The following is a 56,100-nucleotide window of genomic DNA, read 5'->3' as shown; positions in this document are numbered from 1 at the left end:
TCTGCGTCTGGTGCAAATGGCCGGGCCTGCGGCGAGCTTCACCTGGTGGGGCATGGACGGCGAGCCGGATGCGTTCCTCACCGCTTACGCGTACTACGCCGACTGGCACGCTAGCAAAGCGTTGGAGTTGAGCCTGCCGCCGGAGCATTGGCAGCGGGTGCTGGAGGTCTATTCGAAGCAGGCCAACAACACGCCGCTGTTGCAGCGCGCGCTGATCCTGTCGTTCGCCAAGCAGATGCAATTGCCGGTGAACACCTTGCTCAGCGGTTTGATGGATGATCTGGCGAAAGCGGGCGAGGGCAATGCGGCGAACCTGATGGACGATGGCGAAGACAGCATCGTCATGAGCGATCCGGATTCGGCGCTGGGTCTGGCAGCCGCTCGTGCGCTGACGGCCTCTTTGGCGAAGCAATCGAAGGTGATTCTGCCGGACGCATTCAATCGTCAACTGGCGGATGCGCAACAGCGTTTGGCCGTCAGCTCTCAACCGTTTGCCGAAGCCTTGAACCTGTCGCTGCAAGCCTTTGATCAGGCTCACGCGGCAGCGTTGTTGCAGCGTTTGCTGCCACAGCAATCGACCCTGGAACGTGCGTTGTCATTGACCTGGTTGCAACGCAGCATCGAGCAGGCTTCGCCCACCCTCTTACTGGCACCGGGTGAAGGCTGGAAGAAAGAACACGGTAATACCGGTGAGGTTTATTGGACGTGGCAGGGTTCTTCGCCAGTGCCTGCGGTGCTGTCGCTGACCGGTACGCAAGAGCGTCCGTTGCGAGCGGCTTTGAGCTTCCAGACCAAACAACCACCGGTTGATCCGATGGCCGTGACCATCACCCGTCGCCTGTCGCGTCTGGTGCCGGGCGACGAAGCCTTCACCTTCAAACTGGAAGCGGTCGGCACCAAACCGTTGTCCAGCGACAGCCTGTATCTGGACGAAGTGATCATCACCAGCAAAGCCGCCAAACCGCTGCGCTACGGCATGCTCGAAGTGCCGCTGCCACCGGGCGCCGATGTCGAGCGCACCACGTGGGGCATCAAGCTCATGGGCAAGGCCGGCACCGAACCGTCCGCGTTGGAGAAAGCGCGTTTCGAGCCGGGGCAAATGGCCTATGCCATTCCGGTCGATGCCTTGAGTGGTGAATTGCGTCTGCGTCATCTGGTGCGCTTCTCGCAAAAAGGCCAGTTCAACCTGCCGCCGGTGCGTTTCACTCAGGTCTATGCGCCACAGCATCAGGCGCAAGAGCAAAAACCGGCCCTCGGCCAGGTCACGGTCAACTGACATGACCCGACCTCTGGTCTGGTGGCTGCTGTTCTTGATTCCTGCGCTGGCGACAGCGCAGGAGGAGCCGCTGCGGCTGGCTTTTAAAGGTGAGTTGCTGTCGTTGAGCCGGACTCAGGTGATCGCGCGCGAGTCGTTGCCTGCTGATGTGCAGACTCCGCTGGGCAGTGTGTGGAAGTTGTTTGTGTACGGCTGGCTGGTGGATACCAACGCCCATGAGCCGGCTTACGAATGTCGCGGGCAGTCGAAAGAGGAAGTTTACTGCTGCACGGCGGGCGGCAAGATTGAGCGCGATCAGGCCTTGGTGAAGTCGTGCGGGTTGTACTTTGAGCCGCAGCGGTTGGGCATTGCTGGCGCTGACTGGCGTGCGTATTGGCAGGCGCGGCAGGCACCGGAGTGGTTGCTGGATTTGGCTTCGTTGCAGCCTTCCACGCGAGTTTCAGTGACTGAGTTGCTGCGAATGCTGGCCGTAATGCCGGCGCAGGATCAAGCGCGGCGGGTGTTGCTGGATGTGGTGTTGAATGCGGCTGACGGCAATGTCGTGGGCGAACTCGGTGGCCGGTTGCGGGTGAAAACCTGGAGCTGGTTGGGGGATCAGGACCCTTCGTCGCGTCAGGGTGGGTTTGCTGGGTGGACGGCGGACGGTACGCCGATTTGGGCCGGTGGGCGTGGGACCAGTCAAATGGTCTTGCGTCACTACGGTGGGGCGTTGGCTTCGGTGTTGCCGGTGGATTGGCCTTTGGATGCAGGACGGTGTGTCGAGGTGGGGCTGTTTTCACGCTATCCCATCGGGCGTGTTCTGGCGGGGGATCGTGTTGTTGAGTCCGGGCCCTTGCTGGGCGATTACCGCGTCGAATTCACCAACGGCAACCAACTCGATATCCACAGCGACGGCGAACTGTTTTTGGTCAAAGACAAACTGATCGCCCGTCTGGACCGCGAAGAATACGTCGCCCGTGTCCTCCAGCGCGAAGCCAAACCCGAACCCGCCGAAGCCGCCAAAGCCCTGGTCGTCGCGATCCGCACGTATCTGCTGCAAAACGCCACCCGCAGCGGCGACTGCCTGAGCATCGACGACAGCAGCAGCCGGCAACGCGTCGCCCCACGTCCAGCCACCGCCGAGTCACGCAACATCGCAGCCTGGACCAGCGACCTGGTCCTCGCCGGCAGCACCGTCACCTACCACACCGATCAGTCCGGCCCGGACAAGCTCTCCTGGCAGCAAGCCGTCGAACAAGCCAACGCCGGCCAACGCTACGACGCCATCCTGCTCCACGCCTATCCGCGTGCCAGCCTCAGCCGCTGGGACAATCCAGTCGCTTCCTGCGAAGCGCTCCCCGCCGCGCAAGACTGGCTGCAACACCAACGCCGCGGCTGGCGTCTGCGGTTGGAAAGCGAGGTTGGCTACAACGAAGTCAGCACCTTCGCCGTCTGCCGCCTGGCTTTCGGCCGCCCCTACGTCGACCGTGAACGCCAGCGCATTTACGTGCGCGGCGTGTTGTCGCTGCAAGACCGCCTCGACCTGACCCACGAATACCTGCACCTGGCCTTCGAAGCACACCCCAACGGCCAGGATGAAACCTACATCGAAGGGCTCGCCCGCCACCTCTTGCTGGAATAGGCCATGAAACTCCGTTATCCACAGGTCTTCCTGTTCCTCTGCTCCTTTTGCGTATGGCCGACGACGTTCGCCGCCGAAAGCGCCGCCAAACTCCACACACCCGTTGGCGGCTGGCGCACCGGTGCGCCTGAAGGCGAAGGCGAAAACTTTCGCCAGATCGTTAACTACCCGGCCTCCTCGGTGAACAACCCGGTGGGGCAGGCCAACACTGCACGCATCACCGGTCAGATCAACGCCACCCCCAAGTCTGGTGAGCCGGGCCGGTTGATCGTCAACGGCGTCAGCATGCCACTGAAGATTGACCCCGCTGGTCGCTTTGATCGCCCGTTCTCATTCCCCAATGGCAGCAACAGCGTCGAAGTCCGCAGCCCCGATGGCCAGCAGCGGCATCGCACGCAATTCCTGAACGCCAGCGGCGGGGCCACTCCGGCGAAGTTGCGGGTGCTACTGGCTTGGGACAGTGATGGCACCGACCTCGACTTGCACCTCATCACACCCGACGGCGCCCATATCTGGTACGGCGACCGCGTTGTTCCTAACGGTGGTGCGCTTGATGTTGACGTGACGACGGGATACGGCCCGGAAATCTTCGCCATGCCTGCGCCGATAAAAGGCCAATACCTGGTGTATGTGAATTACTTTGGGGGTGGGTATCGCAGTGATGAGGAAGGACAGGAGGACGCGGTTCAGCCGCTGACGACAGCGCAAGTGACGGTGATTACAGAGGAAGGGACGCCGAACGAGAAGATGGAGACTTTTCTGGTGCCGATGCGGGCGGTGGGGGAGTTGACGTTGGTTAAGGGGTTTAGTTATCCGTGAGCGTGAAATAAGGCGACCGCAGCGTTTTTACGTAGCTGCAGTCCACGATCCTTGGTTGTCCGATTATTGCGATTCGTCCTCCATGAAGGCGTCATCACTGGCCAGCTCGCGCTCAATCTGTTCGATGCTGGGCAGGCTGGTTTGAAGCTCTGCCGGCAAGGATTCCACCAACTCGTACTCGGCCACGCCGATAGGGCGGGCGTTATCTCGCAGCGCATATTCGGCCACCACCTTGTTCTTGCTCTTGCATAGTAGAAGGCCAATGGTCGGGCCGTCCTGCGGATGTTTGAGTTGCGCATCCACTGCAGTGAGGTAAAAACTCAGTTGCCCCAAATGCTCAGGTTTGAACTTGCCAGCTTTGAGTTCGATCACCACGTAGCAGCGTAGCTTGAGGTGATAAAACAGTAGATCGATGAAGAACTCTTCACCGCCTACATCCAACAGTACTTGCTGGCCGACGAAAGCAAAGCCTGCGCCCAGTTCCAGTAAGAAGTCGGTGACATGCTTAACCAGAGCGTTCTCGATCTCGCGCTCCTGAGCATCAAGGGTCAAGCCGAGGAAGTCGAAACGGTAGGGATCTTTCAGTGATTCGCGGGCAAGGTCGGATTGAGGTTTGGGCAACTGGCTATCGAAGTTGCTGACGGCCTTGCCGCTGCGCTCCAGCAGACGGGTCTCGATCTGCATTACCAAGATGTTGCGCGACCAGTTGTGCTCGATGGCCTGGGCGGCATACCAGCGGCGGTTTTCAGGACTGGACAATTTGTCCAGAAGCGCTATCTGGTGATACCACGGCAATTGTGCAAGCACCTCTTGCACAAATTCCGCGTCCGGCCACGCGCCAGCAAAAGCGCGAAAGTAATTGCGGCGCTGGCCCGACAACCTCTCATTCAGAGTTTCAAAAGACAGGCATGCTTTCTTCCAGGCATTAAAAAGCCGGCTTGTGGCCGGCTTCTCGGGGACTGGCTTGGTTCATTTTTGGTAAACCGCGCCAGCCTTCAAAACGTACACCCGGATCTTGCGTCCGGCTGTGGGACTCGGCGAGAAAATCATCTGCCTTGTCGGTGCGATCTGAGCCGCGGGGCGGGTCGATGCGCAAATGTGGGGCGCAGCATACTGATTTTTTGGGGGGATTCCCAGCGTGGCGTGCGCCCTAGAGCGATTGCGGTTACGTTAGCAACTGGCGAAGCCTGCGTCCGGCTGCGCAGCAGTCGTAAAATCATCTAACCCGGTGTTTCAGGTACACCGCGGATACCGGATGGACGACTGCTGCGCAGCCGGACGCAGGCTTCGCCAGCTGCTACAACGTTATGTGTTTACAGAAAAGGTATGGGTGGCCTGCGTTTGTTCAGGGTCGACCACCAGAACACCCATCCCAGAACCCTTATGTTTTGTTCTTCGATTTGCGGAGGTCTGAAGACTTCATCCGGGTATTCGGAGCTGTTGTGGCTGCGCATGCGTATCGCGTTGCCTGGTACCCGACTCAGGTATTTGATGCGCAACATGCCGTCGTGCTCGATTGCATAAATCTCTCCGTCGACAATTTGCGTGAACCCGCGGTCGATGGCGACGATGGAACCATCTTCAATTTTTTCGGCCATGCTGTTGCCAACCATGCGGGCGCAGATGGCATCGGCGTGGTTGATTTCCAGGGAGTCAAGATCGCTGCGCCGCAGGCGGATCGATTCGCTGGGGTCTTTGATGACATGGGTTTTGTCGGAGCCGGGGGCAGTGGCCGCTTCTTTGTAAAAGGGTAGTTCGATGTCGACTGGGTCGATGACCTGATAGGTGCCTCGGATTGACTGGGCGTCGAAGGTGTTGCCGGATGCGTCGACCAGATGCAATGCCCTGGCGTCTTGCGGTCCTTCGCCGGTTTTCAGCCATTCTGTGTTCACGGACAGTCTTCTGGCGACATCTTCCATGCGGTAGTCAGGAACTCCGCGGGTATACCAGTTATGGACAGTTTGAGGGTCTGAAATACTCAGGAATTCGGCAAATCTCGTCGTCGTGATTTGTAGCTCTTTCAGGAGCATTCTGAATCGTGGTCCGCAGGTTTTGTTCTTTTTCATAAACACGAGTCTAGCCGTGCGGCATAAGGCTTTGATTCAACAAAACGTTCAAATCTGGCGTGAAATTTAAGTCCTGATGTAAGACGTCTTTTGTAAAAATTAAACAAGCAAAAACCGGTTTCCCGCCCGTTAAATGTGCTGTTGAATGTGATTTTCAAACGCCCACAAAAAACCCCGGATCAACCGGGGTTCTTCGTTATAGCCGTTCGTGAGAGACGACTATCAGCCTTTATAGGCAGCAACCGACTTCATGATCTCGGTGCGAGCGGCTTCTGCGTCGCCCCAACCTTCGATCTTCACCCATTTGCCTTTTTCGAGGTCTTTGTAGTTCTCGAAGAAGTGCTTGATCTGTTCCAGCAGCAAAGGTGGCAGATCGGTGTATTCCTTCACGTCGACGTACAGCTGGGACAGCTTGTCGTGTGGGACTGCGATGACTTTGGCATCGCCGCCGCCGTCGTCGGTCATGTGCAGGATGCCGACCGGACGGGCGCGGATGACGGAACCTGGAGCAACCGGGTAAGGGGTCACGACCAGCACGTCGAGGGGGTCACCGTCGTCAGCCAGGGTGTTCGGGATGAAACCGTAGTTGGCCGGGTAGAACATCGGGGTGGCCATGAAACGGTCAACGAACAGGCAATCGCTGTCTTTGTCGATTTCGTATTTGATCGGGGCGTGGTTGGCCGGAATCTCGATCGCGACGTAGATGTCGTTCGGCAGGTCTTTGCCAGCCGGAATCTTGCTGTAGCTCATTGGGCGGTGCCCCCGTTAGTTGACCAAAAACACTTGGCCGGATTGACCAAAAAGTGGCGGCGATTATAGGCATATTCCTTCGTCGACGCCATGTACCAGAGGTCGTAGAGACCTTAGTCGTGTGCCTGATAGACCGGGTCTTCGGCCAGAAGTTGCCGCAGCCGGGCCAGAGGGTCCTGACGATAAAACAGCTTCAGCTGTTCATAGACCTGAGGATACGCCTCGTGCAGCAAATCCGGGGCGCTAAAGAAGTATTCGCTGGTGACCGCGAAGAACTCGGCGGGGTTTTCCGCAGCGTACGGGTCGATGGCGGTGTCAGCGTCGGGATTGCGGTCCAGTTGCCGATCAAGGTCGTCGTAGGCCTCTTGCATGACCTTGGCCCAGTCGCTGACCCGCATGTCGGCGTGCAGTGGCGGCAGGCCGTTGGCGTCGCCGTTGAGCATGTCGAGTTTATGCGCGAGTTCGTGGATCACCAGGTTGTAGCCTTCCCAGCCTCCGCTGGCCATCACGCCGGGCCACGCGAGGATGATCGGGCCTTGCTGCCAGGCTTCGCCGCTGTGTTCGCCGTCCCATTCGTGTTCGACGCCGCTGGCATCGCGATGGCGTTGGGGGCTGAGGAAGTCGTCGGGATAGAGGACGATTTCGTGGAAACCCTGATACCAGTTCAGATCGCCCAGGTGCAGCACCGGCAACTGCGCCTGTGCGGCAAGCAGCAGGCGCTGTTCCTGGTGGAGTTCGACGCCGGGCAGGGCGGTCAAGTGTTTGTCCTGGAGGAACAGCACGCTGGCTTCGCGCAGCCACTGGTCTTCGGCGGCGCTAATGCCATCGAGAAAACTCAAGTGATGACGCACCCGCTGCCACATGTCGTCGGCAATCGGGTGTTTGGCCAAGGTGCGCTGGCGACGCCAGGCGCTAAGGGACCACATGGTGAATCAGCGCGATTGAGTTTTGGACGCGGCGTTGCCGAAGCGGCTGCGGATGATTCCGATAATCATCGGCACCAGCGACAACAGGATGATGCCCACGACCAGCAGCGACAGGTTTTGCTTGATGAACGGTACGTTGCCGAAGAAGTAACCCAGGGTCACCAGGCCACCCACCCACAAAATAGTGCCGAGGACGCTGAAGGCGAAGAAACGCGGGTAAGGCATTTTGGCGACGCCGGCGACGAACGGTGCAAAGGTGCGGATGATGGGCAGGAAGCGCGCCAAGGTTACGGTTTTGCCGCCGTGTTTGTCGTAGAAGTCGTGGGTTTGCTGCAGGTAGTCGCGGCGGAAGATTTTCGAGTTCGGGTTGCTGAACAAACGCTCACCCGCCGTTCGTCCGATCACGTAGTTGGTACTGTCGCCAAGGATCGCCGCCAGCATCAGCAGGCCGCCCAGCAGCACCGGGTCCATGCCGCCACCGGCCGCAACGGCACCCGCGATGAACAGCAGGGAGTCGCCCGGCAGGAACGGCATGACCACCAGACCGGTTTCGCAGAAGATCACCAGGAACAGAATGGCGTAAATCCATGGCCCGTAGTTGTTTACCAGCAAATCGAGGTAAACATCGAGATGCAGGATAAGATCGAGCGGGTTGAAATCCATGGAGAGCACCTGAGGTGACGGCCCGACTCGGCAGGCCTGTGCGGATGACTTCGCGAAAGGCTACAGACGGGTGTAGTTTTTCTTACAAGCCGGAAAGGTCGGCATTATACGGGCTGAGAGGTGAAAAGCGCGTTGAGTTTGTAGCGGGGGATTTCGGAGCGCAGTGAGAGAAGATCGCAGCCTCTGGCCGTACCCATAAGGGCTGCGATCTTTTCGGCTTATAGCTCGTCGCTGATCGGCAACACGTAGTTCTTGAACTCGGTGTCTTCCTTGAACCCGATGGATTCGTAGGTTTTCTGCGCGACTTCGTTATTGCTGCTGGTGGAAACGCGCATGCGTACAGCGTTGGTTTCCTTGGCCATTTTCTTCGCAGTGCGGATGAGGTTGTCGGCCACCAACTGGCGGCGGGCCTCTTCGGCGACGTAGATGTCGTTGAGGATCCACACGCGCTTCAGCGAAAGGGACGAAAAGCTCGGATACAACTGACAGAAACCCATCAGTTTGTTGCTGTCGTCATCGGCCAGGGCCAGGTAGATCACCGACTCCTTGCGACGCAGGCGCTTTTCAAGGAACGCCCGGGACGAGTCCGGATAAGCCAGGGAGCCATAAAACTCGCGATATTTGACGAACAACGGGGTCAGCAGGTCCAGGTGTTCGAGCGTCGCTTGAATAATCCGCATGGTAGGTCTCGTCTTCAAGTGGCTGTCTTCACGTACTGTGACGGCGAACGGTTCTCACTCGGGCGGCCGTGTTTCGATCCTGCCTGAAACTGGGTCAGAAACGCAATGCGGAAACGGTTCAGGCATCCGACGAACTCAGTAGGAAATTACCTTTCATGCCTGCTCCAGCGTCCGACTCGAGTGTCTGAACTTGAGCTTCGTCCTTCAGATTGACCCCTGACAACTGCCGCCGACAGGCCTCGCGCATCAAATACAGCAAACGGTGTGCCGCCATGCCGTAACTCAGGCCTTCGAGTCGGACGTTGGAGATGCAGTTGCGATAGGCATCCGTCAGCCCGACCTTTGGATTATAGGTGAAATACAGCCCCAGGCTGTCCGGGGAGCTGAGGCCAGGGCGTTCGCCGATCAGGATCACCACCATTTTTGCACCCAGCAGTTCACCGATTTCGTCGGCTACGGCGACCCGACCCTGTTCCACCAGAATGACCGGTGAGACGGACCAGCCGTCACTCACAATCTGATCTTCCATCCGTGCCAGAAACGGCAGGGTATGGCGATGAACGGCCAGCGCCGACAACCCATCGGCAACGACAATTGCCAGATCGACACCGCCGGGATTGGCCAATGCGTAATCGCGCAGTGTCTGCGCCGAATCATCACTCAGCTTTCGCCCCAAATCGGGGCGTTGCAAATAACTGTTCCGGTCCGTAGCGGCGCTGTGTAGCAGCAGACTGGCACGCCCGCGTTCAGCCAGTTGTGAGCTGAGCCCCACATGGTCGAACGGTAAGTGCACCGCATCCCGCGCCTGAGCGTGGGCGTACTGGAAATCCAGCTGCGCGCTGGTCGGCATGCTGGTGCCGGTTCTTCCCAAGGCGATCCGCGCCGGCGTCAGGCGACGCAGTTCCAGCAACGGGTTCTGTGGATCAACGGGTGGTTTATCCATTTCAACACTCATCCCAGTTGCGCCATCGCTTGGCGGAAAGCCGGCGGCAGGCTGTCGCCGAAGTGAATCTTGCCGTCTGCCTGGGTGAAAATGCCCATTCTTGCCAGCCATTGTTCGAATTCCGGCGCCGGTTTCAGGCCCAGGGTCTGACGGGCGTAAAGGGCGTCGTGGAACGAGGTGGTCTGATAGTTGAGCATGATGTCATCGGAGCCGGGGATGCCCATGATGAAGTTGATCCCGGCCACGCCCAACAGGGTCAGCAGGGTGTCCATATCGTCCTGGTCGGCTTCGGCGTGGTTGGTGTAACAGATGTCGCAACCCATGGGCACGCCCAGGAGCTTGCCGCAGAAGTGGTCTTCGAGGCCGGCGCGGATGATCTGTTTACCGTTGTAGAGGTATTCCGGGCCGATGAATCCTACGACGGTGTTCACCAGGAACGGTTTGAAATGTCGCGCAACGGCGTAGGCGCGGGTTTCGCAGGTCTGTTGATCGATGCCGTGGTGGGCGTTGGCTGACAGGGCGCTGCCCTGACCGGTTTCGAAATACATCAGATTCTGGCCCAGCGTGCCGCGATTCAGGCTCAAACCGGCGTCGTAACCCTCCTGCAACACGTTCAGGTTGATGCCGAAACTGGCGTTGGCCGCTTCGGTGCCGGCGATCGACTGGAACACCAGGTCCAGCGGAACGCCGCGATTGATAGCCTCAATGGACGTGGTGACATGCGTCAGCACGCAGGCCTGGGTGGGAATCTCGTAGCGCTGAATGATCGCGTCGAGCATTTCCAGCATGGCGCAGATCGAGGCGATACTGTCGGTGGCCGGGTTGATGCCGATCATCGCGTCGCCGTTGCCGTACAGCAGGCCGTCCAAAATGCTCGCGGCGATGCCGGCCGGTTCGTCGGTGGGGTGATTGGGTTGCAGGCGTGTGGATAACCGGCCGCGCAAACCCATCGTGCCGCGGAATTTTGTAACAACACGGATTTTCTGCGCCACCAGCACCAGATCCTGCACGCGCATGATCTTCGACACGGCAGCGGCCATTTCCGGGGTCAGACCTGGCGCGAGGGCGCGCAGGCTCTGTTCGTCGGCGGCATCGCTGAGCAGCCAGTCGCGAAAGCCGCCGACAGTGAGGTGGCTGACAGCCGCGAAAGCTTGTTTATCGTGAGTGTCGATGATCAGTCGGGTGACTTCATCGGCCTCATAAGGAATCAGCACTTCCTGTAGGAAATGAGTGAGCGGGATGTCAGCCAAGGCCATCTGCGCGGCAACGCGCTCGCCATCGTTAAGTGCCGCGACGCCAGCCAGGAAATCCCCTGAGCGTGCCGGACTGGCCTTGGCCATCACCTCCTTGAGGCTTTCGAAGCGATAAATCAGGCCACCGACAGTGTGAGCAAAACTAGCCATACAGATTCTCCGTGACGGCGCAGATGGGGTCTGCGCCGTAATTTTCGGCCCTTTTAGTGCAGGGCTTCTTCAGCTTTCTGAATGGCCGCGAATTCTTCTTCGGGCGTGCCTGCTACCAAGTGATGCCGACTGTAGAAAGCAAAGTAAGCAATTAACACTCCATAGATGATCGCAGCGCCAATTACCACGCGTGGGTCTACCAGAAAACCCGCCACCACGGCGATGCAAGCCAGCACCAGCGCGACACCCGAGGTGAAGATACCGCCCGGCGTGCGGTATGGGCGATCCATTTTGGGGCGCCGAATGCGCAGTGTGATGTGCGCCGCCATCATCAGGACGTAGGAAATGGTCGCGCCGAACACCGCCACCAGAATCAGCAAGTCACCCTGACCGGTCAGTGACAAGCCGAATCCGATGATGCCGGGAATAATCAGTGCCAATACGGGAGCCTTGCTTTTGTTGGTTTCTGACAGTTTGCGCGGCAGGTAGCCGGCGCGGGACAGTGCAAAGATCTGCCGCGAGTAGGCGTAGATGATCGAGAAGAAACTGGCAATCAACCCGGCCAGGCCCACCAAATTAACGAAGTGGCCCATCCAGGTCGAGCCACCATAGGCCTTGCTCAGCGCTTCGACCAACGGGTTACCCGAGGTCATCAAAGCATTGGCGCCCGCACCGCCAGGGCCGATCACCAGAATCAGCAGGGCAAAGGTCACCAGCACCAGCATTGCACCAATCAACCCGCGTGGCAGGTCGCGTTTCGGGTTTTTGGTTTCTTCTGCCGCCAGTGGCACACCTTCAACAGCCAGGAAAAACCAGATCGCATAGGGAATGGCTGCCCACACGCCGACGTAGCCGAACGGCAGGAAGCTGCTGGCGCCCTTGGCCTCGGTCACCGGGATGTCGAGCAGGTTGGCGACGCTGAAGTGCGGCACCATCGCCACCAGAAACACTCCCAGCGCTAGGGCGGCGACGGCGGTGATGACGAACATCAGTTTCAGGGCTTCGCCGACCCCGAAAATGTGAATGGCGATAAAGATGATGTAGAACGCCAGGTAAATCATCCAGCCGCCGATGCCGAACAGTGATTCGCAATAGGCGCCGATAAACACCGCGATCGCCGCTGGGGCGATGGCGTATTCGATCAGGATTGCGGTCCCGGTCAGGAACCCGCCCCAAGGGCCGAACGCACTGCGGGCAAAACCGTAGCCGCCACCGGCGGTAGGGATCATTGACGACAGTTCCGCCAAGGAAAAGCACATACACAGGTACATGGTCGCCATCAGCAACGTGGCGAGAAACATGCCGCCCCAGCCACCTTGGGCCAGGCCGAAGTTCCAACCCGCATAATCGCCGGAGATGACGTAGGCCACGCCCAGACCCACTAGCAGGACCCAGCCTGCTGCACCTTTTTTCAGTTCACGTTGCTGGAAATAGTCGGAGCCGACCTTTTCGAAGTCGACCGAGGAGGTAGCCGGCTGCACGCTGGCTTGATCGCTAGACATAGGGGTTCACCTGTTCTTATTGTTTTTGACCGGCGTGTTTGCCGGGTTGGCGCGAAGGCGCAATGTGCAAGCAAGCTCACTCCCAGAAGGAGAGTGGCTTGCCTGCGACAGACGCTTTTAGAAGAAGCCCAGCGGATTGATGTCGTAGCTCACCAGCAGGTTTTTGGTCTGCTGATAATGGTCGAGCATCATTTTGTGGGTTTCACGACCGACGCCGGATTTTTTGTAACCGCCGAACGCGGCATGCGCCGGGTACAGGTGGTAGCAGTTGGTCCACACACGACCGGCCTTGATGGCGCGGCCCATGCGATAGGCGCGGTTGATATCGCGGGTCCACAGACCGGCACCCAGGCCGAACTCGGTGTCGTTGGCGATGGCCAGGGCTTCGGCTTCGTCCTTGAAGGTGGTGATGCTCACCACCGGGCCAAAGATTTCTTCCTGGAACACGCGCATTTTGTTGGTGCCCTTGAGCAGAGTCGGCTGGATGTAATACCCGGTCGCCAAGTTGCCTTCGAGTTTTTCCACCTTGCCGCCGGTCAACAGCTCGGCGCCTTCGCCCTTGGCGATTTCCAGGTACGAAAGGATTTTGTCGAATTGCTGCTCGGACGCCTGGGCGCCGACCATGGTGTCGGTGTCCAGCGGGTCGCCACGTTTGATCGACAGCACTTTTTTCATCACGACTTTCATGAAGTCGTCGTAGATCGACTCTTGCACCAATGCACGGGATGGGCAGGTGCAGACTTCGCCCTGGTTGAAGAACGCCAGCACCAGGCCTTCGGCGGCTTTTTCGATGAAGGTTTCTTCGGCTTGCATGATGTCGGCGAAGAAGATGTTTGGCGACTTGCCACCCAGCTCCACGGTGGACGGAATGATGTTTTCGGCGGCGCATTTCATGATGTGCGAGCCGACCGGGGTCGAGCCGGTGAAGGCGATCTTGGCGATGCGTTTGCTGGTGGCCAGTGCTTCGCCGGCTTCTTTGCCGAAGCCTTGCACGACGTTGAGTACGCCGGGCGGCAGCAGGTCGCCGATCAGCTCCATTAGCACGGTAATGCCCAGTGGCGTTTGTTCGGCAGGCTTGAGCACCACGCAGTTACCGGCCGCCAGGGCCGGGGCGAGTTTCCAGGCGGCCATCAGGATCGGGAAGTTCCACGGGATGATCTGCCCGACCACGCCCAGCGGTTCATGGATGTGATAGGCCACGGTGTTGCCGTCGATCTCGGCAGCGCTGCCTTCCTGGGCGCGGATGCAACCGGCGAAGTAACGGAAGTGGTCGGCTGCCAGCGGGATGTCGGCGTTGAGGGTTTCACGCACGGCTTTGCCGTTGTCCCAGGATTCGGTGATCGCCAGGACTTCGAGGTTTTGTTCGATGCGGTCGGCGATTTTCAGCAGCACCAGCGAGCGCGCCTGGGCGGACGTGGCGCCCCAGGCATCGGCGGCCGCGTGGGCAGCGTCCAGGGCCTTTTCGATGTCTTCGGCCGTGGAGCGCGGGAATTCGGCAATCGGTTGGCCATTCACTGGCGAGGTATTGGTGAAGTACTGACCTTTGACAGGCGCGACAAACTCGCCGCCGATGTAGTTACCGTATTTGCTCTTGAACGAAACGATAGCGCCTTCAGTACCGGGGTGAGCGTAACGCATGGTGATTTCTCCTTGGCTTTTGTGCTTATAAGGGAGAGCGCATGTGCGCTTGCTATAAGCGTAGAGCAAAGGTCGGGCCACTGCCTTGCAGGTCAGGCAAATCAAGGCTTTACGCGGTTTTTGTCGGACCGGCGGACTCTGTCTGTGACGGTTTCGGTACGGTCCCCGTGACACTTTGTACCGCTTCTGGCGCAACGTGTGACGGGTCGGTCTCGCCAGCATTGCAATGCGCGTCGCGCTGGAGGATGCTCGGCTCACGCAATTTTGCTTCGTGTAGCAGCTGCCGAAGGCTGCGTCCGAGTGCGAAGCGCTCGCCTCGTTTTCGGCAATGCATACGGGACACAGGTTTACGACTGCTTCGCAGCCGGACGCAGCCTTCGGCAGCTGCTACACGGAAAAGCGGACCAGACTCTGCGGGGAGAACAATAAGAAATGCACGACAACCATTTGAGTCGCCATGCCCAGCAAGTCCTGACCGTCACTCAGGGAAAATCCCACCTGCACGGCCCCGGCAGCGATCCGTCGATTGCCCGTTCCTGGCTGCGTTGTCTTGAGGACTATCACCTCGACCCGTCCCTGACCATGGCGCCGACGGTGCTGGAACATGGCCGCGTCCTGGAAAGCCGCGAGCGCTTGCAGCAAGTGCTGCACATCGCCGGCAGCGAAATGACCAGCCTTCATCAGCAACTCTCCGGTGCCGGCCACGCTGTCCTGCTGACCGACGCCCGCGGCGTGATCCTCAATTGCGTCACCGCGCCTGCCGAGCGGAAGATTTTCGAACGCGCCGGCCTCTGGCTCGGTGCGGACTGGAGCGAAGCGTGCGAAGGCACCAACGGCATCGGCACCTGCCTGGTGGAGCGCCAGTCGCTGACCATTCACCAGGATGAACACTTTCGCGGCCGCCACACGGGCCTGACGTGCTCGGCGAGCCCGGTGTTCGACCCGCATGGCGAACTGCTGGCGGTGCTCGACGTGTCCTCGGCGCGCCACGAGGTCTCGCGTCAGAGCCAATTCCACACCATGGCCCTGGTCAATCTTTCGGCGAAGATGATCGAGAGCTGCTATTTCCTGCGCTATTTCGACAATCAGTGGTTGCTGCGTTTTCACCTTCAGGCCGAATCCGTCGGGTTGTTCAGCGAAGGGTTACTGGCGTTTGACGGGGAAGGGCGGATCAGTGCGGTCAACCAGAGTGCGCTGAACCTGTTGGGGCATATTCGCGGTGGGCTGCTGGGCAAGCCGGTGGAGGCGTTTTTTGACTGCTCGCTGGATGAATTGCTCGGCCGCGCAAGCGTCAATGCCAGCGCCAGCTGGCCGTTGCGCACGCGCGACGGGCGGAGTCTGTTTGCGGTGTTGCGCGGGCAGCCACGCAGCATTCCGGTGCCGGTGGTGCAAAGTCCGGTGATCGCCGAACCTTCGCGCTTGTCGGGCATTTGTCTGGGTGACACGGGGCTGCAGGAAAATTTCCGCAAGTCCTTGCGCGTGTTCGAGCGGGACGTACCGCTACTGATCAACGGCGAAACCGGATCCGGCAAGGAAGCGTTTGCCAAAGCCGTCCACCAGGCCAGCCGGCGAGCAGAAAAAGCCTTCGTCGCCCTCAACTGCGCAGCCATCCCCGAGAGCCTGATCGAGAGCGAGCTGTTTGGCTATCGCGGCGGCAGCTTTACTGGCGCTCGCAAGGAAGGCATGCGTGGCAAGTTGCAGCAGGCCGATGGCGGGACTCTGTTCCTCGATGAAATCGGCGACATGCCCCTGGCTTTGCAGACCCGACTATTAAGGGTGCTGGAGGATCGTCAGGTAGTGCCGATCGGCGGCGAGCCGGAATCGGTCAACGTACGGATCATCAGCGCCACTCACCGCAATCTGCTGGAGCGGGTGCAGGACGGCAGCTTCCGCGAGGATTTGTATTACCGGCTCAACGGGCTGGAAGTTGCACTGCCGGCGCTGCGTGATCGCAGTGATAAGTCTCAGTTGCTCGATTTTTTGTTGGCCGAAGAGGCGGGCGGGGAAACCGTATTGATTGACGGTCCGGCACGCCAGGCGTTGCTGGCCTTTGCCTGGCCGGGGAACGTGCGGCAGTTGCGCAATGTGCTGCGCACGTTAGCGGCGTTGTGCGACGGTGGGCGGATTGGGTTGGAGGATTTGCCGGCGATGATTCGCCAGGCCCGGTCGGTTCCGGTTGTTGCCGTTGAAGAGCCGTCGGACTATCCGCTGGATGACGCTGAGCGGCTGGCGTTGCTGAATGCGTTGGAACAGACGCGTTGGCATATGACTCACACGGCTGAACAGTTGGGGGTCAGTCGTAACACTCTCTATCGAAAACTGCGTAAACACGGCATTGAGCGGTAGGCAGTTAAATCCAGCCCTCACCCTCACCCTCACCCTCTCCCGGAGGGAGAGGGGACTGATCGAGGTGTTCTTGGAGGTACATCGACCTGAAATGACGAGCCGAGCTCAGGTTGCGAAAACCATGGAGATCTGCTCCCTTTCCCCCTCTCCCCTGTGGGGCGGTCCGACGTTTCGGGAGGGCTGGGATGAGGGGTGGATCTCAAGCCATCAGCTAAAGAGTGCGAATTTTCCCACCCTACGCTAACCTGCGGCCATGTTTTACGAGGTCGACTAATGCACATTCACATTCTTGGTATCTGCGGCACTTTCATGGGGTCGATGGCTGTTCTGGCCAAAGAGCTGGGCCATCACGTGACGGGCTCCGATGCCAACGTCTATCCGCCGATGAGCACTCAGCTTGAGGCTCAGGGCATTGAGTTGACCCAAGGCTATGACCCGGCGCAGTTCGATCCGGCACCGGATCTGGTGGTGATCGGCAATGCCATGTCCCGCGGCAACCCGGCTGTCGAATACGTGCTGAACAAAGGCCTGCCGTACGTCTCCGGCCCGCAATGGCTGTCAGATCATGTGCTGCAAGGTCGCTGGGTGCTGGCCGTCGCCGGTACCCACGGCAAAACCACCACCAGCAGCATGCTCGCCTGGGTGCTGGAACATGCGGGCATGAGCCCGGGTTTCCTGATCGGCGGCGTGCCGCAAAACTTCTCGGTGTCCGCTCGCTTGGGCGACACACCATTCTTCGTGATCGAAGCCGACGAGTACGACAGCGCGTTCTTCGACAAGCGCTCCAAGTTCGTTCACTACCGCCCGCGCACGGCGATCCTGAACAACCTGGAATACGATCACGCCGACATCTTCCCCGATCTGCCAGCCATCGAGCGGCAATTCCACCATTTGGTGCGGACCATCCCGAGCGAAGGCCTGGTGATCCATCCGACCACCGAACCTGCGTTGCAGCGAGTGATCGAGATGGGCTGCTGGACCCCGGTGCAAACCACCGGCGCCGGCGGTCAGTGGCAGGTCAAACTGCACAGCGAAGACGGTTCGAAGTTCGAAGTGATGTTCGAAGGTGTTGCCCAAGGTGTGGTCGAGTGGGACATGACCGGCCAACACAACGTCGCCAACGCTCTGGCTACGTTGGCTGCCGCCCGCCATGTCGGCGTGGTGCCGTCTATGGGCATCGCTGCTCTTAGCGCATTCAAAAGCGTCAAGCGCCGGATGGAGAAAGTCGCGGAGGTCCGTGGCATTACCATCTACGACGACTTCGCCCACCACCCGACGGCTATTGCGACGACCCTCGACGGCCTGCGCAAGCGCATCGGCGATGCACCGTTGATTGCGATCATCGAGCCGCGCTCCAACTCTATGAAACTCGGTGCTCATCGCGACGGCTTGCCGGAAAGCGTGGTCGATGCCGATCAGGTGATCTGGTACGCGCCGGCTAACCTCGGTTGGGATCTGGGGGCGACTGCTGCGTTGTGTACGGTGCCGTCGATCGTCAGCGATTCGCTGGAAGGCATCATCGAGCGCGTGAAGAGCCAGGCCCAGCCCGGCACTCACGTGGTGATCATGAGCAACGGCGGCTTCGGCGGCCTGCACGGCAAACTCGCCGAGGCGCTGCAATGAACAACGGCCCGGAACGCATCACGCTGGCGATGACCGGCGCTTCCGGCGCCCAATATGGTTTGCGCCTGCTTGACTGCCTGATTCGTGAAGACCGCGAGGTGCACTTCATGATCTCCAAGGCTGCGCAACTGGTGATGGCCACCGAGACGGACGTTACGTTGCCGCCGAAAACCCAGATGATGCAGGCCTTCCTCACCGAATACACCGGGGCTGCCGCCGGACAGATTCGGGTGTACGGCAAGGAAGACTGGATGTCGCCAGTAGCCTCGGGCTCCGGCGCGCCAGCGGCGATGGTGGTGGTGCCGTGTTCCACCGGGACCTTGTCGGCTATTGCGACGGGGGCCTGCAACAACCTGATCGAGCGTGCCGCCGACGTCACCTTGAAGGAACGTCGTCAGCTGATTCTGGTGCCGCGTGAGACGCCGTATTCGAGTATCCATCTGGAGAACATGCTCAAGTTGTCGAATATGGGCGTGACGATTTTGCCGGCGTCGCCCGGTTTTTATCATCAGCCGCAAACCATCGACGACTTGATCGATTTCGTCGTGGCGCGAATTCTCAATCTGCTGAATATTCCCCAGGACATGCTGCCGCGTTGGGGCGAACACCATCTGACCAGCGATGAATAAGCTGCTGGCGATGGTGCTGGCGCTGCAATTGGCTGGCTGCGCCACGGCGCGAACGCTTGATGCCGCCAAGCCAGGGGCGCCAGTGGTGTACTCGGGGACGCGTCTGGATTTGTATGCCATGAACGGCGGCTGCTGCGCCATGGACCGCTTCGGCGCCGAAGCCCCGAGCTACCCCGGTGTCGACCTGCCGGCCAGTGCGTTGCTCGACACGCTGCTGTTGCCGCTGTCGGTGCTCACGGTGATCGGGGTAAGTTTTCAGGCAACGGGCGGGTTGTAGCGTTCGGCTCTGAGTGGGGGGCGCACCCTTCGCGAACAAGCCCGCACACACATTAGATCTTCAGCAGACACAAATTATGTGACACCGCCGATCAAATGTGGGAGCGGGCTTGGTCCGGGCGGCGATCCGACGAAGGCGTCATTTCAGGCGCAGCATTATTTGCCCAACTTCCTCAATTCATCCGACTCCACAATCCGTACCCCATCCTGCTCTTCGAGCGCCAGTCGCCACATGGCGCGGGCCAGTTGGCAGGCTTCGATGCCGCGGTATTTACCGGGGATCAAGCGGGACAAAGGCCCAACGAATTGCTCAGCCATACGCGGTTCCATACGCTCGCCCAGCAGCAGCGAAGGTCGGCAAATGGTCAGTTGCGGCCAGTCCTGCGCGCGCAATGCATATTCCATCTCGCCTTTGACCCGGTTGTAGAAAATAGGGGACCTGCGATCAGCCCCCAGTGCACTGATCACGATCAGGTGCCGTGCGCCCAGCTCCCGTGCACGTTTGGCGAACGCCACTACCATGTCCAGGTCCACCGCGCGAAACGCCTGTTCCGAGCCGGCTTTCTTGATGGTGGTGCCCAGGCAGCAGTAGGCGATGTCGACGCGACCATTCAATTGCGGCAGAAACACCGCAGGGTCGCCGACCGGGTTTTCCAGATGGGGATGCTCGGCCAATGGCCGGCGTGAGGGCGCCAATACTCGTGAGATCGTGGGCTCATTGAGCAGGCGATCAAGTAAATGTTCACCGGTCAAACCGGTAGCTCCGGCAAGCAGTACGTGCTGAGGCGTCAAGTACATAGTGTTTCCCCCTTGATACTATTCAGCTTAGTTGCTCGTTGCGTCCTTGCTGCTGACGGAGACACTTTGTAGTGCTTTTCGTGCCTGCTGTTTGCGTAACAGCTGCCAGTGAGAGAGAACGGTTTTCGGCGCCCAGATCTGCGGTTCAGAGGCTTCGAAGCTGTCCGCCAGTTCACGTTCGGCGACGGTGGCCTTGGCCAGTTTGAAGGCTTGCTCCAGGTCGTCGGTCTGGTTCAGTGCCTGGGCGAACAGCGCATCGCCGAAGTAGGTGAAGTTGGCTTCTTCCGAGCAACCGAAGGACACGCGGTCAGCGCGCGAGGCGGTCATGATCAGGGTGCGTTCATCTTTGAGGGCGGGAATGAAGCCACCGGAGTAGCAGGACGAAATCACGATGATCTTGTCGCGGTTTTTCAGCGGAGAGAGAACTGCGGCAAGTTCATCGGCCGGTAGATCGGACAGTTCCATGCGCGGCTGGTCGAGCACCAATTCGTGTTCGCTGGTGCCGTGGCTGGTCAGGTAGATGAAGATCAAGTCTTCCGGGCCACTGCGTTCGGCCAGGGCGGCGGCGGCGCGGCGCAGGTTTTCCCGGGTGGCCATCGGCCGGTCGACGAGGTGGTCGCGATGGTTCACCAGGCGGATCTGGCCAAACGCACCAAAGCGACTGCTGAGCATGTTGCTGACGTAATCGGATTCGCGCAGGAACACGCTTTGCTTGCCGTCACCACCCAGGGTCAAGGTGTACAACTCGACTGCGGGGGTCGAAGCCGGCACGTTGGACAGTGCATCGTCGAGCAAACGGCCCTGGGCCAGCAAACCGAGTTCCAGGCTGTCGGGCAGCAGCTTGCCATCGGCATCGCGAACACGCTGGCCATTGACCCACGTACCGTTTTGCACCGTGCCGTCAGTCAGCACCAGGGTGCCGTGCCCCGAGTAACTGTCACCGTCGAACTGGCCGATGTAGAAGCTGCCGTCTGACAGGTTCAATCGACCTTGGCCGGTGAAGCGCCAGTCGCTGAACTGGCCGATGTAATGGCTACCGTCGGCACCGATCAGCTCGCCCTTGCCGTTCAGCGATCCTTCCTTGAATTGACCGAGCCAGACATCACCGTCGGCGTTCTCGTAGCGGCCCTTGCCGTGCAGTTGGTTGTTTTTGAAGCCGCCGATATAGATATCGCCATCGGCGCTGTTGAAAGTCCCGTTGCCTTCGAGCTGACCGTCGACGAAATGCCCGGTGAACTGATTGCCGCTGGCGTCGCCCCGTTGGCCTTCGCCGTTGGGTTTGCCGTGGGCGAACTGGCCCTGATACGAGCTGCCGTCTTCGAGTTCGAGACGACCGAGCCCTGAATATTGATCGGCCTTGAATTCACCGCGGTAGGTCATACCGTTTTCTTTGAGGGTGCCTTCGCCGTCCCGTCGACCGGCTTTGAAACCGCCGGTGAAGCTGCTGCCGCTGGTGGTCAGTGTGCCCTTGCCGTCGAACAGCCCTAGATTGAATCCCCCGCGATAGACTTCGCCGTTACTGCCGTGCCATTCGCCCTGGCCATGCCATTGGCCCTTGTCGAAGTCGCCGGCGTACCAGCTGCCGTTCGGGTAATCGATACGGCCCTGGCCTTGCAGCAATCCGTTGACCAGTTCACCGCGATAGCGTCCGCCGTCCGGCAAGCGGGCGTCGGGGGGCAACAGCGATTCGCCGTCGCCGCAAGCGGTGAGCAATAGGGTCAGAGCGAGGAGTGCAAGTGGGCGCATAGCGGGATCCGGGCAATTAGGCGACCGAGTATGCCGCAGCTGTTTGACCTTATATAGCCAGGAAACAGGAGAGGGCGCGAAACAGCGTGAGCTGCTTCGCATCCGGGATGGGTTACACGAAGCAGAGAGACAGTGGCTCGGCGATGTAGGCCGGTTTGTCCGAGCCTTCAATCTCAAGCGTGGCGGTGGCCTTGAGCAGCCATTGGCCGGGTTTCTTCTCGATGACTTCGTTCATGTCGACCTTGAGTCGTACCCGGGAATTGACCTTCACTGGCTGGATGAAACGCACGGTATCCAGACCGTAGTTGACCACCATCTTCGCCCCTTCAGGGAGGATCAGGATGTCTTCCATCAGTTTGGGGATCAGCGACAGCGACAGGAAACCGTGTGCAATGGTGCTGCCAAATGGCGTTTGCGCGGCTTTGACCGGGTCGACGTGGATGAACTGATAGTCCCCTGTGGCTTCGGCGAACAGGTTGATGCGCTCCTGATCGATGGTGAGCCATTCGGAACGTCCGAGTTCCTTGCCGACATAATCTTTGAGCTCTGCAACTGGAACATAGGGCATTGAGACTCTCCTTGGGTTCATCGGTTTTATAGTTTTGAGGTGGGGGGATTTGACCTCCCGGATTACCACTTTAGATCAACATGGCAAATGGCTCCGGTCAACTGAACATGATTTTGGCGAATGCCGGTCTATAGCGTTGGCGTGCTTATAATGCTCGGCCCGCTTGTGCGGGATGATATTGGCGGGAGATGACGGATGTTGTTACGTGGCCTGACCTGGCTGGTGCTGTTCCAATTGCTGGGCACAGCCATCAACCACTTGTTTTTACCGGTGCTGCCGGGGCCGATTGTCGGCCTGCTGTTGCTGTTGGTATTCCTGATCAGCCGTGGCCAGGTCGGCGAACCGCTGAACCTCGCGGCCAGCAGTCTGCTGCGTTACCTGCCGTTGCTGCTGGTGCCGCCAGCCGTAGGTGTGATGGTTTACGCTAAAGACATTGCCGCAGATTTCTGGGCCATCGTCGGTGCGCTGGTGTTGTCCCTGTTGCTGTCCCTGGCCTTCGCTGGCGTGCTGATGCAGCGCATGGTCAAGCGTCACGCTCATCGTGAGGACGGCCAATGATCTTCGACTGGCACGGCGCCTGGGCGTCGGTGATTCATCATCCGTTGTTCGGCATCGGCATTACGCTGGGTGCTTATCAGCTGGTGCTGGCGGCGTACGAGAAAACCCGCTGGATCTTTCTGCAACCGGTGCTGGTCTCGATGCTGCTGGTGATCGGCGTATTGGTGGGTTGCGGCCTGACCTATGCCGAGTACCGCAAGAGCACCGAGATCCTCAGCATCCTGCTCGGGCCTGCGACCGTTGCGCTGGCTGTGCCGCTGTACCTCAATCTGCGACGCATTCGGCAGTTGTTCTGGCCGATATTTACTACGCTGGTGATAGGTGGCGTCGTCGCCACCGGCATGGGCGTATTGCTGGGCTGGTCGTTTGGTGCCGAACATATGATCCTGATGACCATGGCGCCGAAGTCGGTGACGTCGCCGATTGCCATGCTGGTGGCAGAGCAGATCGGTGGCGTCGCGGCGCTGGCGGCAGTGTTCGTGTTGATTACCGGGGTGATCGGGGCGATCTTCGGGCCGAGTCTTTTGACCAGGCTGGGTGTGCACAGTCCTGAGGCGCGCGGTATGGCACTGGGCATGACGGCGCACGCGGTAGGCACTGCGGTGGCAATGCAGGAAAGTGAAGAATGCGGCGCCTTCGCGGCGCTGGCGATGAGTCTGATGGGCGTGGCCACGGCAGTTTTCCTGCCGTTGGCGGTGTCGATGGTGGTGTAAGGAAATGTCTATGAGCTTGCCGCTTTTTCCGCTGAACACGGTGTTGTTTCCTGGCTGCATCCTCGATTTGCAGATCTTCGAGGCGCGCTACCTGGACATGATCAGTCGCTGCATGAAACAGGGCGGCGGCTTCGGCGTGGTGTGCATCCTCGACGGCGAAGAGGTCGGCATCGCCCCGGCGGGCTACGCACTGGTCGGATGCGAGGCGCTGATCACTGATTTCAAACAGCAGGACAATGGCTTGCTGGGCATTCGGGTGCAGGGCGGACGGCGTTTCCACGTGTTGCGCACCGAGGTTCAGCGCGATCAGCTGACCGTCGCCGAGGTCGAGTGGCTAGAGGACGAACCTGAGCAACCGCTCCAGGACGAGGACGCTGACTTGGTTGCACTGCTCAAAGCCTTGGCCGAACACCCAATGGTCGAAGCATTGAACATGGGCACCGAAGCAACCGGGCAGCAGTCGTTGGCCAATCAGTTGGCGTATCTGTTGCCGTTTGCCGAAGTGGACAAGATCGACCTGCTGCAACTCGATGATCCGCAGCAGCGACTGGATGCGATTCAGGCGCTGCTGGATGAGTTGCAGGGTGAGTTGTTTGCCTGATCAGTAGGCATACCGCAACATCGCATGCGGTAAGTGCCGCAACGCAAAGAACCCGAACAGCGCTACCATCGCCGGCAACACCAGCCACCAGACCTTCGGTGGCATGGCGTTGAGCGGTGCCGGGCGCTGATTCAGCCACAAACTCGCCGCACACACGCACGCTGCCAGCATCGCGCCGGCCAGCACATCCGTTGGCCAGTGCGCGCCCAGGTACACCCGGGACAGGGCAATCGCCAGCGCGGGCAAGCAACCCAATAGCAGCCAGGTCAGACGCATGCGCGGTGGTTGCCCGCGACCAGCCAGCACGGCCAGCGTCAGAAACAGCGCAAAAGAGCCCGAGGCGTGGCCGCTGGGCATGCTGTAGCTGGTCAGAGGGTCGCTCAACACTTCCGGGCGTACGCGGGCGAAAAAGTGTTTGGTCACGGTGTTGCCCAGCGCGGTGCACAGCAGGGTGCTACCGGCGAAAATCGCCTGGCGCCATTGCCGGGTGAGCAACAGCAAACCCGTTAACAGGGCGCTGAACAACAGCATGTTGCGAAACTCGCCGATCAACGTGAACGTCACCGCCACTTCATCGAGCATCGGGCTGCGGTGCTCCTGCACCAGAGTCATCACACCCTGATCGAGGGCTGTCAGGTGCGGATAGCCGATAAACAGTCCCGCCAGAATCAGAAAGCTCATTCCGGTAATCAGCATCGTCGCTTTGCGATGACGGCGCATGCTGCTGGTGATGCTCAAGCCCAGCATGAGGGCGATGCTGCCGGCGACGATTCCGGCCTCAGGCCAGAATCCCTCCGGCAGCGGCAAGCGAATCGCCGCCCCCGTGGCCCAGCCGGGCAGCAGATAGGCAACGGTCCAACCAGCGGCGGCCAGCAGGCTGACGGCAGCGAAGCGCGGGAAGGGCATGTCGAACATCCCCGCGACCATCGGCAACATCGGCCGCAGCGGGCCGATGAAGCGCCCGACCAGCAGGCTGGCGATACCGTAGCGCTGGAAATATGCCTCGGCCCCGGCGATCCATTCCGGATGATGGCGCAATCCTGGCAGGCGCCGGATGTTCTGATGGAAATGTCGCCCGAGGAAGTACGAAATGATGTCGCCCAGCACACCGCCGAGGAACCCCAGCAACAGCGTTTCGCCCAGCGACAGCGCACCGCTGCCGGCCAGTACCGCCACGGCAAACAGCAACACTGTGCCGGGCACGATCAGCCCGGCAATCGCCAGGCATTCCACACAGGCCACTATGAACACCGCCGCGGCCAGCCATTGCGGGTTGACCGTCAACCAACCGGTCACGCTATCGAGCCATGGGCCCATAAAAACAACTCCCTCTTATTAATTGACCCCCGCAGGAGTTGTATTCACAGCAAAAAATAATCGCGACCTTCGACCTGCCCCCGTCGCAGCGGGTTGCGCGTGCAATACGGCGCGTAAGCCGCATCGACGAAGCGGTACATCAAATGCTCGTCGCGGCCGTGGGGAATGCCCAGGCGCGTGGTTTGTATGATGTGAACGGGCGCCGGGCCGACATCTTCCACCAGCAGCACTTCATGGTCGAAGCGCTTGGCGTCCCAGACCGGCACCTTCAGGCCCAACGCTTTGCAGAGCAAAGTCTGTCCGGCGCAAAGCTTTTGCGAGGGGCGAGGGCGACCTTGGGCGTCGGGATTGTTCAACAGCATTTGCGCCAGGCTCGCCGGCCCGCTCAAGTCATCGACCCACGGATAGGCGGATTTGATCAGCACTGCATTGCCCGGGCCTTGGGCGCTGAAGTTCAGGGAATCGCCGCCCCGGGCGTAATACATATAGATGTGGCCGCCATCCAGAAACAAAGCCTTACGTTTTTCTGTGTAGCCGAGGGAGGCGTGGCTGCCTTTTTCTTCGAAGTAATAGGCTTCGGTCTCGATAATACGGGCGCTGAGCCACAGGTCGCCGACCCGGTGACGAATGACTTTGCCGAGTAAATCCCGGGCCAGCGTTTGAGCATCTCTGTCGAAAAATGCATCCCCGAGCCCCTCGGGCGGGCTCATTGCGGACGTGGGAACAGTCAGGTTGGTCATGAAGAACGGCGTTTATCAGGGCTGATTGAGTCGTGATGATAACAATTTGCAGCTTAATCACGGCTGAACGTCGGCAAATTGCCCTCCATTTCGACCATCCGCCCGTCACCGCTGTTAGTCGAGGGACGCGACAGCTATAATCTGCCGCTTTACTCTTTACCAAGACCTTAGCAAAGACCACTCCAGACCATGACTGAGTCCGTTCTTGACTACATGACCCGATTGGGTCGCGCTGCCCGCGAAGCTTCTCGCGTCATCGGCCGTGCCAGCACCGCGCAGAAAAACCGCGCCTTGCAGGCTGCTGCCAATGCGTTGGACGCCGCACGCGCCGAGCTGACGGCTGCCAATGAACTGGATTTGGCCGCTGGCCGCGCCAATGGTCTTGAGCCTGCATTGCTTGAGCGTCTGGCGCTGACCCCGGAACGCATCGACGGCATGATCGTCGGTTTGCGTCAGGTGGCGGCTCTACCGGATCCGGTCGGCGCGATCCGCGACATGAGCTTTCGGCCGTCGGGCATTCAGGTCGGCAAGATGCGCGTGCCGTTGGGCGTGATCGGGATCATCTACGAATCCCGGCCGAACGTGACCATCGATGCCGCCAGCCTGTGCCTGAAGTCCGGCAACGCGACCATCCTGCGTGGCGGCTCCGAGGCGATTCATTCCAATCGTGCCATTGCCGCCTGCATCCAGCGCGGTCTGGCTGAAGCCGATTTGCCTGCCGCCGTGGTGCAAGTGGTCGAAACCACTGACCGTGCCGCCGTTGGCGCACTGATCACCATGCCTGAATACGTCGACGTTATCGTGCCCCGTGGCGGCCGTGGCCTGATCGAGCGCGTGAGTCGTGACGCCCGCGTGCCGGTTATCAAGCATCTGGACGGCATCTGTCACGTTTACGTCAGTGCTCACGCCGACCTGCCGAAAGCCCAGCGCATCGCGTTCAATGCCAAGACTTACCGCTATGGTATTTGCGGCGCCATGGAAACCCTGCTGGTCGACCAGGCAGTCGCCAAGGATTTCCTGCCGTCGATGGCTGCACAGTTCCGCGAAAAAGGCGTCGAACTGCGCGGCTGCGAACGCACCCGGACGATCATCGATGCGGTGGCGGCCACTGAAGAAGACTGGAACACCGAGTACCTGGCGCCCATTCTCTCGATCCGTGTGGTCGACGGACTGGACCAGGCCATCGAACACATTAACAAGTACGGCTCCCATCACACCGATTCGATCGTCAGCGAAAACCTTGCTGACACCCGACGTTTCGTCGCGGAAGTCGATTCGTCGTCGGTAATGATCAACACCCCGACGTGCTTCGCCGATGGATTCGAATACGGATTGGGTGCCGAGATTGGCATTTCTACTGATAAGCTGCACGCCCGCGGCCCGGTGGGTCTTGAAGGTCTGACCTGCGAGAAGTACATCGTGGTCGGTGATGGCCAGTTGCGCGGCCAGGCGTCGGACTGACTTGGGCGACCTCGACCTGTCAGCCCCGGTAACCGCCAGCGAGCCTGCGCCTCGACGCATTGGCATGCTGGGCGGAACCTTCGACCCAGTGCACATCGGCCATTTGCGCAGTGCGCTGGAAGTCGCCGAATCGCTGGCGCTCGATGAGCTGCGTCTGACACCCAGTGCCAGACCGCCTCATCGCGGTACGCCGCAGGTGTCGGCGAAAGACCGTCTGGCGATGGTCGAGTGCGCGGTGGCCGGTGTGGCGCCGTTGGTGGTGGACGCCCGCGAATTGCAGCGGGACAAACCGTCCTACACTATCGACACCCTGGAACTGATGCGCGCCGAACTGGCCGCCGAAGACCAGATTTTTCTACTTTTGGGCTGGGACGCATTTTGCGGCCTGCCCACTTGGCACCGCTGGGAAGAGTTGCTCCAGCATTGCCACATCCTGGTGCTGCAACGCCCGGATGCCGACAGCGAACCGCCGGATGCCTTGCGCAATCTGTTGGCGGCACGCTCGGTGAGCGACCCGCTGGCCCTCAAAGGGCCGAGCGGACAGATTGCATTCGTCTGGCAGACACCGCTCGCGGTATCCGCCACCCAGATCCGTCAACTGCTGGCCAGCGGTAAGTCGGTACGTTTCCTGGTGCCCGACGCGGTCCTGGCCTACATCGATGCGCACGGTCTCTACCGTGCGTCGAACTGAAAAAGGGCGCGCTTCAAAACACGTGAACGCGTGTACCGAAGCGCCCGAACATACGAGCAAAAACGAGTTTTATATGACGAACAAAGACGTAACTAAAGTAAAGCGCAAAGGCACGTTCAAGAGCGCCCCGCTGCCAGTAGAAGTTCCAACCGGCCCTGAGCTGCGCGGCGAAGAGCTGGTCAAGGTTGCCGTAGCGGCCCTGGAAGATGTCAAGGGCCAGGACATTCAGGTAATCGACGTTCGTGAAAAGCAGAGCATCACTGACTTCATGATCATCGCTACCGGTACGTCCAACCGCCAGATCGGCGCGATGCTGGATAAGGTCCGCGAGGCGGTCAAAGCCTTGGGCGTCAAGCCGCTGGGTGAAGAAGGCAAGGGCGACAGCGACTGGGTCCTGCTGGATATGGATGATGTCATCGTGCACATGATGACTGCTTCGGCTCGTCAATTTTACGACCTGGAGCGTCTGTGGTCCGGTGCAGAACAGAGCCGTGCTCTGAACGCGGCTCACCACAGCCCGGAAAACACCCATGAGCACTTCGTCAAGCTCAACAAAGACCAGCAATAAGGGATCGCTGTGCGACTGCGACTGATCGCCGTCGGTTCACGCATGCCCAAGTGGGTGGAAGAAGGCTGGCATGAATATGCCAAGCGTCTTCCGTCCGAGCTGGCGCTGGAACTGGTGGAAATACCGCTCAACACCCGTGGCAAGAACGCCGACGTGGCGCGCTTCATCCGTCAGGAAGGCGAAGCCATGCTGGCCAAGGTCGGGCCGAACGAGCGCGTTGTGACCCTCGAAGTCCACGGCAAGCCCTGGAGCACTGAGCAACTGGCGGTCGAGCTCGATCGCTGGCGGCTGGACTCGCGCACGGTGAATTTCATGGTCGGCGGCCCCGAAGGGCTGGCGCCGGAAGTCTGTGCCCGGGCCGATCAGCGCTGGTCGCTCTCGCCGTTGACGTTGCCGCACCCGCTGGTGCGAATCCTGATCGGCGAACAGCTGTATCGTGCCTGGACAGTCTTGTCCGGCCACCCTTACCACAAGTAGTTCTGCCCTCATGCCCCAGCCGATCCGCATCAAGGACCACGAAAAAGACGCCCGTCTGGTGCGTGGCCGCGTCGTGTTCGGGGCAATTGCGGTGGTGTTGCTGATCTGTGTGCTGATCGCGCGGCTGTATTTCCTCCAGGTGATTCAATACGAGTACCACTCGACCCTGTCGGAAAACAACCGTGTCCATGTGCAGCCGATTCCGCCGACGCGCGGGTTGATCTTCGATCGCAATGGCGTGGTGGTGGCCGATAACCGGCCCAGCTTCAGCTTGAGCATGACCCGCGAACGCTCCGGCGACTGGCAGCAAGTGCTCGACGTCATTGTCGAAGTGCTGGAGCTGACGCCCGAGGACCGGGTGATCTTCGAGAAGCGCATGCGTCAGGGGCGCCGGCCGTTCGAGCCGGTGCCGATCCTGTTCGAGCTGACCGAAGAACAGATCGCCCGCATCGCGGTGAATCAGTTCCGTCTGCCGGGTGTGGAAGTGGTCGCGCAGCTGGTGCGTCACTATCCGCAGGGCCCGCACTTTGCGCACTCGGTGGGTTACATGGGGCGGATCAACGAGAAAGAGCTGAAGTCGCTCGATCCGGTCAATTACAGCGGCACCCACCACATCGGCAAGACCGGTATCGAGCGTTTCTACGAGCCCGAGCTGCACGGTCAGGTGGGTTACGAAGAAGTCGAGACCAACGCTCGAGGCCGCGTGTTGCGCGTGCTCAAGCGTACCGATCCGATTCCCGGCAAGGACATCGTCCTGAGCCTGGACATCAAATTGCAGGAAGCGGCCGAAGCTGCACTCGGCGGTCGTCGTGGTGCGGTGGTCGCGCTGGACCCGAAAACCGGCGAAGTGCTGGCGATGGTCAGTGCGCCGAGTTTCGATCCGAACCTGTTCGTCACCGGCATCAGCTTCAAGGCCTACGCCGAGCTGCGCGATTCCATCGACCGGCCACTGTTCAACCGCGTGCTGCGCGGCCTGTACCCGCCGGGCTCGACCATCAAGCCGGCCGTGGCAATTGCCGGCCTGGATGCTGGCGTTGTGACCGCATCGAGTCGGGTGTATGACCCCGGCTATTACCAGTTGCCCAACTACGATCACAAATACCGTAACTGGAACCGTACCGGTGACGGCTACGTCGATCTGGACACGGCGATCATGCGGTCCAACGACACCTACTTCTACGACCTGGCCCACAAGCTGGGGATCGATCGGTTGTCGGCTTACATGGGCAAGTTCGGCATCGGCCAGAAGGTCTCGCTGGACATGTTCGAAGAGTCACGGGGGCTGATGCCGACACGGGAATGGAAGCGTGCAACCCGACGTCAGGCCTGGTACCCGGGAGAAACACTGATTCTTGGGATTGGGCAGGGCTACATGCAGTCCACTCCGTTGCAGCTGGCCCAGGCCACAGCGCTGGTCGCGAACAAGGGTGTCTGGAACCGTCCGCACCTGGCCAAGACCGTCGAAGGCGAGCGGCCGAAGGATGAAAACCCGATGCCGGACATCATCCTGCGTGACCCGTCCGACTGGACCAAGGTCAACCACGGCATGCAACAGGTGATGCACGGTGCCCGGGGTACGGCACGCAAAGCGGCGATCGGTTCGCAATACCGCATCGCGGGCAAAAGTGGTACGGCCCAGGTCGTCGCGATCAAGCAGGGCGAGAAGTACGACCGCTCCAAGGTTCAGGAACGCCATCGTGACCACGCCTTGTTCGTCGGCTTCGCACCAGCCGACAACCCGCAAATCGTGGTGTCGGTGATGGTCGAGAACGGCGAGTCCGGTTCCGGCGTCGCAGCGCCCGTGGTGCGTCAAATCATGGACGCCTGGCTTCTGGACCAGGACGGTCGGTTGAAGGGCGAATACGCCAGCCCTATCAGTGCGGAGGCTACGGCCCGTGAAGAGTAATTTCGATCGCATCCTCTCCAGCGAGGATGTGATGCGTCGCCGCGCGACGCTGTTGCAACGCATGCACATCGACGGTCCGTTGCTGATCCTGCTGCTGACCCTCGCTGCCGGCAGCCTGTTCGTGCTGTATTCGGCCAGCGGCAAAAGCTGGGATCTGCTGGCCAAGCAGGCCACCTCGTTCGGCATCGGCCTGGTGTCGATGATCGTCATTGCGCAGTTTGAACCGCGCTTCATGGCCCGTTGGGTGCCAGTCGGTTATGTGCTCGGCGTGCTGTTGCTGGTGGTGGTGGACGTCATGGGCCACAACGCCATGGGCGCTACGCGCTGGATCAACATTCCCGGGGTGATCCGCTTCCAGCCCTCGGAATTCATGAAGATTCTGATGCCGGCGACTATCGCCTGGTATCTGTCCAAGCGCACCTTGCCGCCGCAGCTCAAGCATGTGGGCGTCAGTCTGTTTCTGATCGGCTTGCCGTTTATCCTGATCGTGCGTCAGCCCGACCTCGGCACTTCGCTGCTGATCCTCGCCGGTGGCGCGTTCGTTCTGTTCATGGGCGGCCTGCGCTGGCGCTGGATTCTCAGCGTGATTGCCGCGGCTGTGCCAGTGGCGGTCGGCATGTGGTACTTCATCATGCATGACTACCAGAAGCAGCGAATCCTGACCTTCCTCGACCCCGAAAGCGATCCGCTGGGCACTGGCTGGAACATCATTCAATCGAAAGCCGCCATCGGTTCCGGCGGTGTGTTCGGCAAGGGTTGGTTGCTCGGTACTCAGTCGCACCTGGACTTCCTGCCGGAAAGCCACACCGACTTCATTATTGCGGTCATGGGCGAAGAATTCGGCTTGGTGGGTATTTGTGCACTGCTGCTGATTTACCTGTTGTTGATCGGCCGCGGACTGGTGATTACCGCTCAGGCCCAGACATTGTTCGGCAAATTGCTCGCGGGCAGTCTGACCATGACGTTTTTTGTTTACGTTTTCGTCAACATCGGTATGGTCAGTGGCCTGTTGCCGGTTGTGGGGGTGCCGTTGCCGTTCATTAGCTACGGAGGAACTTCGCTGGTGACGCTGCTGTCAGCGTTTGGGGTTTTGATGTCGATCCATACCCATCGTAAGTGGATCGCTCAGGTTTGAATAAGGTGAAGATTTCAATGCAAGTAATGCGTGGCTGGGCGACTCGATATGCGCCATGGGTCGGCCTGGTGAGCATCCTTGGCACAGCGCAGGATGCGTTGGCCGGCGATTACGAAGGCTCACCCCAGGTGGCCGAATTCGTCGGTGAAATGACCCGCGACTACGGTTTCGCCGGTGAACAACTGATGGGCGTGTTCCGCGAAGCCGAGCGCAAGCAGTCGATTCTGGACGCGATCTCGAAACCTGCCGAGCGGGTCAAGCAGTGGAACGAGTACCGCCCGATGTTCATCACCGACGCGCGCATCGCCCGTGGTGTGGACTTCTGGCGTCAGCACGAGGCGCTACTGGCTCGTGCCGAGCGGGAATACGGCGTGCCGGCGCAGGTTATTGTTTCGATCATCGGCGTTGAGACCTTTTTCGGCCGCAATACCGGCAATTTTCGGGTAATCGACGCCTTGTCGACCCTGGGTTTCGACTATCCTCCCCGTGCCGAATTTTTCCGCAAGGAATTGCGTGAGTTCCTGTTGCTGGCCCGGGAAGAGCAGGTCGATCCGCTGACGCTCAAAGGCTCTTACGCTGGCGCGATGGGTTTGCCGCAGTTCATGCCGAGCAGCTTTCGTGCCTATGCGGTGGACTTCGACGGTGACGGCCACATTAATATCTGGACCAATCCGGACGATGCCATTGGCAGCGTCGCCAGTTATTTCAAGCGTCACGGCTGGGTAGCCGGCGAACCGGTGGTCAGCCGCGCCGATGTGCGTGGCGATCAGGTGGACGAAGGTTTGACCACAGGCATCGAACCGACTAAAACCGTCGGGGAGTTGCGGGCGCTGGGGTGGTCAAGTCATGATGCGCTGCGCGATGATATGCCGGTCACGGCTTTCCGCCTGGAAGGTGACAATGGCCCCGAATACTGGATGGGTCTGACGAATTTTTACGCAATCACGCGTTATAACCGCAGCGTGATGTACGCCATGGCCGTACATCAACTGTCTGAACAGCTGGTCCAAGCACGGGGCGTCAAGTAATGCGGGCATTGCCTATGAATAAACCCCTGAAGCTGATGGCATTCGCCGCGTTGGCGGTGCTGGTCGCCAGTTGCTCGACCAGTCGCGCGCCGGCGCAAAAGTCTTCTCCCACCGCCGTGCGCGCAACGCCAGGCCTGGACATCAACCGCGCCCACAAGGATGGCGCGCCATGGTGGGATGTCGACGTCTCGCGCATCCCGGATGCCACGCCGACCCTGCACAGCGGTCCTTATAAAGCCAATCCGTACACCGTGCTGGGCAAGACTTACTTCCCGCAGCAGGAATCCAAGTCCTACGTCGCCTCCGGCACGGCTTCCTGGTATGGCACCAAGTTCCACGGTCAGAACACCGCCAATGGCGAGGTTTACGACCTGTACGGCATGAGTGCTGCTCACAAGACCTTGCCACTGCCAAGTTACGTTCGGGTGACCAACCTGGACAACAACAAGAGCGTAGTCCTGCGAGTCAACGACCGCGGGCCGTTCTACTCGGACCGAATCATCGACTTGTCCTACGCAGCGGCCAAGAAGCTCGGCTATGCCGAAACCGGTACCGCGCGGGTCAAGGTCGAAGGCATCGACCCGCAGCAATGGTGGGCAGCCAAAGGCCGTCCGGCGCCTTTGATGCTTAACGAGCCGCAAATCTCGCAAAATAGCGCTCCGACGATTACGGCTTCGGCCGGCACCGTCGAACAATGGACGCCACCGCCGCAGCAGCACGCCGCTGCCGTTGTGCCTGTGCCGATCGATGCAAAAAAAAACGCTTCTGTAGCAGCCTCTGGCCAGTATCTGCAGGTGGGCGCGTTCGCCAACCCGGACGCTGCAGAACTCCTGAGATCGAAGCTCAGCGGGATGGTGAGCGCTCCGGTGTTCATCAGTTCGATCGTGCGCAATCAACAGACGCTGCATCGGGTGCGCCTGGGGCCGATCGGCTCGCCGGGTGAAATCCAGCAAGTGCAGAACAGTGTGCGCCTGGCCAATCTCGGTTCGCCGAGCCTGGTCACTGCCGAGTAATACGTAGTACTTGATTGACGGTTCGCTTGCGGTTTGGGGGGTGGACCTGGTTGTTGGCTCGTTGAAGAACAAAAGCCCGGCAAGGGTCTGAGTGAACAGCTGAACACGCGATGACCCGTTAGAAGGTCATCTGATTAGTTTTGCCCTTGGGCAGTTTCCATTAGCGATTTCGAGAGACGGATGAACATCACCACCTTTGCCAAACGCCTGTGCCTGCTAGTCCCGCTGCTCCTCTCGCCTGCCGCTTTCGCGGTCGAGATGATGCCGTCGCCACCGCAACTGGCCGCCAAAGCCTACGTACTCATGGATGCCAGCAGCGGCAACGTGCTGGTAGAGAACAACGGTGACCAGCGTCTGCCTCCGGCTAGCCTGACCAAGCTGATGACCGCGTATATCGCGACCCTGGAAATCCGTCGTGGCCAGATCGGTGAAAACGATCCGGTGACCGTCAGCGAGAACGCCTGGCGTACCGGCGGTTCGCGGATGTTCATTAAGGTCGGCTCGCAAGTCACTGTCAGCGACCTGCTGCACGGCATCATCATTCAGTCGGGTAACGACGCCAGCGTTGCGCTCTCTGAGCACATCGCCGGCAGCGAAGACGCCTTCGCTGACATGATGAACAAAACCGTGGCCGATCTGGGCATGACCAACAGCCACTTCATGAACCCGACCGGTCTGCCGAACCCTGAGCACTACTCGTCGGCTCACGACATGGCCGTGCTGGCTCGCGCGATCATCCACGAAGACCCGGCTCACTACGCGATCTACTCGCAGAAAGAGTTCTTCTGGAACGGCATCAAGCAACCTAACCGTAACCTGCTGCTGTGGCGCGACAAGACGGTCGATGGCCTGAAAACCGGTCACACCGACGAAGCCGGCTACTGCATGGTGTCTTCGGCTGTACGTGATGGCATGCGCCTGATCGCCGTGGTGTTTGGCACCAACAGCGAAGTGGCTCGCGCCTCCGAAACCCAGAAGCTGCTGACTTACGGTTTCCGTTTCTTCGAAACCCAGACCTTCTATCAGAAAGGCGCCGAGCTGGCTCAGGCCCCTGTCTGGAAAGGCACCACCAATCAAGTCAAGGCCGGCCTGGCCCAAGACCTGACCATGACCCTGCCGAAAGGCCAGCTGAAAAAGCTCGCCGCCAGCATGACCATGAACCCGCAACTGATTGCGCCAATCGCCAAGGGCGACGTGATCGGTAAAGTCGAAGTGAAACTGGACGACAAGGTCGTGCACAGCGCTGATCTGATCGCTCTGGACGCGGTCGACGAGGGTGGTATCTTCCGCCGCATGTGGGATAGCATCCGTCTATTCTTCTACGGCTTGTTCAACTGAATTAGTGTGGACTTGCATGGCCCTGTTCCAATCCGGAACGGGGTCATGTCCGTTGCCACGGCTTACGAGGCCGTTACGCCATGACAGACACCGAAGTAAAGGCACCAAAGATCGAATTCCCCTGCGCGGATTACCCTATCAAGGTGATCGGCGACACAGGCGTGGGTTTCAAGGACAAGATCATCGAGATCCTTGAGAAACACGCGACCGTTGACCACAAGACCCTGGCCGAGCGCCAGAGTACCAACGGCAAGTACACGACCATCCAGCTGCACATCATCGCTACCGGTCAAGAACAGCTGTACGACATCAACAGCGAGTTGCGGGCTACCGGTTTCGTGCACATGGTGCTGTGATGTCTGCCGCGGTGGGCTTTCGCGAGCTCGGCCAGATGGCTTACGAGCCGGTCTGGCATGCCATGCAACGCTTCACCAACGAACGCGGCAGCGATGCCGCGGACGAGATCTGGCTGGTCGAGCATCCACCGGTTTTCACCCAGGGCCAGGCCGGCAAGGCCGAGCACGTGTTGCTGCCGGGGGATATTCCGGTGGTGAAGGTGGATCGCGGTGGTCAGGTGACTTATCACGGCCCCGGTCAATTGGTGGCCTACCTGTTGCTCGACGTACGCAAGCTGGGTTTCGGCGTGCGAGACCTGGTCAGCCGCATGGAGCAATGCCTGATCGAGTTGCTGGCCAGCTACGGCGTCACCGCCGTGGCCAAGCCGGATGCTCCGGGTGTCTACGTCAATGGGGCGAAAATCGCTTCTCTGGGTCTGCGGATCCGCCACGGTTGCTCCTTTCATGGACTGGCCCTGAACGTGGACATGAACCTGGAACCGTTTCGACGGATTAATCCCTGCGGCTACGCCGGGCTGGCGATGACCCAGCTGAGCGATCACGCAGGATCGATTGAATTTGCCGAGGTAAGTGCCCGGCTGCGCGCGCAGCTCGTCAAACACCTCGACTATGCTGAGCAGACGACCCTAACGGGCGGAATCGACTGATATGACTACTGATGCAGTGCAAACCATGATCCCGACGCTCGATGTCACCGAACGTCCGGCCCCGCGTGCCAAGGTTGAAGCCGGCGTCAAGCTGCGCGGCGCCGAGAAGGTTGCACGTATCCCGGTGAAGATCATTCCGACCACCGAGCTGCCGAAGAAACCCGACTGGATCCGCGTGCGCATCCCGGTTTCCCCGGAAGTCGACCGCATCAAGGCCCTGCTGCGCAAGCACAAGCTGCACAGTGTCTGCGAAGAGGCGTCCTGCCCGAACCTGGGCGAATGTTTCTCCGGCGGCACCGCGACCTTCATGATCATGGGTGACATCTGCACCCGTCGCTGCCCGTTCTGCGACGTTGGTCACGGTCGTCCGAAGCCACTGGACGTCAACGAGCCGGAAAGCCTGGCCATCGCCATCGCCGACCTGAAACTCAAGTACGTGGTGATCACCTCGGTTGACCGCGACGACCTGCGTGACGGCGGTGCCCAGCACTTTGCCGACTGCATCCGCGAGATCCGCAAGCTGTCGCCGAATGTGCAGCTCGAAACCCTGGTTCCGGACTACCGTGGCCGCATGGACGTTGCGCTGGAAATCACCGCTGCCGAGCCGCCGGATGTGTTCAACCACAACCTGGAAACCGTGCCGCGCCTGTACAAGGCTGCGCGTCCGGGTTCGGATTACCAGTGGTCGCTGACCCTGCTGCAACGCTTCAAGCAGATGATGCCGCACATTCCGACCAAGTCCGGCCTGATGCTGGGTCTGGGCGAGACCGACGAAGAAGTGATCGAAGTCATGAAACGCATGCGCGAACACGACATCGACATGCTGACCCTGGGCCAGTACCTGCAACCGTCCCGCAGCCACTTGCCGGTCCAGCGTTTCGTGCACCCGGACACCTTCGCCTGGTTCGCCGAGGAAGGTTACAAGATGGGCTTCAAGAACGTCGCTTCCGGCCCGCTGGTACGCTCCTCGTACCACGCCGACGAGCAGGCGAAACTGGTTAAAGCCGAGCTGATGTCGTCCTGATCAGCGGCTAGTAAAAAAGGCGCCCGCAACGTTTATCCGGCCTTGCGGGCATTTTTTTGCCTTGCCCTACGGCGATGACCGTCTTTTCCTGCAACTTGCGGGGCGACTGACCCTCTTCTGTTTGTCCCCGTTCCTGACTACTGTGTGCTTGACGCATTCACGCAGGGAGATTCATGGATGACCGTTCGACCGACTCACACCCTTTGTCCTCATGCACCCGTTCCGGCTTTACCGTCGCAAGGGCTGATTGGCGTTATTGCGCCCGCCGGTCCCGCAGCGCTGGACACCGACAAAGCCATCGCCTGGATGCGCGCTCGCGGATATTCACTGCGGGTTTTCTCTGGCGTGTACGAGAAAGATGATTACCTGGCCGGCAGTGATGATGTACGGCTCAATGACCTGCACGCAGCGTTCGCCGACAGTGAGGTCGACGCCATCATTTGCTTGCGTGGGGGTTACGGTACACCGCGGTTGCTGGATCGCATCGACTTTGAACTGCTACGCAACAATGCCAAGCCGTTCATCGGCTACAGCGACATCACTGCGCTGCACCTGGCGATCAGCCGTTATGCGGGCTTCGTGACCTTTCATGGCCCGATGCTCAACGCCGACCTGCTGGGTGACAAGCAAAAACCTACCGAGTCTTCGTTCTTCAACATGCTCAGAGGACAGGTGAAGGCTGGTAGCGTGTTGACGCACCCGGTGGCCTACCCGTTGACCACAATCGAGCCTGGTATCGCTCACGGGCGTTTGCTGGGGGGCAATCTGTCGCTGATCGCCGCGACCATGGGCACGCCGTATGAGATGGATGCCGAGGGCGTCATCCTGTTCATCGAGGACATTAACGAGCCGCTGTATCGCATTGACCGGCTGCTGACTCATCTGCGTCTGGCGGGCACGTTGAACAAACTGCGCGGGGTTCTGGTGGGGGATGTGGCGGGGGTAGATGGGGGTGCGCTGGAGTGTTTGCTCAAGCAGACCTTTGAGCCGTTGCGCATCCCGGTGCTGGCCGGGTGGCGCAGCGGGCATTGCGATCCGAACCTGACGTTACCGATGGGCGCGCTGGTGAGGCTGGATGCGGGGAACAAGGAGTTGGTGTTGGAGCAGGATGTGGTGGTCAAGGCTTAGAGCTTGGTCGTCTGATAGTCAGTCTTCGCGAGCAGGCTCGCTCCCACACTGATCTGCGTCGAATACAAATGCTGTATTTACTGAAGATCAAATGTGGGAGCGAGCCTGCTCGCGAAGCTTTTTTAGCGGTTACGCAGGCCTTCGAGTAACTTGTGCGTCGGATACCCATCCGCCGGCCAGCCAAACGACTGCTGGGCGCTGCGGATCGCCTTGCGGGTGTTGGCGCCGATAATGCCGTCAGCATTGCCAGCGTCATAGTTCTGCGCGCTCAGCAAGCTTTGCAGTTCGATCCGCTCGGTACGGCTCAGCGGCAAATCATCTTTCGGCCATGTGCCGTTGATCAGGCCGGCGCCGTTGAAACGCTCCGACAACAGGCTAACGGCCAAGGCGTAAGACGACGAGTTGTTGTACTTGAGGATCGCGCGGAAGTTGTCGAGGACCAGGAACGCCGGGCCACGGTAACCGGCCGGCAGCAACAGGGCGGCTGACAGGTGTTCGGAGCCTGGCGGAACCAGGCCGCCATTGGGCAGGGTGACACCCAGTTGCAGCCATTCAGCGACGCTCTTGCGAATCGTGCCATCGGCCAGGGCGTAGTTGAAACTGCCCGGAAGCTGCACTTCAAAGCCCCACGGCTGGCCTTTTTGCCAGCCTGAGCTTTGCAGGTAGTGCGCCGTCGAGGCCAGCGCGTCGGCCGGGCTGCCCCAGATGTCGCGGCGACCATCGCCATCGAAGTCCACGGCGTGGGTGTTGTAGGTGGTTGGGATGAACTGGGTCTGGCCCATGGCGCCGGCCCAGGAACCAAGCATTTTCTCAGGCTCGATATCACCCTGTTGCAGGATCTGCAGGGCGGCGATCAGTTGCGCGTGGGCAAACCCGGGACGCCGACCTTCATAGGCCAAGGTCGCCAGGGAATTAATCACCGACTTGTTGCCCTGGAACTGCCCGAAGTTACTTTCCATGCCCCACACCGAGACCAGTACCTGACGATCGACGCCGTAGCGCTGTTCGATGCTTTGCAGGATGTCGGCGTACTGGCTGACCAGCGCCTGGCCTTTGTGTACCCGCAGCGGCGAAAGGGCGCCGTCGAGGTATTCCCACACCGGACGGGAGAATTCTGGCTGGCTGCGGTCGGCACGGATCACGCTGGTGTCGAGGCTGACATTGGCGAAGGCGCGGTCGAACAGGTCGGCGCGGATACCGGCGGCCAGAGCGTCCTTGCGGAAACCCGCCTGCCATTCGGCGAAGGTCTGGGTGGGCTGGATGTCGAGGTTTTCACCGGTCGGAACCACGGGCGGAATGATCGCAGGGGCTGTCGCGACGGGTAGGGTCTGAAGCGGCTTGGCGTCGGCTGCGGTGGGTTTTTCCGCGCAGGCAACAAGCAAAATGAGGCTGGAGGCAGCTATCAGTTGGCGCAGGGGCCAACGACGGGAAATACAAAGGGGCATGCACGGGTCCAGAGAGTACGAATCAGGTGCAGACCTTAACATGTTGAGCGAGCGCTTGCCTTTCAGGCCGCCAGAAAGTAAGAAGCCTCCCAGCTATTAGGCTGGAAGGCTTCGCGGCGGTAGCTGCCTTTGCCCTTGCCGGCTGGTTCCTGACGGCTGCGGAACAGAGGCTGGGCGATGATGGATTTGGCCTTGTTGGGGCCATGCTTCGATGGCTTTTTGCTCATGATGATTTCTCGCAAGTGAGTGGGTTTTGCGGTGCAAATCATCGGACAGAGTGGGGCTTGTGTCTATAGGGCAAATGCAGGTGTGTTGTGTAGGACGGACGATCTTATTCGGCAGGCAACGTCAGCCGTTGGCCCGCCATCAACAACGACAATCGACTGAGGCTCATCCACGGCGAACCGGCGGCCTGGCCTTTGATCTGTGCGTCGATGCGCTGTGCTTCCAGCAACAACTGCGCCCAGCGTTGCGCCGAGTAGCGTTGCAGGGCTTTGCTCATCAATGGTTTGCGTTTGTCCCAGACCGGCGGTCGGGCAGAGCTGAAGGCTTTGTCCAGTGGCACGCCCTGGCTGTACTGCAGCGACAAGTTGGCCAGCAGGCGCAGCTCCCGGGCCAGCGCCCAGAGAATCACGGGTGGTTCGACGCCTTCACCGCGCAGCCCTTCGAGCATGCGCAGGGCATGAGCCGCTTCGCCGTTGAGAATCGCATCGGTCAGGCCAAAGACATCGAAGCGCGCACTGTCAGCGACGGCCGCTTGCACAGTTTCGACGGTGATCTGACCACCTTCGGCCATCAGTTTGAGCTTTTCGATTTCCTGGGCTGCTGCCAGCAGGTTGCCCTCGACCCGTGCGGCGATCAGTTCGACAGCGTCCTGGCTGGCGGAAAGCCCGGCCTGGGACAACCGTTGACGGATCCAGCTCGGCAACTGGTTGGCCTCTATCGGCCAGATTTGCACGAACTGGGTCTGCTGACCTTCGACCAGCGCCTTGCCCCACTTGGTTTTCTGCGCACTGCCATCAAGTTTCGGCAGGCTGATCAGCAACACCGTGTCTTCGGCGGGCCGTGAACAGTACTCGATAAACGCGGCAGCGCCTTTGTCTCCGGGTTTGCCGGACGGCAGACGCAGTTCCAGCAGGCGCTTTTCGGCGAACAGAGACATGCTCGCGCCGGCTTGCAGCAACGTTCCCCAGTCGAAACTGGCGTCGGCGGCGAAGACCTGGCGCTCGTCGAATCCCTGTTGGCGGGCGGCGGCACGAATGGCGTCGGCGGCTTCCTGACACAGCAGTGGGTCATCGCCACTGATGATGTAGACCGGCGCGAGGGCACCTTGCAGGTGTTTGGCGAGTTGGGCGGGGGCGAGTTTCATAGAAGAGGGCGAACGGGGCGCCTGAGCGCCCCGTAAGTCTTACTGCTGCGGCAGTTCGATTGGCGACTGGCGCGGCGTTTGCGCTTCAGCCTTCTGCGCCGCTTCCAATGCATCGGCTTCAGCCTTGGCTTTGGCGTTGGCGGTCTGTTGCATCTGATCCAGCTGAGCCGGAGTGAGCTGTTGCAGGCGCAGCATCATCCGTTGAACCAGTTCACGACGGGTTTCCTTGCGGGCGTCGTTGCCTTCCTGGTCGGAGCCCACGAGGTTGCTGCCGTCGTGGATAAAGATTTTTTGCACTTCCAGTTTGTCGCTCAGCAGCGTCAAGTTGCTCTCACCACGGATGTCGTAGTTCAGCACTGTGCTCACCTGATACTCGCCAGTACGACCGGCACCTGCGTAGCTGAGGATGCGTTGGCTTTCCTGCTCATCGGTCAGTACCAGCTTGTAAGGTGCGCCGCTGTAGACCTTGACGCCGCTGCTTTCCAGCACCTGACGCAGTTGTGTCACGACTTCGCCGTAGGCGTTGCGGGCACTCAGGTCGAGTTCCTTGATTGCCAGTTCATTGGTGCCGGTGCCGCGCAGCTGGAAACCGCAGGCGCTCAACAGGACCGCAAGGCCCATCACCAGCAAATTGCGTTTGATCATCTTGTTGCTCCCCTTGAAACCATGTGGGCCGATCTTGCGGCCCGAAAGGTTTTACTCGGCGCCAGGCATGACCTGGCACCTGATCCAATTAGCTGGCGACGATATTGACCAGTTTCCCGGGCACTACGATCACTTTACGAATGGTCAGACCGTCGACAAAACGCAGCACGTTCTCGTTGGCCCGTGCGGCGGCTTCGACTTCTTCGCGGCTGGCGCTGGCGGGCATTTCGATGTGGCCGCGCAGCTTGCCGTTGACCTGGATGACCAGTTGCAGGCTGTCCTGCACCAACGCGCTTTCGTCCAGCACCGGCCAAGCGGCGTCGATCACCGGGGCAGCGTGACCCAGGCGATGCCACAGCTCGTGGCTGATGTGCGGAGTGATTGGTGCCAGCAGCAAGACTACGGTTTCCAGACCTTCGTGAATCAATGCGCGATCCTGCCCGGTGCTTTGCGGGGCTTTTTCCAGCACGTTCATCAGCGTCATCACCTGAGCGATGGCGGTGTTGAATTTGTGGTTCTGGCCGACGTCGTGGCTGGCCTGCTTGATGGCCTGGTGGATCGAACGGCGAATGGCTTTCTGCTCGTCATTCAGGCCGGCGACGTCCAGTTTGCCCGGCAGGCCCTGAGTGACGTGGGCTTGAGCCAGGCGCCAGACGCGCTTGAGGAAGCGGTGCGAACCTTCTACACCAGAGTCGGACCATTCCGCGCTCATGTCGGGTGGCGAGGCGAACATCATGAACAGGCGGCAGGTATCTGCGCCGAACTGGTCGATCATCGACTGTGGGTCAACGCCGTTGTTCTTCGACTTGGCCATCTTCTCGGTGCCACCGATTTCCACCGGCAGGCCGTCTGCGATCAGCTTGGCGCTTATGACTTTGGCTTTGCTGTCGCGTTCGAGTTCGACGTCCGCCGGGTTGAACCACGTATAGGCACCGTTGGCTTCACGACGATAGTAAGTCTCGGCGATCACCATGCCTTGAGTCAGCAGGTTCTTGAACGGCTCGTTGGAACTCACCAGGCCTTCGTCGCGCATCAGCTTGTGGAAAAAGCGCGCGTAGAGCAGGTGAAGAATGGCGTGTTCGATACCGCCGATGTACTGATCCACCGGCAGCCAGTGGTCGGCCGCGGCTTTTTCCACCAGGCCGCCTTCATAGTGCGGCGAGGCGTAACGGGCGTAGTACCACGAGGACTCGACGAAGGTGTCCATGGTGTCGGTTTCACGCTTGGCCGGTGCGCCGCATTTCGGGCAGCTGCACTCGTAGAAGTCGGGCATGCGCGCCAGTGGCGAACCCGCGCCGTCCGGTACGACGTCTTCCGGCAGCACGACTGGCAATTGATCTTCCGGGACCGGCACATCGCCGCAGGTGTTGCAGTGGATGATCGGGATCGGGCAGCCCCAGTAGCGCTGGCGGCTGATGCCCCAGTCGCGCAGGCGGAACTGGGTACGCGAGGCGCCGAGGTTCTTCTTGATCAGCGCGACTTCGATGGCGTCGAAGGCACCTTCGAAGTCGAGGCCGTCGAACTCGCCGGAATTGATCAGCGTGCCGTGCTCGCCGTAGGCGTCTTGCCACGGGGATGGGTTAGTGCCGCCGGAGCTGGTACGCACTACCGATTTGATCGGCAGGTTGTACTGGGTGGCGAACTCGAAATCACGTTCGTCGTGCGCCGGGACGGCCATGACCGCGCCATCGCCATAGTGCATCAGCACGTAGTTGGCGACCCACACCGGGAGTTTCTCACCGGTCAGCGGATGCTCGACGAACAGCGAGGTCGGCAGGCCTTTTTTCTCTTGAGTGGCGACGTCGGCTTCGGCGACGCTGCCGCCCTTGCATTCAGCGATGAACGCTTGCAGCTCAGGGTTGTTCTGCGCGGCCAGGGTCGCCAAATGGTGTTCGGCGGCTACGGCAACGTAGGTCGCGCCCATCAAGGTGTCCGGACGGGTGGTGAAGACTTTCAGTACGCCGGCTTCGCCGATGGAATCGACGTTGTACGGGAACTGCACTTCCATGCCGCGGGATTTGCCGATCCAGTTGCGCTGCATGGTTTTGACCTGTTCAGGCCAGCCAGTCAGTTCGTCGAGGCTCTCCAGCAGCTCATCCGCGTAAGCGGTGATCTTGAAGTAGTACATCGGAATTTCGCGCTTTTCGATCAGCGCGCCAGAACGCCAGCCGCGACCGTCGATCACCTGTTCGTTGGCCAGAACGGTCTGATCGACCGGGTCCCAGTTCACGGTGCCGCTTTTTTTGTAAATCACGCCTTTTTCGAACAGGCGAGTGAACAGCCATTGTTCCCAGCGGTAGTAATCAGGCTTGCAGGTGGTGACTTCGCGGGACCAGTCCACCGCCAGGCCCAGGCTGCGCAGCTGGGTTTTCATGTAGGCGATGTTTTCGTAGGTCCACTTGGCGGGCGCTACGTTGTTCTTCATCGCGGCGTTTTCCGCCGGCATGCCGAAGGCGTCCCAACCCATGGGTTGCAGGACGTTCTTGCCTTGCATGCGCTGGTAGCGGGAGATCACGTCGCCGATGGTGTAGTTGCGCACATGCCCCATGTGTAGCTTGCCGCTGGGGTAAGGGAACATCGACAGGCAGTAGAAAGTCTCTTTGCCTGGCTGTTCACTGACTTCAAAGGACTTTTGCTCGTCCCAGAACGACTGGGCGGCGGCTTCGATTTCACGGGGCTGATATTGTTCGTGCATGGCTACTTTTGAACTGAATAGGGGTGGCCTAATCCTCTTCAATGCAACGCCGGACGGTGATCACGCCAAATCGGCGTTTCGGTGTCCAGGCGAGCTGGAAGTGGAGTTACAGGAAGCGCCGTAGCATACATGACCGCGCTCCACCGAGGGAAACCCTGATTACTGCTGCGGGTCGCCCAAAACCCGCTGCGAGGGCCGTTGGTCGCAGCGCTCAGCCGGTTTGTTCATGGAAGCTAAGCTCTAAATGGGGAGTGAGTCTTATCTTCAATGAGGTGAGGGATGGTTGAGTCACGGCAAAAAGTTACGAAACCGGAGCTGTACGAAAGACTGATCGATCGTCTGGGAATCGCCCTGGACGCGGCAAAAACCGCTGGCCGGTTACGCGATGAGCGTCCGCTGGAACTGGAATTGCGTGGCTTGAGCCCCGCAGAGTTTGCACTGGTCAAGGCGTATCTCGATCGCAGTGAACGTGAGACACACGGATGCTTGTCAGAAGCAGTGAAGCAACTCGACGCACCACGTTCGGCCAAGATCATCTGGCTCAAGGACAAGGTTCCCGGCAGGGACGCGGTAAAGGTCCGGTCTTTGCAATTCAAGTAAGGACACTGGAAGCAATGTCTGATGTATTTGTGAAGCATAATCCTTCCGCATTTGTTGTCGCATTGCGTCAACCCACTTAGGCTTCGGGCATCTTTTTGGAGATGCTCGATGCCTTTTCGATATTTCGTTAAACAACTCCTGTTGCCGCCCGGCATTCTTTTGCTGCTGTTGGTGCTTGCCTGGTGGTTGCGTCGCTCAAGACCGCGCCTTGCCGGGTTGTGCTTTGCGTTGGGCGTAGGTGGCTTCTGGCTGATGAGCCTGCCGGTGGTGGTGCAGTGGGGCGCCAAGGCGCTGGAGCGTGAAGCGCCGCTGGCTCGCGATGAATGGGCAACGCTGAGTCAGCGCGCCGATGCAATCGTGGTGCTCGGTTCGGGGCGTGAGCGGGGCGATCTTGCATGGGGCGCTGATCAGCCAACGGGCGTGGGCCTGGAACGCGAGCGCTATGCGGCGCGGCTGGCCAAGGCCTCCGGTTTGCCGATTCTGACCAGCGGAGGCCTGCATTACGGCACCCCGCCAACCGAAGCGAAATTGATGGCTGACTCGTTGCGCGATGATTTCGGCGTGACCGTGCGTTGGCAGGAAGGGCGCAGCCGCACGACCTGGGAAAACGCGCAGTTCAGCGCCGAGGTGTTGTTGCCGGAAGGGAACAAGCGCGTGGTCGTCGTGACTCAGGCCTGGCACATGCCGCGAGCGGTCTGGAGTTTCAACAAGGCAGGATTTGAAGTGGTGCCGGCGCCGGTGGGGTTTTTAGGCGTGGACAACGCCCGGCCACTGGGCGGCTGGATGCCGGAATTCAAGTCGATCTGGCAAAGCGGGCAGTTGTTGAATGAGGCGGTGGGGCAGATCGGGTATTCACTGTTTTACCGATGACCTGTGGCGAGGGGATAAATCCCCTCGCCACAAAAGCTGACTTAAACAGTCTTGGCCATCCGGTTCGCAACCAGCGCCCAGCCAAACAACAGCATGCAAACAATGATCAGCGGCCACGAACGCCATTCAAGATAAGGCGTCAGGTTGTGCATGGGCACCACTTCACCGTACAGAATGCCGCGTTCGAACTGCGGGATCTGCACGGTGATCTGGCCGAACGGGTTGATCAAACCGGTCACGCCGTTGTTGGTGGCGCGGATCATCCAGCGACCGGCCTCAAGCGCGCGCATCTGCGCCATCTGCAAGTGTTGCAGCGGGCCGATGGAGGTGCCGAACCAGGTGTCATTGCTGATGGTCAGCAGCAAATCGCTACGCGCCGCGAGGCTGGCGGCGAATTCCGGGTAAACCACTTCGTAGCAGATGAACGGCGCAATCTGATAGCCCTTGGCTTGCAGCATCGGCTGATCGGCAGGGCCACGGGCAAAGTCCGACATCGGCAGGTCGAAGAAAGCGATCAGCCCCCGTAACACTTCCTGCAACGGAACGTACTCGCCAAACGGCACAAGTTTCTGCTTGAGGTAAGTGCCATCGCCTTCACCCGCCACGGTAATACCGTTGAAGAAGCGCTTCTCGTGATGGACTTCCTGGCGGATCGGTACGCCGGTAATCAGCGCGGACTTACGCTCTGCGGCGAAGTTTCCCATCATGTTCAGGTAGCCCTCGGCGGACTCCTTGAGCACCGGAATGGCCGTTTCCGGCCAGATCAGCAAGTCGACCGGTTTCGAGCTGAAACTCATGTCGCGGTACAGCGCCAACTGCGCGTTGAGCTGCGTCGGGTCCCACTTCATGCTCTGTTCGATGTTGCCCTGAATCGCCGCGACACTCAGCGGAGCTCCCGCCGGGGTTGTCCAGGCGTGTTCCTTGAGCGCCATGCCGGCGATCCAAGGGCCGACCAGCAGCAACACACCCGCGGCGATGAAGCCTTTGCGGCCGGTGCGTACCAGACGCAAAGCGTTATAGATCAGCGCTGCCGTCAGGGCCAGAGTGAAGGAAATCAGCCACATCCCGCCGAGTGGTGCGAGCCCGGCCAACGGGCCGTCGAGCTGGCTGTAGCCGGAATAAAGCCAGGGGAAACCGGTCAGGAACCAGCCGCGAAAGGCTTCCTGACCGACCCACAACGCCGCAAACGCCAGGGCGTCGGCCAGCGGTGCTTCGTTACGCCGCAGCCAGCGCGCCCAGATCCAGGCGGGCAGGGCGAAGAACCAGGCAATCGCCGCCGTGAAGATCAGCATCAGGAAGCCGGCCAGCAGCACCGAAGCGCCGCCGAAGTGGTGAATGCTGTAGTAGATCCAACTGGTGCCAGCGCCAAACAGGCCGAAACCGAAACACCAGCCACGGCCCAGGGCCTGACGTGGGTTCAGTTCACGCAAGCCGGCATAGAAGAAACCGACCGCCAGCAACGCCAACGGCCAGAGATCGAACGGCGCCAGGGCCAGAGTGGTGATTGCACCGGCCACCACGGCCAGCAGGTTACCGGGCCAGCCGGGGCGGGTCAGACGATGCATTTCAATCCTTAGAATTACCGGGCGATAGGTGTCAGGCGCAGCAGGTGAATCCGACGGCTGTCGGCGTTCAGGATGCGGAAGCGATAAGGGCCGATTTCAGTGATTTCGTTGCGTTTTGGCAGGTGCCCGAACGCGCTCATCACCAGACCACCGACGGTGTCGAATTCGTCATCGGAGAATTGGCTGTCGAAGAACTCGTTGAAGTTCTCGATCGGCGTCAGGGCCTTGATCAGGAAATCACCGCTGGGCAGCGGCTTGATGTAGCTGTCTTCTTCGACGTCATGCTCGTCTTCGATGTCGCCGACGATTTGTTCCAGTACGTCTTCGATGGTCACCAGGCCCGCCACGCCGCCGTATTCGTCAATGACGATGGCCATGTGGTTGTGGTTGGCGCGGAACTCGCGCAGCAGCACATTCAGACGCTTGGACTCGGGCACGAAAGTGGCCGGGCGCAGCAGGTCCTTGATGTTGAAGCTGTCACCGTTCTCCTTGAGGATCAACGGCAGCAAGTCCTTGGCCAGCAACACGCCCATCACGTCATCGTGGCTTTCGCCGATCACCGGGTAGCGGGAGTGGGCCGAGTCGACCACGGCAGGCAGGAACTCGCGGGGTGTCTGGGTCGCCTTGATGCTGATCATCTGCGAGCGCGGGACCATGATGTCCCGTACTTGCAGGTCAGCAACCTGGATGGCGCCTTCGACGATGGCCAGCGCTTCGCTGTCCAGCAACTTGTTTTGGTGTGCATCGCGCAGCAGCTCCAGCAGCTCCTGGCGGTTCTTCGGCTCGTGGGCAAAAGCCTGGGTGAGCTTACCCAGCCATGACTTTTGCCCGTTGCTCGATCGATCTTCGCTCATAGCGATTACTCTGAATCCTTTGTTGTAACGATAGGGGATGTGTCTGTTTCGTCGTCCGCATACGGGTCGGGATAGCCCAACTCTGCAAGCAACGTTCGTTCCAGTGCTTCCATTTCTTCGGCTTCATCGTCATCTATATGGTCGTAACCCAACAGATGCAAGCAGCCGTGAATGACCAGATGAGCCCAATGGGCCTTGAGTGCCTTGCCTTGTTCAGCGGCTTCGCGCTCGACCACCGCCACGCAGATCACCAGATCGCCCAGTAGCGGGATATCCAGGAATTCGTCGGGAACGTCTGCGGGGAACGACAGAACGTTAGTGGCGTAATCCTTTTGCCGCCAGGTGTGATTGAGCTCACGACCTTCGGCTTCATCGACCAAACGGATGGTCATTTCGGAGTCGGCTGTGCGCTGGCGCAGCGCCAGTTCGCACCATTGGCGGAACTCGGCTTCGCTAGGGGCAGGCGCTTCGGTAGCCAGTTGCAGATCAAGCTCAAGCATCGCGGCGGCTATCCTTCGGGGCTTCATCGGCCACGCGATTCTCGAAGCGCTCGTAGGCTTCGACGATGCGTTGCACCAGTGGATGGCGCACAACGTCCTTGGGCTTGAAATGGGTGAAGCTGATGCCCGGCACGTCTTTAAGTACCTCGATCACATGGTGCAGCCCGGACTTGGTGCCTTTCGGCAGGTCGACCTGGGTGATGTCACCGGTGATGACCGCGGTAGAGCCGAAGCCGATCCGGGTCAGGAACATCTTCATTTGCTCGACGGTGGTGTTCTGGCTTTCGTCGAGGATGATGAAACTGTTGTTCAAGGTGCGACCGCGCATGTAGGCCAGCGGCGCAACTTCGATCACCTGGCGCTCGATCAGCTTGGCGACGTGTTCGAAGCCGAGCATTTCGTAGAGCGCGTCGTAGAGCGGGCGCAGGTACGGGTCGATCTTCTGCGACAAGTCACCGGGCAGGAAGCCGAGCTTTTCGCCCGCTTCAACCGCCGGACGTACCAGCAGGATGCGGCGAATCTGTTCGCGTTCCAGCGCGTCTACTGCGCAGGCAACGGCCAGATAAGTCTTGCCGGTACCGGCCGGGCCGATGCCGAAGTTGATGTCGTTGCCGAGGATTTCCTTCACGTAGCGCAACTGATTCAAGCCGCGAGGGCGAATCATGCCTTTTTTGGTGCGCAGGGCCACGGAGGGTTCGCCGGGGGAGACGTTGTCCAACTCTTCGACGGCCGATTCCTGCAGGAACAGGTGAACGATGTCCGGCGACAGCTCAGTACCCTTGGTTTCCCGGTACAGGCGGCGCAGGAGGTTTTCCGCGGAGGTGGTGTGTTTGGGTTCACCGATCAGTTCGAACTGGTTTCCGCGGTTGCGGATCTCGATGGTCAGGCGCTGTTCGATCAAGCGCAGATGCTCGTCGAATTGCCCGCACAGATTGGCGAAGCGGCGAGCCTCAAAGGGCTCGAGGATAAAACGATGTGGTTCTATGGGTGCGTTCAAGGTCGTATTTAGCCGCCCTGGGGCAATTAAGATGAAATCAAGGATAACGCCAGTGGCCTGGGTGCGAAAGGTCTTAAATATCGCAAGGCCAAACACCGTCCTTGTAGGAGCGAAGCTTGCTCGCGAAGAACGATAACGCGATCTGTAAGACAGACAGCGGCGTGGCCTTCGCGAGCAAGCATCGCTCCTACAGCAGCGAGCCCCGCAGCGAGTGCGGCTGGGCGGCGTCGATGTGCACGTCGGCAAACTGGCCAATCAGCGTGGGAGTGTCGCAGCGGAAGTTGACGATACGGTTATTCTCGGTCCGGCCTTGCAGTTCGCCGGGGTCTTTTTTCGAATAATCGGTCACCAGGATCCGCTGGATCGAACCGACCATTTGTCGGCTGATCTCGAAGCCTTGCTGGTTCAGGCGATGTTGCAGGGCGTTCAGGCGTTCTTTTTTCAGCTCTTCCGGCGTTTCGTCGGCCAGATCGGCAGCCGGAGTACCCGGGCGCTGGCTATAGACGAACGAGTAGGAGAAGTCGAAACCGACGTCTTCGATCAGCTTCATGGTCTGTTCGAAGTCTTTTTCGGTCTCACCCGGGAAGCCAACGATGAAGTCCGAGCTGATGCAAATCCCCGGCACGGCAGCACGCAGTTTGCGCAGTTTGGATTTGTATTCCAGCGCGGTGTGGTTGCGCTTCATCGCCGAAAGGATCCGGTCTGAACCCGATTGCACCGGCAAGTGCAGGTGTTTGACCAGTTCCGGCACGTCGGCGTGGGCCTGGATCAGGCTGTCGGAAAATTCCAGCGGGTGTGAGGTGGTGTAGCGGATGCGGTCGATGCCATCGACGGCGGCGACGACGCGGATCAGTTCGGCCAGGTCAGCCAAACGACCGTCATGAGTGGTCCCGCGATAGCCATTGACGTTCTGCCCCAGCAGGGTCACTTCGCGCACGCCGTTTTCAGCCAGGTGGATGATCTCGGCGATCACGTCATCGAAGGGGCGGCTGACTTCTTCGCCGCGGGTGTAAGGCACCACGCAGAACGTGCAGTACTTGCTGCAGCCTTCCATGACCGATACGTAGGCGCTTGGGCCATCGATGCGCGGCTCGGGCAAGTGGTCGAACTTTTCGATTTCCGGAAACGAGACGTCGACTTGCGGCAGCTTGGTAGCGCGGGCGGCGTCGATCATTTCCGGCAGGCGGTGCAGGGTCTGTGGGCCGAAGACCACGTCCACGTACGGTGCGCGATCGCGGATGGCCGCGCCTTCCTGGCTGGCCACGCAACCGCCAACGGCGATCACCATGTCCGGGTTGGCCAGTTTCAATTCGCGCCAGCGGCCAAGCTGGGAATACACCCGGTCCTGGGCGCGTTCGCGGATCGAGCAGGTATTGAGGAGGATCACGTCGGCATCTTCAGCGCGAGCGGTGACTTCCAGGGCCTGATGTTCGCCCAGCAGATCGACCATGCGCGAGCTGTCGTACTCGTTCATCTGGCAACCGTGGGTTTCGATGTAAAGCTTCTTGGCCATGGAAAGAGTCATCACGTGATTCAAAGAACCGCGCATTATAGGGAACATGACCCAAGGTTCCTACCGCTGTGCGTCCGGTGGCTATGCTATAGTTCGCGCCCTCATTTTTATCCCCGATGTGTTGCTCGCCCACCATGACCAAACGTGAAGCTCCAATCTACAAGGTGATTTTCCTCAATCAGGGCCAGGTGTACGAAATGTATGCCAAGCAGATCTATCAAAGTGATCTGTGGGGCTTCCTGGAAGTGGAAGAGTTCGTCTTTGGCGAGCGCACGCAAGTGGTCGTCGATCCGAGCGAAGAGAAGCTCAAGGCTCAGTTCGAAGGCGTTGTGCGCAGCTTTGTGCCGATGCATTCGATCGTGCGGATCGACGAAGTCGAGCGCCTCGGTACGCCGAAAATCAGCGAAGCCCGCGGCGCGGTCGGCAATGTCATGCCGTTTCCGATGCCGATGCCTGAGAAGTAAGCTTTGGTACCGAGTTGTCCCCATTCGCGAGCAGGCTCGCTCCCACAGTAAATCTCGGGCGTGCACGAAATATTGTGTTCACAGAAGATTCAATGTGGGAGCGAGCCTGCTCGCGAAGGGGACAGTCAGAACAACGCAGAAATCAGGGAAGCGGCGAGAACGGCGTACGCCCATCGGCGCTTTGCAATTCCATCAGGTACTTGCGAAAGATTTGCCCCAGCACCTGGGTAGCCACTTCAAGTTCTTCGCGGGGCATTTTCTCGGCGACTTCGTCGGCGGTGTCCAATGCTTCTTCAGCGCCATTGACCGCAGCCATTTTCAGCACGATATAAGCCTGGACGTTATTGGCCGGTACGCCTTCGCCGTGGAAGAACATGTAGCCGAGTTTGAATTGCGCCTGGGCGTGGCCTTGCAGCGAGGCCTTTTCGAAGTAGCCCAGGGCTTTTTTGAGGTCGCGCGGCGTATTTTTGCCGTCGTAGTAGAACTCACCCAACTCGTATTGCGCTTGCGCATCCCCTTCATCCGACGCTTTCTGGCAGGCGGCAAGCGCCTGTGCCAGGTCTTGCGGCTGAGTATTGAGGGTGCAACGACCCATCGCTGGGATTAACAACGAGTTGCCGCCTGCTTGTGCGAGCGCGAGCAGGGGCTGAAGGAGCAACAGGCAGCCCAATGCAAGGGCGCGGCCGGTGCGGTTCATGGGAATCGACTTACCTCTGAAGGGCGCGCGGACCCGTCGAGGGATCCAATAAGCGCGCATTATGAAATAAGCAGGGCCAACCTTACAAAGTCTTTACTCGTTTTTCTGCTGCGCGGGGAATATATCGCCCACTTTGCTGGGGATTTTGAGCAGAAGCGTAGGAATAAGGGCGGGAATGCGGGTGAAAGCTGACGCTGGCAACCGCCAACGTCAGCGGCACAGCGTTATTTCAATGCAGCAAATGCACGTTCAGCGGCATCCAGCGTCAGTTTCAGCTCGGTTTCGCCGTGGGCGATCGAGGTGAAGCCGGCTTCGAAGGCGCTCGGCGCCAGGTACACGCCGCCTTCGAGCATCAGGTGGAAGAAGCGCCCGAACAGCGCGGCGTCGCTGGCCATCACGTCATCGAAGGTCACGATGTCGTCGGCGCCGCTGAAGTACAGACCGAACATGCCGCCGGCCTGTGTGGTCACGAACGGAATGCCCGCAGCATCGGCTCGTTGTTGCAGGCCATCGAGCAGGCGACTGGTGTAGTCAGTCAACTCTGCGTGGAAGCCCGGGCGGCTGATCAGGCGCAGGGTCGTCAGGCCGGCAGCCATTGCCAGCGGATTACCCGACAAGGTGCCCGCCTGATAGACCGGGCCCAGTGGCGCGATGTGCGACATGATTTCGCGCTTGCCGCCGAAACAGCCAACCGGCATGCCGCCACCGATGATTTTGCCGAAGGTGGTCAGGTCTGGCGTCACGCCGTAGTGAGCTTGTGCACCGCCGAGGGCGACACGGAAACCGGTCATCACTTCGTCGAAAATCAGTACCACGCCATGCTTGTCGCACAGGGTGCGCAGGCCTTCGAGGAAACCTGGCGCCGGCGGTACGCAGTTCATGTTGCCGGCCACGGGCTCGACGATGATGCACGCCACGTCCTGGCCGACTTCGGCGAGCATGGTTTCGACGGCGTCGATGTCGTTGAACGGCAGGGTCAGGGTGTGTTTGGCAAAGGCCGCCGGCACACCGGCTGAGCTCGGCACGCCTTGGGTCAGGGCGCCTGAACCGGCCTTGACCAGCAGGCTGTCGGAGTGTCCGTGGTAGCAGCCTTCGAACTTGATGATGCTGTCGCGGCCGGTGAAACCACGGGCCAGACGGATCGCACTCATGGTTGCTTCGGTGCCGGAGCTGACCATGCGCACCATTTCCATCGATGGCACGATCGAGCAGACCAGATCAGCCATCTGGGTTTCCATCTCGGTCGGCGCGCCGTAGGACAGTCCGTGCTCAAGCTGTTTGCGCACGGCGTCCAGCACGTCGGGGTGGCTGTGGCCGAGAATCATCGGCCCCCAGGAACCGACGTAATCCACATAACGCTTGTTGTCTTCGTCGGTGACGTAGGCGCCTTCCGCGTGCTTGAAGAACAACGGCGTGCCGCCAACGCTTTTGAATGCGCGAACAGGCGAGTTCACGCCACCGGGAATGTGTTTCTGAGCATTGGCAAACAGCGTTTCGGAACGAGACATGATCGGGCTCTCAAATCAGATTTTTAAGCTACTTAAATAGAAAGCAGGGCGTTGAATGCGCGGGCGCGGCGTGTCACTTCAGCCGTGCTCTCGGCGCCAAACAGGCCATGGATTACCGCCAATAGATCGACCCCGTGGGCCACCAGTGGCGCGGCGTTTTCCAGGGTGATGCCGCCAATCGCGCAGATCGGCAGGTGCAGTTTGCTGCGCGCCTGGTCGAGCAATTCGAGGCTGCAAGTCGGTGCGCCGGGTTTGGTGTTGGAGTTGAAGAAACGACCGAAAGCGACGTAACTGGCGCCTTCCTTGGCCGCTTGCTCGGCAAGTTCGAGTTGCGCGTGGCAGGTCGAGCCGATGATCGCCTGGCGACCGAGCAGTGCCCGAACCGGCATCAGCGGGCCGTCGGTCTGTCCCAGGTGCACGCCGACGTTCAGGCGTGCAGCGAGTTCGGCATCGTCGTTGATGATCAACTGGGTCTTGTAGCGTTCACACAGATCGCGCAGCGCTTCGGCCTCGCGCAGACGGCGGGCCTCGTCGCTGCTCTTGTCGCGGTATTGCAGCAGGGTGACGCCGCCTTCCAGCGCCGCCTCCACGTACGAAAGAAATTTACCTGCCAGTAGCTGGCTATCGGTAATGGCGTACAGGCCACGTAGCTTCATCGGGCAATCCTTTTTGCTTTACGCATGGACAGTTACGAACAGAAATCCAGCGGCAGGCGGCGCGGCACGAACTGGCCTTTGCCCAACTGCTCCGCATCACGCAGGGTGCGCCACGTGTAGTTAAGCGCGGTCTGCACGGCACTGGTGAGATTTTCACCGAGGGCCAGACGACCGGCCAGCGCACTGGCCAGCGTGCAACCGGAGCCGTGATAACTGCCGGGCAAGCGCTGGCAGGTGAGGGTTTCGCGGTGACCGTCGCGGCTGTACAGGCGATTGTGGATTTCGTGTTCATCGCCATGGCCGCCGGTGATCAGCAGGTGTTTGACGAATGGCAGGAGTTTTGCGGCGCACTCGTCCGCGGTGCCTTCGGGCAGTTCGGCGAGGATGCGGGCTTCGGGAAGGTTAGGGGTGGCGATGATCGACAGAGGCAGCAGGCGCTCGCGCATGGCGTATCCGACTTCGTCCTTGCCCAGGCGTCCACCGCCACCGGCGCGCAGCACCGGGTCGCAGACCACCGGTAAATGCGGGTGCGCCGACAGCAGTTCGACCACGGTGTCGACCATTTCCAGGGAGCCGAGCATGCCCAGTTTCACCGCCGCGACTTCGGAGTCGTTGAGCACGGCATTGGCCTGGGCCAACACCCACTCACGGTCGAGCACGCGGAAGTCAGTGACGTTGACCGTGTCTTGCACAGTCAGGGCGGTGACGGCCGGGGCCGCATGACAACCCTGAGCGAGCAGGGCTTCGA

General features: G+C 60.1%; 55 protein-coding genes and 1 pseudogene (2 of these 56 running past the window's edge). 26 read left to right on the top strand and 30 right to left on the bottom strand.

What is annotated here, in order from left to right:
- Positions 1-1,276: the final stretch of an alpha-2-macroglobulin family protein gene (locus tag QFX16_RS25645; protein WP_283184637.1), read on the top strand. It extends 3,290 nt beyond the left edge of the window; only the last 1,276 of its 4,566 coding nucleotides appear in the window; its start codon lies off the left edge, out of view; it ends in the stop codon at positions 1,274-1,276.
- On the opposite strand, the gene QFX16_RS29610 is transcribed toward QFX16_RS25645, so the two are convergent.
- Positions 1,269-1,571 carry a hypothetical protein gene (locus QFX16_RS29610; RefSeq protein WP_369698818.1) on the bottom strand — a complete coding sequence of 101 codons (303 nt, stop codon included), beginning with the start codon at positions 1,569-1,571 and terminating at the stop codon, positions 1,269-1,271. The two genes, QFX16_RS25645 and QFX16_RS29610, sit on opposite strands and share 8 nt — an antisense overlap.
- Here QFX16_RS29610 and QFX16_RS25640 point away from each other — a divergent pair.
- Complete coding sequence (locus QFX16_RS25640; protein ID WP_369698817.1) at positions 1,461-2,897, top strand: DUF2300 domain-containing protein; 1,437 nt, start codon at positions 1,461-1,463, stop codon at positions 2,895-2,897. The two genes, QFX16_RS29610 and QFX16_RS25640, sit on opposite strands and share 111 nt — an antisense overlap.
- Before the next feature lie 3 nt (positions 2,898-2,900).
- Entirely contained in the window at positions 2,901-3,716 is an 816-nt protein-coding gene (locus QFX16_RS25635; RefSeq protein WP_283181820.1) for a YfaP family protein, read from the top strand.
- 63 nt (positions 3,717-3,779) lie between these two features.
- On the opposite strand, the pseudogene QFX16_RS25630 reads toward QFX16_RS25635, so the two are convergent.
- The 10 genes and pseudogenes from QFX16_RS25630 to exaC all read right to left on the bottom strand — a co-directional run.
- Positions 3,780-4,574 (bottom strand): annotated as a pseudogene (locus QFX16_RS25630) (PDDEXK nuclease domain-containing protein); the annotation flags it as partial.
- 455 nt (positions 4,575-5,029) lie between these two features.
- Positions 5,030-5,782, bottom strand: a complete 753-nt coding sequence (locus QFX16_RS25625; protein WP_283181819.1) for a S24 family peptidase — start codon at positions 5,780-5,782, stop codon at positions 5,030-5,032.
- Between the two features lie 222 nt (positions 5,783-6,004).
- Positions 6,005-6,532: an inorganic diphosphatase gene (gene ppa, locus QFX16_RS25620; RefSeq protein ID WP_028620880.1), complete on the bottom strand. Its 528-nt coding sequence runs from the start codon at positions 6,530-6,532 to the stop codon at positions 6,005-6,007.
- 113 nt (positions 6,533-6,645) lie between these two features.
- Positions 6,646-7,458, bottom strand: a complete 813-nt coding sequence (locus QFX16_RS25615; protein ID WP_283181818.1) for a M90 family metallopeptidase — start codon at positions 7,456-7,458, stop codon at positions 6,646-6,648.
- Positions 7,459-7,464: 6 nt separating this feature from the next.
- Entirely contained in the window at positions 7,465-8,121 is a 657-nt protein-coding gene (locus QFX16_RS25610; protein ID WP_283181817.1) for a DedA family protein, read from the bottom strand.
- Between the two features lie 218 nt (positions 8,122-8,339).
- Entirely contained in the window at positions 8,340-8,801 is a 462-nt protein-coding gene (locus tag QFX16_RS25605) for a GNAT family N-acetyltransferase (RefSeq protein WP_095130795.1), read from the bottom strand.
- Positions 8,802-8,919: 118 nt separating this feature from the next.
- Complete coding sequence (gene eutC, locus QFX16_RS25600) at positions 8,920-9,744, bottom strand: ethanolamine ammonia-lyase subunit EutC (protein WP_283181816.1); 825 nt, start codon at positions 9,742-9,744, stop codon at positions 8,920-8,922.
- An 8-nt stretch (positions 9,745-9,752) separates the two neighbouring features.
- A complete protein-coding gene (locus QFX16_RS25595; protein ID WP_283181815.1) occupies positions 9,753-11,147 on the bottom strand; it encodes an ethanolamine ammonia-lyase subunit EutB in 1,395 nt (464 codons plus the stop codon).
- Positions 11,148-11,200: 53 nt separating this feature from the next.
- The gene (gene eat / locus QFX16_RS25590; protein ID WP_283181814.1) at positions 11,201-12,649 is read right to left on the bottom strand and encodes an ethanolamine permease; all 1,449 of its coding nucleotides are present in this window, start codon (positions 12,647-12,649) and stop codon (positions 11,201-11,203) included.
- Between the two features lie 117 nt (positions 12,650-12,766).
- The gene (gene exaC, locus QFX16_RS25585; RefSeq protein WP_033054129.1) at positions 12,767-14,287 is read right to left on the bottom strand and encodes an acetaldehyde dehydrogenase ExaC; all 1,521 of its coding nucleotides are present in this window, start codon (positions 14,285-14,287) and stop codon (positions 12,767-12,769) included.
- Positions 14,288-14,719: 432 nt separating this feature from the next.
- Between exaC and QFX16_RS25580 the strand changes: the two genes are divergently transcribed.
- The 4 genes from QFX16_RS25580 (at position 14,720) to QFX16_RS25565 (ending at position 19,162) form a co-directional block, all read left to right on the top strand.
- On the top strand, positions 14,720-16,633 hold the full coding sequence (locus QFX16_RS25580; protein ID WP_283181813.1) for a sigma-54-dependent Fis family transcriptional regulator: 1,914 nt from the start codon (positions 14,720-14,722) through the stop codon (positions 16,631-16,633).
- Between the two features lie 273 nt (positions 16,634-16,906).
- A complete protein-coding gene (gene mpl / locus QFX16_RS25575) occupies positions 16,907-18,256 on the top strand; it encodes a UDP-N-acetylmuramate:L-alanyl-gamma-D-glutamyl-meso-diaminopimelate ligase (RefSeq protein WP_283181812.1) in 1,350 nt (449 codons plus the stop codon).
- A complete protein-coding gene (gene ubiX / locus QFX16_RS25570) occupies positions 18,253-18,885 on the top strand; it encodes a flavin prenyltransferase UbiX (RefSeq protein ID WP_283181811.1) in 633 nt (210 codons plus the stop codon). Before mpl ends, ubiX begins: the two co-directional genes overlap by 4 nt.
- Complete coding sequence (locus QFX16_RS25565) at positions 18,878-19,162, top strand: YceK/YidQ family lipoprotein (RefSeq protein ID WP_283181810.1); 285 nt, start codon at positions 18,878-18,880, stop codon at positions 19,160-19,162. The genes ubiX and QFX16_RS25565 overlap by 8 nt, the downstream gene beginning before the upstream one ends.
- Before the next feature lie 155 nt (positions 19,163-19,317).
- Here the strand turns inward: QFX16_RS25565 and QFX16_RS25560 are convergent, their stop codons facing one another.
- The 3 genes from QFX16_RS25560 to QFX16_RS25550 form a co-directional block, all read right to left on the bottom strand.
- Positions 19,318-19,959 carry an oxidoreductase gene (locus tag QFX16_RS25560; RefSeq protein ID WP_283181809.1) on the bottom strand — a complete coding sequence of 214 codons (642 nt, stop codon included), beginning with the start codon at positions 19,957-19,959 and terminating at the stop codon, positions 19,318-19,320.
- 27 nt (positions 19,960-19,986) lie between these two features.
- Positions 19,987-21,705 carry a C13 family peptidase gene (locus QFX16_RS25555; RefSeq protein ID WP_283181808.1) on the bottom strand — a complete coding sequence of 573 codons (1,719 nt, stop codon included), beginning with the start codon at positions 21,703-21,705 and terminating at the stop codon, positions 19,987-19,989.
- 112 nt (positions 21,706-21,817) lie between these two features.
- Positions 21,818-22,273, bottom strand: a complete 456-nt coding sequence (locus QFX16_RS25550) for a MaoC family dehydratase (protein WP_123367685.1) — start codon at positions 22,271-22,273, stop codon at positions 21,818-21,820.
- Between the two features lie 195 nt (positions 22,274-22,468).
- Between QFX16_RS25550 and QFX16_RS25545 the strand changes: the two genes are divergently transcribed.
- From QFX16_RS25545 to QFX16_RS25535, 3 genes are read left to right on the top strand one after another with little or no spacing between them, the layout of a single operon-like run.
- Positions 22,469-22,831, top strand: a complete 363-nt coding sequence (locus tag QFX16_RS25545; RefSeq protein ID WP_129440876.1) for a CidA/LrgA family protein — start codon at positions 22,469-22,471, stop codon at positions 22,829-22,831.
- Positions 22,828-23,544, top strand: a complete 717-nt coding sequence (locus tag QFX16_RS25540; protein ID WP_283181807.1) for an LrgB family protein — start codon at positions 22,828-22,830, stop codon at positions 23,542-23,544. The genes QFX16_RS25545 and QFX16_RS25540 overlap by 4 nt, the downstream gene beginning before the upstream one ends.
- 10 nt (positions 23,545-23,554) lie before the next feature.
- Positions 23,555-24,145, top strand: coding sequence for an LON peptidase substrate-binding domain-containing protein (locus QFX16_RS25535; protein WP_084319700.1), 591 nt, complete (start codon positions 23,555-23,557; stop codon positions 24,143-24,145).
- On the opposite strand, the gene QFX16_RS25530 is transcribed toward QFX16_RS25535, so the two are convergent.
- Together QFX16_RS25530 and QFX16_RS25525 are read right to left on the bottom strand one after the other, a co-directional pair.
- The gene (locus QFX16_RS25530) at positions 24,146-25,462 is read right to left on the bottom strand and encodes a bifunctional DedA family/phosphatase PAP2 family protein (RefSeq protein WP_283181806.1); all 1,317 of its coding nucleotides are present in this window, start codon (positions 25,460-25,462) and stop codon (positions 24,146-24,148) included.
- A gap of 44 nt (positions 25,463-25,506) precedes the next feature.
- A complete protein-coding gene (locus QFX16_RS25525) occupies positions 25,507-26,202 on the bottom strand; it encodes a DNA-3-methyladenine glycosylase (protein WP_283181805.1) in 696 nt (231 codons plus the stop codon).
- Positions 26,203-26,391: 189 nt separating this feature from the next.
- On the opposite strand from QFX16_RS25525, the gene QFX16_RS25520 reads away from it, so the two are divergent.
- The 13 genes from QFX16_RS25520 (at position 26,392) to QFX16_RS25460 (ending at position 38,974) form a co-directional block, all read left to right on the top strand.
- Positions 26,392-27,663, top strand: coding sequence for a glutamate-5-semialdehyde dehydrogenase (locus QFX16_RS25520; protein WP_283181804.1), 1,272 nt, complete (start codon positions 26,392-26,394; stop codon positions 27,661-27,663).
- A 1-nt stretch (position 27,664) separates the two neighbouring features.
- On the top strand, positions 27,665-28,354 hold the full coding sequence (nadD, locus tag QFX16_RS25515; protein WP_283181803.1) for a nicotinate-nucleotide adenylyltransferase: 690 nt from the start codon (positions 27,665-27,667) through the stop codon (positions 28,352-28,354).
- A 73-nt stretch (positions 28,355-28,427) separates the two neighbouring features.
- Complete coding sequence (gene rsfS, locus QFX16_RS25510; protein ID WP_033054148.1) at positions 28,428-28,922, top strand: ribosome silencing factor; 495 nt, start codon at positions 28,428-28,430, stop codon at positions 28,920-28,922.
- Positions 28,923-28,931: 9 nt separating this feature from the next.
- Positions 28,932-29,399: a 23S rRNA (pseudouridine(1915)-N(3))-methyltransferase RlmH gene (gene rlmH, locus QFX16_RS25505; protein WP_007937439.1), complete on the top strand. Its 468-nt coding sequence runs from the start codon at positions 28,932-28,934 to the stop codon at positions 29,397-29,399.
- Between the two features lie 10 nt (positions 29,400-29,409).
- Positions 29,410-31,305, top strand: coding sequence for a penicillin-binding protein 2 (gene mrdA, locus QFX16_RS25500; RefSeq protein ID WP_283181802.1), 1,896 nt, complete (start codon positions 29,410-29,412; stop codon positions 31,303-31,305).
- 31 nt (positions 31,306-31,336) lie between these two features.
- Positions 31,337-32,440, top strand: coding sequence for a rod shape-determining protein RodA (gene rodA, locus QFX16_RS25495; protein WP_283184636.1), 1,104 nt, complete (start codon positions 31,337-31,339; stop codon positions 32,438-32,440).
- Positions 32,441-32,457: 17 nt separating this feature from the next.
- A complete protein-coding gene (gene mltB / locus QFX16_RS25490) occupies positions 32,458-33,468 on the top strand; it encodes a lytic murein transglycosylase B (protein ID WP_283181801.1) in 1,011 nt (336 codons plus the stop codon).
- The gene (locus QFX16_RS25485; RefSeq protein WP_283181800.1) at positions 33,468-34,481 is read left to right on the top strand and encodes a septal ring lytic transglycosylase RlpA family protein; all 1,014 of its coding nucleotides are present in this window, start codon (positions 33,468-33,470) and stop codon (positions 34,479-34,481) included. Before mltB ends, QFX16_RS25485 begins: the two co-directional genes overlap by 1 nt.
- 180 nt (positions 34,482-34,661) lie before the next feature.
- A complete protein-coding gene (locus tag QFX16_RS25480) occupies positions 34,662-35,819 on the top strand; it encodes a D-alanyl-D-alanine carboxypeptidase family protein (RefSeq protein ID WP_283181799.1) in 1,158 nt (385 codons plus the stop codon).
- Between the two features lie 80 nt (positions 35,820-35,899).
- Positions 35,900-36,175 (top strand): DUF493 domain-containing protein, encoded by a 276-nt coding sequence (locus QFX16_RS25475; RefSeq protein ID WP_131063093.1) that lies wholly within the window; start codon positions 35,900-35,902, stop codon positions 36,173-36,175.
- Complete coding sequence (gene lipB / locus QFX16_RS25470) at positions 36,175-36,822, top strand: lipoyl(octanoyl) transferase LipB (RefSeq protein ID WP_046048710.1); 648 nt, start codon at positions 36,175-36,177, stop codon at positions 36,820-36,822. The genes QFX16_RS25475 and lipB overlap by 1 nt, the downstream gene beginning before the upstream one ends.
- Before the next feature lies 1 nt (position 36,823).
- Positions 36,824-37,846 (top strand): lipoyl synthase, encoded by a 1,023-nt coding sequence (gene lipA / locus QFX16_RS25465; RefSeq protein WP_007946663.1) that lies wholly within the window; start codon positions 36,824-36,826, stop codon positions 37,844-37,846.
- 177 nt (positions 37,847-38,023) lie between these two features.
- Positions 38,024-38,974, top strand: a complete 951-nt coding sequence (locus tag QFX16_RS25460) for a S66 peptidase family protein (protein WP_283181798.1) — start codon at positions 38,024-38,026, stop codon at positions 38,972-38,974.
- Positions 38,975-39,096: 122 nt separating this feature from the next.
- Here the strand turns inward: QFX16_RS25460 and QFX16_RS25455 are convergent, their stop codons facing one another.
- The 5 genes from QFX16_RS25455 to leuS form a co-directional block, all read right to left on the bottom strand.
- Entirely contained in the window at positions 39,097-40,419 is a 1,323-nt protein-coding gene (locus QFX16_RS25455) for a lytic murein transglycosylase (protein WP_283181797.1), read from the bottom strand.
- A 62-nt stretch (positions 40,420-40,481) separates the two neighbouring features.
- On the bottom strand, positions 40,482-40,646 hold the full coding sequence (gene arfA, locus QFX16_RS25450) for an alternative ribosome rescue factor ArfA (RefSeq protein ID WP_283181796.1): 165 nt from the start codon (positions 40,644-40,646) through the stop codon (positions 40,482-40,484).
- A gap of 104 nt (positions 40,647-40,750) precedes the next feature.
- Positions 40,751-41,788 (bottom strand): DNA polymerase III subunit delta, encoded by a 1,038-nt coding sequence (gene holA / locus QFX16_RS25445; RefSeq protein WP_046055544.1) that lies wholly within the window; start codon positions 41,786-41,788, stop codon positions 40,751-40,753.
- A 39-nt stretch (positions 41,789-41,827) separates the two neighbouring features.
- Entirely contained in the window at positions 41,828-42,433 is a 606-nt protein-coding gene (locus QFX16_RS25440) for an LPS-assembly lipoprotein LptE (RefSeq protein ID WP_283181795.1), read from the bottom strand.
- Between the two features lie 88 nt (positions 42,434-42,521).
- The gene (gene leuS, locus QFX16_RS25435) at positions 42,522-45,128 is read right to left on the bottom strand and encodes a leucine--tRNA ligase (RefSeq protein WP_283181794.1); all 2,607 of its coding nucleotides are present in this window, start codon (positions 45,126-45,128) and stop codon (positions 42,522-42,524) included.
- Between the two features lie 279 nt (positions 45,129-45,407).
- Here leuS and QFX16_RS25430 point away from each other — a divergent pair, with 279 nt between their 5' ends.
- Together QFX16_RS25430 and QFX16_RS25425 are read left to right on the top strand one after the other, a co-directional pair.
- On the top strand, positions 45,408-45,728 hold the full coding sequence (locus QFX16_RS25430; protein ID WP_008152848.1) for a hypothetical protein: 321 nt from the start codon (positions 45,408-45,410) through the stop codon (positions 45,726-45,728).
- A 108-nt stretch (positions 45,729-45,836) separates the two neighbouring features.
- Positions 45,837-46,598 (top strand): YdcF family protein, encoded by a 762-nt coding sequence (locus QFX16_RS25425; protein ID WP_283181793.1) that lies wholly within the window; start codon positions 45,837-45,839, stop codon positions 46,596-46,598.
- Positions 46,599-46,639: 41 nt separating this feature from the next.
- Here the strand turns inward: QFX16_RS25425 and lnt are convergent, their stop codons facing one another.
- The 5 genes from lnt to miaB form a co-directional block, all read right to left on the bottom strand.
- Positions 46,640-48,163, bottom strand: coding sequence for an apolipoprotein N-acyltransferase (gene lnt / locus QFX16_RS25420; RefSeq protein ID WP_283181792.1), 1,524 nt, complete (start codon positions 48,161-48,163; stop codon positions 46,640-46,642).
- Between the two features lie 14 nt (positions 48,164-48,177).
- On the bottom strand, positions 48,178-49,017 hold the full coding sequence (locus tag QFX16_RS25415; protein ID WP_008152854.1) for a CorC family transporter: 840 nt from the start codon (positions 49,015-49,017) through the stop codon (positions 48,178-48,180).
- Between the two features lie 5 nt (positions 49,018-49,022).
- Entirely contained in the window at positions 49,023-49,517 is a 495-nt protein-coding gene (gene ybeY, locus QFX16_RS25410) for an rRNA maturation RNase YbeY (RefSeq protein ID WP_149628103.1), read from the bottom strand.
- Positions 49,510-50,514, bottom strand: coding sequence for a PhoH family protein (locus QFX16_RS25405; protein ID WP_283181791.1), 1,005 nt, complete (start codon positions 50,512-50,514; stop codon positions 49,510-49,512). The genes ybeY and QFX16_RS25405 overlap by 8 nt, the downstream gene beginning before the upstream one ends.
- A gap of 187 nt (positions 50,515-50,701) precedes the next feature.
- Positions 50,702-52,027 (bottom strand): tRNA (N6-isopentenyl adenosine(37)-C2)-methylthiotransferase MiaB, encoded by a 1,326-nt coding sequence (gene miaB / locus QFX16_RS25400; RefSeq protein ID WP_283181790.1) that lies wholly within the window; start codon positions 52,025-52,027, stop codon positions 50,702-50,704.
- A 134-nt stretch (positions 52,028-52,161) separates the two neighbouring features.
- On the opposite strand from miaB, the gene QFX16_RS25395 reads away from it, so the two are divergent.
- On the top strand, positions 52,162-52,491 hold the full coding sequence (locus QFX16_RS25395) for a DUF1820 family protein (RefSeq protein ID WP_007894425.1): 330 nt from the start codon (positions 52,162-52,164) through the stop codon (positions 52,489-52,491).
- Between the two features lie 142 nt (positions 52,492-52,633).
- On the opposite strand, the gene QFX16_RS25390 is transcribed toward QFX16_RS25395, so the two are convergent.
- The 4 genes from QFX16_RS25390 to QFX16_RS25375 all read right to left on the bottom strand — a co-directional run.
- Positions 52,634-53,188: a tetratricopeptide repeat protein gene (locus QFX16_RS25390; protein ID WP_283181789.1), complete on the bottom strand. Its 555-nt coding sequence runs from the start codon at positions 53,186-53,188 to the stop codon at positions 52,634-52,636.
- Positions 53,189-53,412: 224 nt separating this feature from the next.
- Positions 53,413-54,696, bottom strand: a complete 1,284-nt coding sequence (gene hemL, locus QFX16_RS25385) for a glutamate-1-semialdehyde 2,1-aminomutase (protein WP_134422446.1) — start codon at positions 54,694-54,696, stop codon at positions 53,413-53,415.
- A 32-nt stretch (positions 54,697-54,728) separates the two neighbouring features.
- Complete coding sequence (gene thiE / locus QFX16_RS25380) at positions 54,729-55,352, bottom strand: thiamine phosphate synthase (RefSeq protein WP_283181788.1); 624 nt, start codon at positions 55,350-55,352, stop codon at positions 54,729-54,731.
- Positions 55,353-55,384: 32 nt separating this feature from the next.
- A protein-coding gene (locus QFX16_RS25375; RefSeq protein WP_283181787.1) for a hydroxymethylpyrimidine/phosphomethylpyrimidine kinase crosses the window boundary here: on the bottom strand, positions 55,385-56,100 show its 3' portion. 82 nt of this gene lie beyond the right edge of the window; only the last 716 of its 798 coding nucleotides appear in the window; its start codon lies beyond the right edge, outside the window; its stop codon occupies positions 55,385-55,387.

This window comes from Pseudomonas svalbardensis (assembly GCF_030053115.1).
GTDB classification, from domain to species: Bacteria; Pseudomonadota; Gammaproteobacteria; order Pseudomonadales; family Pseudomonadaceae; genus Aquipseudomonas; species Aquipseudomonas svalbardensis.
The sequence above is the reverse complement of the archived record's forward strand: the minus strand, read 5'-3'. Positions and strand labels throughout refer to the sequence as shown.

What these genes read in the sequence shown, in the direction of transcription:
- QFX16_RS25535 (WP_084319700.1), top strand. Translation starts at nt 23,555, where the DNA reads ATGAGCTTGCCGCTTTTTCCGCTGAACACGGTGTTGTTTCCTGGCTGC.
- QFX16_RS25440 (WP_283181795.1), bottom strand. Translation starts at nt 42,433, where the DNA reads ATGATCAAACGCAATTTGCTGGTGATGGGCCTTGCGGTCCTGTTGAGC.
- mrdA (WP_283181802.1), top strand. Translation starts at nt 29,410, where the DNA reads ATGCCCCAGCCGATCCGCATCAAGGACCACGAAAAAGACGCCCGTCTG.
- QFX16_RS25540 (WP_283181807.1), top strand. Translation starts at nt 22,828, where the DNA reads ATGATCTTCGACTGGCACGGCGCCTGGGCGTCGGTGATTCATCATCCG.
- holA (WP_046055544.1), bottom strand. Translation starts at nt 41,788, where the DNA reads ATGAAACTCGCCCCCGCCCAACTCGCCAAACACCTGCAAGGTGCCCTC.
- rodA (WP_283184636.1), top strand. Translation starts at nt 31,337, where the DNA reads ATGCGTCGCCGCGCGACGCTGTTGCAACGCATGCACATCGACGGTCCG.
- lnt (WP_283181792.1), bottom strand. Translation starts at nt 48,163, where the DNA reads ATGCATCGTCTGACCCGCCCCGGCTGGCCCGGTAACCTGCTGGCCGTG.
- mpl (WP_283181812.1), top strand. Translation starts at nt 16,907, where the DNA reads ATGCACATTCACATTCTTGGTATCTGCGGCACTTTCATGGGGTCGATG.
- QFX16_RS25460 (WP_283181798.1), top strand. Translation starts at nt 38,024, where the DNA reads ATGACCGTTCGACCGACTCACACCCTTTGTCCTCATGCACCCGTTCCG.
- eutC (WP_283181816.1), bottom strand. Translation starts at nt 9,744, where the DNA reads ATGGATAAACCACCCGTTGATCCACAGAACCCGTTGCTGGAACTGCGT.
- QFX16_RS25455 (WP_283181797.1), bottom strand. Translation starts at nt 40,419, where the DNA reads ATGCCCCTTTGTATTTCCCGTCGTTGGCCCCTGCGCCAACTGATAGCT.
- leuS (WP_283181794.1), bottom strand. Translation starts at nt 45,128, where the DNA reads ATGCACGAACAATATCAGCCCCGTGAAATCGAAGCCGCCGCCCAGTCG.
- QFX16_RS25485 (WP_283181800.1), top strand. Translation starts at nt 33,468, where the DNA reads ATGCGGGCATTGCCTATGAATAAACCCCTGAAGCTGATGGCATTCGCC.
- QFX16_RS25625 (WP_283181819.1), bottom strand. Translation starts at nt 5,782, where the DNA reads ATGAAAAAGAACAAAACCTGCGGACCACGATTCAGAATGCTCCTGAAA.
- QFX16_RS25545 (WP_129440876.1), top strand. Translation starts at nt 22,469, where the DNA reads ATGTTGTTACGTGGCCTGACCTGGCTGGTGCTGTTCCAATTGCTGGGC.
- QFX16_RS25605 (WP_095130795.1), bottom strand. Translation starts at nt 8,801, where the DNA reads ATGCGGATTATTCAAGCGACGCTCGAACACCTGGACCTGCTGACCCCG.
- exaC (WP_033054129.1), bottom strand. Translation starts at nt 14,287, where the DNA reads ATGCGTTACGCTCACCCCGGTACTGAAGGCGCTATCGTTTCGTTCAAG.
- QFX16_RS25520 (WP_283181804.1), top strand. Translation starts at nt 26,392, where the DNA reads ATGACTGAGTCCGTTCTTGACTACATGACCCGATTGGGTCGCGCTGCC.
- QFX16_RS25425 (WP_283181793.1), top strand. Translation starts at nt 45,837, where the DNA reads ATGCCTTTTCGATATTTCGTTAAACAACTCCTGTTGCCGCCCGGCATT.
- QFX16_RS25565 (WP_283181810.1), top strand. Translation starts at nt 18,878, where the DNA reads ATGAATAAGCTGCTGGCGATGGTGCTGGCGCTGCAATTGGCTGGCTGC.
- thiE (WP_283181788.1), bottom strand. Translation starts at nt 55,352, where the DNA reads ATGAAGCTACGTGGCCTGTACGCCATTACCGATAGCCAGCTACTGGCA.
- QFX16_RS25550 (WP_123367685.1), bottom strand. Translation starts at nt 22,273, where the DNA reads ATGCCCTATGTTCCAGTTGCAGAGCTCAAAGATTATGTCGGCAAGGAA.
- QFX16_RS25555 (WP_283181808.1), bottom strand. Translation starts at nt 21,705, where the DNA reads ATGCGCCCACTTGCACTCCTCGCTCTGACCCTATTGCTCACCGCTTGC.
- arfA (WP_283181796.1), bottom strand. Translation starts at nt 40,646, where the DNA reads ATGAGCAAAAAGCCATCGAAGCATGGCCCCAACAAGGCCAAATCCATC.
- lipB (WP_046048710.1), top strand. Translation starts at nt 36,175, where the DNA reads ATGTCTGCCGCGGTGGGCTTTCGCGAGCTCGGCCAGATGGCTTACGAG.
- hemL (WP_134422446.1), bottom strand. Translation starts at nt 54,696, where the DNA reads ATGTCTCGTTCCGAAACGCTGTTTGCCAATGCTCAGAAACACATTCCC.
- ppa (WP_028620880.1), bottom strand. Translation starts at nt 6,532, where the DNA reads ATGAGCTACAGCAAGATTCCGGCTGGCAAAGACCTGCCGAACGACATC.
- ubiX (WP_283181811.1), top strand. Translation starts at nt 18,253, where the DNA reads ATGAACAACGGCCCGGAACGCATCACGCTGGCGATGACCGGCGCTTCC.
- QFX16_RS25635 (WP_283181820.1), top strand. Translation starts at nt 2,901, where the DNA reads ATGAAACTCCGTTATCCACAGGTCTTCCTGTTCCTCTGCTCCTTTTGC.
- QFX16_RS25475 (WP_131063093.1), top strand. Translation starts at nt 35,900, where the DNA reads ATGACAGACACCGAAGTAAAGGCACCAAAGATCGAATTCCCCTGCGCG.
- QFX16_RS25390 (WP_283181789.1), bottom strand. Translation starts at nt 53,188, where the DNA reads ATGAACCGCACCGGCCGCGCCCTTGCATTGGGCTGCCTGTTGCTCCTT.
- mltB (WP_283181801.1), top strand. Translation starts at nt 32,458, where the DNA reads ATGCAAGTAATGCGTGGCTGGGCGACTCGATATGCGCCATGGGTCGGC.
- QFX16_RS25595 (WP_283181815.1), bottom strand. Translation starts at nt 11,147, where the DNA reads ATGGCTAGTTTTGCTCACACTGTCGGTGGCCTGATTTATCGCTTCGAA.
- QFX16_RS25415 (WP_008152854.1), bottom strand. Translation starts at nt 49,017, where the DNA reads ATGAGCGAAGATCGATCGAGCAACGGGCAAAAGTCATGGCTGGGTAAG.
- QFX16_RS25480 (WP_283181799.1), top strand. Translation starts at nt 34,662, where the DNA reads ATGAACATCACCACCTTTGCCAAACGCCTGTGCCTGCTAGTCCCGCTG.
- rsfS (WP_033054148.1), top strand. Translation starts at nt 28,428, where the DNA reads ATGACGAACAAAGACGTAACTAAAGTAAAGCGCAAAGGCACGTTCAAG.
- QFX16_RS25610 (WP_283181817.1), bottom strand. Translation starts at nt 8,121, where the DNA reads ATGGATTTCAACCCGCTCGATCTTATCCTGCATCTCGATGTTTACCTC.
- QFX16_RS25395 (WP_007894425.1), top strand. Translation starts at nt 52,162, where the DNA reads ATGACCAAACGTGAAGCTCCAATCTACAAGGTGATTTTCCTCAATCAG.
- ybeY (WP_149628103.1), bottom strand. Translation starts at nt 49,517, where the DNA reads ATGCTTGAGCTTGATCTGCAACTGGCTACCGAAGCGCCTGCCCCTAGC.
- QFX16_RS25530 (WP_283181806.1), bottom strand. Translation starts at nt 25,462, where the DNA reads ATGGGCCCATGGCTCGATAGCGTGACCGGTTGGTTGACGGTCAACCCG.
- QFX16_RS25560 (WP_283181809.1), bottom strand. Translation starts at nt 19,959, where the DNA reads ATGTACTTGACGCCTCAGCACGTACTGCTTGCCGGAGCTACCGGTTTG.
- QFX16_RS25430 (WP_008152848.1), top strand. Translation starts at nt 45,408, where the DNA reads ATGGTTGAGTCACGGCAAAAAGTTACGAAACCGGAGCTGTACGAAAGA.
- QFX16_RS25580 (WP_283181813.1), top strand. Translation starts at nt 14,720, where the DNA reads ATGCACGACAACCATTTGAGTCGCCATGCCCAGCAAGTCCTGACCGTC.
- QFX16_RS25525 (WP_283181805.1), bottom strand. Translation starts at nt 26,202, where the DNA reads ATGACCAACCTGACTGTTCCCACGTCCGCAATGAGCCCGCCCGAGGGG.
- eat (WP_283181814.1), bottom strand. Translation starts at nt 12,649, where the DNA reads ATGTCTAGCGATCAAGCCAGCGTGCAGCCGGCTACCTCCTCGGTCGAC.
- QFX16_RS25615 (WP_283181818.1), bottom strand. Translation starts at nt 7,458, where the DNA reads ATGTGGTCCCTTAGCGCCTGGCGTCGCCAGCGCACCTTGGCCAAACAC.
- miaB (WP_283181790.1), bottom strand. Translation starts at nt 52,027, where the DNA reads ATGGCCAAGAAGCTTTACATCGAAACCCACGGTTGCCAGATGAACGAG.
- lipA (WP_007946663.1), top strand. Translation starts at nt 36,824, where the DNA reads ATGACTACTGATGCAGTGCAAACCATGATCCCGACGCTCGATGTCACC.